The organism is Pseudomonas sp. 8BK, from assembly GCF_902506475.1.
Lineage (GTDB): Bacteria > Pseudomonadota > Gammaproteobacteria > Pseudomonadales > Pseudomonadaceae > Aquipseudomonas > Aquipseudomonas anguilliseptica.
The window spans coordinates 1-54,819 of sequence record NZ_LR733252.1 but is presented as its reverse complement, the minus strand read 5'-3'; the positions used below and the strand labels follow the sequence as shown (position 1 = coordinate 54,819).

The 54,819-nt window shown below is 61.1% G+C and carries 55 protein-coding genes and 1 pseudogene; 30 read left to right on the top strand and 26 right to left on the bottom strand.

The window, feature by feature from the left end; genetic code table 11:
- Positions 1-7: 7 nt before the first annotated feature.
- The 4 genes from ACIN8IBEIGE_RS00280 to pilG all read right to left on the bottom strand — a co-directional run bounded on the left by ACIN8IBEIGE_RS00280 (position 8) and on the right by pilG (position 3,540).
- Complete coding sequence (locus ACIN8IBEIGE_RS00280) at positions 8-2,053, bottom strand: methyl-accepting chemotaxis protein (RefSeq protein ID WP_160012895.1); 2,046 nt, start codon at positions 2,051-2,053, stop codon at positions 8-10.
- A gap of 84 nt (positions 2,054-2,137) precedes the next feature.
- Positions 2,138-2,674, bottom strand: a complete 537-nt coding sequence (locus ACIN8IBEIGE_RS00275) for a chemotaxis protein CheW (RefSeq protein WP_160012894.1) — start codon at positions 2,672-2,674, stop codon at positions 2,138-2,140.
- 45 nt (positions 2,675-2,719) lie between these two features.
- On the bottom strand, positions 2,720-3,085 hold the full coding sequence (gene pilH, locus ACIN8IBEIGE_RS00270; protein ID WP_108485952.1) for a twitching motility response regulator PilH: 366 nt from the start codon (positions 3,083-3,085) through the stop codon (positions 2,720-2,722).
- 47 nt (positions 3,086-3,132) lie between these two features.
- Positions 3,133-3,540, bottom strand: coding sequence for a twitching motility response regulator PilG (gene pilG, locus ACIN8IBEIGE_RS00265; protein ID WP_160012893.1), 408 nt, complete (start codon positions 3,538-3,540; stop codon positions 3,133-3,135).
- Positions 3,541-3,780: 240 nt separating this feature from the next.
- Between pilG and gshB the strand changes: the two genes are divergently transcribed.
- From gshB to ACIN8IBEIGE_RS00230, 7 genes are all read left to right on the top strand, one after another.
- Positions 3,781-4,743, top strand: a complete 963-nt coding sequence (gshB, locus tag ACIN8IBEIGE_RS00260; RefSeq protein WP_160012892.1) for a glutathione synthase — start codon at positions 3,781-3,783, stop codon at positions 4,741-4,743.
- 56 nt (positions 4,744-4,799) lie between these two features.
- A complete protein-coding gene (locus ACIN8IBEIGE_RS00255; RefSeq protein WP_160012891.1) occupies positions 4,800-5,696 on the top strand; it encodes an energy transducer TonB in 897 nt (298 codons plus the stop codon).
- 73 nt (positions 5,697-5,769) lie between these two features.
- A complete protein-coding gene (locus tag ACIN8IBEIGE_RS00250; protein ID WP_160012890.1) occupies positions 5,770-6,339 on the top strand; it encodes a YqgE/AlgH family protein in 570 nt (189 codons plus the stop codon).
- A complete protein-coding gene (gene ruvX, locus ACIN8IBEIGE_RS00245) occupies positions 6,339-6,782 on the top strand; it encodes a Holliday junction resolvase RuvX (protein ID WP_160012889.1) in 444 nt (147 codons plus the stop codon). Before ACIN8IBEIGE_RS00250 ends, ruvX begins: the two co-directional genes overlap by 1 nt.
- 31 nt (positions 6,783-6,813) lie before the next feature.
- A complete protein-coding gene (gene pyrR, locus ACIN8IBEIGE_RS00240; RefSeq protein ID WP_160012888.1) occupies positions 6,814-7,320 on the top strand; it encodes a bifunctional pyr operon transcriptional regulator/uracil phosphoribosyltransferase PyrR in 507 nt (168 codons plus the stop codon).
- Positions 7,321-7,330: 10 nt separating this feature from the next.
- Complete coding sequence (locus ACIN8IBEIGE_RS00235) at positions 7,331-8,341, top strand: aspartate carbamoyltransferase catalytic subunit (RefSeq protein WP_160012887.1); 1,011 nt, start codon at positions 7,331-7,333, stop codon at positions 8,339-8,341.
- Positions 8,341-9,612, top strand: coding sequence for a dihydroorotase (locus tag ACIN8IBEIGE_RS00230; protein WP_160012886.1), 1,272 nt, complete (start codon positions 8,341-8,343; stop codon positions 9,610-9,612). The genes ACIN8IBEIGE_RS00235 and ACIN8IBEIGE_RS00230 overlap by 1 nt, the downstream gene beginning before the upstream one ends.
- A gap of 128 nt (positions 9,613-9,740) precedes the next feature.
- Here the strand turns inward: ACIN8IBEIGE_RS00230 and ACIN8IBEIGE_RS00225 are convergent, their stop codons facing one another.
- Positions 9,741-10,139 (bottom strand): TM2 domain-containing protein, encoded by a 399-nt coding sequence (locus ACIN8IBEIGE_RS00225; protein ID WP_160012885.1) that lies wholly within the window; start codon positions 10,137-10,139, stop codon positions 9,741-9,743.
- Between the two features lie 156 nt (positions 10,140-10,295).
- Here ACIN8IBEIGE_RS00225 and ACIN8IBEIGE_RS00220 point away from each other — a divergent pair, with 156 nt between their 5' ends.
- Entirely contained in the window at positions 10,296-11,507 is a 1,212-nt protein-coding gene (locus ACIN8IBEIGE_RS00220; protein WP_160012884.1) for a putative DNA modification/repair radical SAM protein, read from the top strand.
- A complete protein-coding gene (locus ACIN8IBEIGE_RS00215) occupies positions 11,507-12,385 on the top strand; it encodes a TIGR03915 family putative DNA repair protein (protein ID WP_160012883.1) in 879 nt (292 codons plus the stop codon). Before ACIN8IBEIGE_RS00220 ends, ACIN8IBEIGE_RS00215 begins: the two co-directional genes overlap by 1 nt.
- On the opposite strand, the gene ACIN8IBEIGE_RS00210 is transcribed toward ACIN8IBEIGE_RS00215, so the two are convergent.
- Together ACIN8IBEIGE_RS00210 and ACIN8IBEIGE_RS00205 are read right to left on the bottom strand one after the other, a co-directional pair.
- Complete coding sequence (locus ACIN8IBEIGE_RS00210; protein ID WP_160012882.1) at positions 12,351-13,496, bottom strand: PilT/PilU family type 4a pilus ATPase; 1,146 nt, start codon at positions 13,494-13,496, stop codon at positions 12,351-12,353. The genes ACIN8IBEIGE_RS00215 and ACIN8IBEIGE_RS00210 overlap by 35 nt on opposite strands.
- 106 nt (positions 13,497-13,602) lie before the next feature.
- Positions 13,603-14,637: a type IV pilus twitching motility protein PilT gene (locus tag ACIN8IBEIGE_RS00205; protein ID WP_160012881.1), complete on the bottom strand. Its 1,035-nt coding sequence runs from the start codon at positions 14,635-14,637 to the stop codon at positions 13,603-13,605.
- Positions 14,638-14,700: 63 nt separating this feature from the next.
- On the opposite strand from ACIN8IBEIGE_RS00205, the gene ACIN8IBEIGE_RS00200 reads away from it, so the two are divergent.
- The 15 genes from ACIN8IBEIGE_RS00200 to ACIN8IBEIGE_RS00130 all read left to right on the top strand — a co-directional run bounded on the left by ACIN8IBEIGE_RS00200 (position 14,701) and on the right by ACIN8IBEIGE_RS00130 (position 29,683).
- Positions 14,701-15,387, top strand: a complete 687-nt coding sequence (locus ACIN8IBEIGE_RS00200) for a YggS family pyridoxal phosphate-dependent enzyme (protein WP_160012880.1) — start codon at positions 14,701-14,703, stop codon at positions 15,385-15,387.
- A 36-nt stretch (positions 15,388-15,423) separates the two neighbouring features.
- Complete coding sequence (gene proC, locus ACIN8IBEIGE_RS00195; RefSeq protein ID WP_160012879.1) at positions 15,424-16,242, top strand: pyrroline-5-carboxylate reductase; 819 nt, start codon at positions 15,424-15,426, stop codon at positions 16,240-16,242.
- 9 nt (positions 16,243-16,251) lie between these two features.
- Positions 16,252-16,842: a YggT family protein gene (locus ACIN8IBEIGE_RS00190; protein WP_160012878.1), complete on the top strand. Its 591-nt coding sequence runs from the start codon at positions 16,252-16,254 to the stop codon at positions 16,840-16,842.
- 11 nt (positions 16,843-16,853) lie between these two features.
- Positions 16,854-17,150 (top strand): DUF167 domain-containing protein, encoded by a 297-nt coding sequence (locus tag ACIN8IBEIGE_RS00185; protein ID WP_160012877.1) that lies wholly within the window; start codon positions 16,854-16,856, stop codon positions 17,148-17,150.
- Positions 17,151-17,387: 237 nt separating this feature from the next.
- Positions 17,388-19,370, top strand: a complete 1,983-nt coding sequence (locus ACIN8IBEIGE_RS00180; protein ID WP_160012876.1) for a dynamin-like GTPase family protein — start codon at positions 17,388-17,390, stop codon at positions 19,368-19,370.
- A 110-nt stretch (positions 19,371-19,480) separates the two neighbouring features.
- Positions 19,481-20,620, top strand: a complete 1,140-nt coding sequence (locus tag ACIN8IBEIGE_RS00175) for a homoserine O-acetyltransferase (protein WP_160012875.1) — start codon at positions 19,481-19,483, stop codon at positions 20,618-20,620.
- Between the two features lie 2 nt (positions 20,621-20,622).
- The gene (gene metW / locus ACIN8IBEIGE_RS00170) at positions 20,623-21,243 is read left to right on the top strand and encodes a methionine biosynthesis protein MetW (RefSeq protein WP_090380352.1); all 621 of its coding nucleotides are present in this window, start codon (positions 20,623-20,625) and stop codon (positions 21,241-21,243) included.
- Positions 21,244-21,281: 38 nt separating this feature from the next.
- Positions 21,282-21,701 (top strand): DUF4426 domain-containing protein, encoded by a 420-nt coding sequence (locus ACIN8IBEIGE_RS00165; RefSeq protein WP_160012874.1) that lies wholly within the window; start codon positions 21,282-21,284, stop codon positions 21,699-21,701.
- Positions 21,698-22,294, top strand: coding sequence for an RdgB/HAM1 family non-canonical purine NTP pyrophosphatase (rdgB, locus tag ACIN8IBEIGE_RS00160; protein WP_160012873.1), 597 nt, complete (start codon positions 21,698-21,700; stop codon positions 22,292-22,294). Before ACIN8IBEIGE_RS00165 ends, rdgB begins: the two co-directional genes overlap by 4 nt.
- Positions 22,295-22,296: 2 nt before the next feature.
- Positions 22,297-23,451 (top strand): radical SAM family heme chaperone HemW, encoded by a 1,155-nt coding sequence (hemW, locus tag ACIN8IBEIGE_RS00155; RefSeq protein WP_178124378.1) that lies wholly within the window; start codon positions 22,297-22,299, stop codon positions 23,449-23,451.
- Between the two features lie 30 nt (positions 23,452-23,481).
- Positions 23,482-23,805, top strand: coding sequence for a DUF3392 domain-containing protein (locus ACIN8IBEIGE_RS00150; RefSeq protein WP_160012871.1), 324 nt, complete (start codon positions 23,482-23,484; stop codon positions 23,803-23,805).
- Between the two features lie 295 nt (positions 23,806-24,100).
- The gene (gene gspD, locus ACIN8IBEIGE_RS00145; RefSeq protein ID WP_160012870.1) at positions 24,101-26,350 is read left to right on the top strand and encodes a type II secretion system secretin GspD; all 2,250 of its coding nucleotides are present in this window, start codon (positions 24,101-24,103) and stop codon (positions 26,348-26,350) included.
- Positions 26,351-26,573: 223 nt separating this feature from the next.
- Positions 26,574-27,254: a hypothetical protein gene (locus tag ACIN8IBEIGE_RS00140; protein ID WP_160012869.1), complete on the top strand. Its 681-nt coding sequence runs from the start codon at positions 26,574-26,576 to the stop codon at positions 27,252-27,254.
- Positions 27,255-27,290: 36 nt separating this feature from the next.
- A complete protein-coding gene (locus ACIN8IBEIGE_RS00135) occupies positions 27,291-29,087 on the top strand; it encodes a zinc-dependent metalloprotease family protein (RefSeq protein WP_160012868.1) in 1,797 nt (598 codons plus the stop codon).
- Between the two features lie 65 nt (positions 29,088-29,152).
- Positions 29,153-29,683, top strand: coding sequence for a type II secretion system protein N (locus ACIN8IBEIGE_RS00130; RefSeq protein ID WP_160012867.1), 531 nt, complete (start codon positions 29,153-29,155; stop codon positions 29,681-29,683).
- Here the strand turns inward: ACIN8IBEIGE_RS00130 and ACIN8IBEIGE_RS00125 are convergent.
- From ACIN8IBEIGE_RS00125 to ACIN8IBEIGE_RS00095, 7 genes and pseudogenes are all read right to left on the bottom strand, one after another.
- Positions 29,680-30,081 carry a hypothetical protein gene (locus ACIN8IBEIGE_RS00125; RefSeq protein WP_160012866.1) on the bottom strand — a complete coding sequence of 134 codons (402 nt, stop codon included), beginning with the start codon at positions 30,079-30,081 and terminating at the stop codon, positions 29,680-29,682. The genes ACIN8IBEIGE_RS00130 and ACIN8IBEIGE_RS00125 overlap by 4 nt on opposite strands.
- A gap of 21 nt (positions 30,082-30,102) precedes the next feature.
- A pseudogene (locus tag ACIN8IBEIGE_RS00120) lies at positions 30,103-31,181 on the bottom strand (NAD(P)-dependent alcohol dehydrogenase).
- A gap of 178 nt (positions 31,182-31,359) precedes the next feature.
- Complete coding sequence (locus ACIN8IBEIGE_RS00115; protein ID WP_160012865.1) at positions 31,360-32,703, bottom strand: DUF1329 domain-containing protein; 1,344 nt, start codon at positions 32,701-32,703, stop codon at positions 31,360-31,362.
- Positions 32,704-32,886: 183 nt separating this feature from the next.
- The gene (trmB, locus tag ACIN8IBEIGE_RS00110) at positions 32,887-33,606 is read right to left on the bottom strand and encodes a tRNA (guanosine(46)-N7)-methyltransferase TrmB (RefSeq protein WP_160012864.1); all 720 of its coding nucleotides are present in this window, start codon (positions 33,604-33,606) and stop codon (positions 32,887-32,889) included.
- Positions 33,607-33,626: 20 nt separating this feature from the next.
- The gene (locus ACIN8IBEIGE_RS00105) at positions 33,627-34,421 is read right to left on the bottom strand and encodes a thiazole synthase (RefSeq protein ID WP_090250159.1); all 795 of its coding nucleotides are present in this window, start codon (positions 34,419-34,421) and stop codon (positions 33,627-33,629) included.
- A gap of 57 nt (positions 34,422-34,478) precedes the next feature.
- Positions 34,479-34,679, bottom strand: a complete 201-nt coding sequence (gene thiS, locus ACIN8IBEIGE_RS00100; RefSeq protein ID WP_090380313.1) for a sulfur carrier protein ThiS — start codon at positions 34,677-34,679, stop codon at positions 34,479-34,481.
- Between the two features lie 102 nt (positions 34,680-34,781).
- Positions 34,782-35,168, bottom strand: a complete 387-nt coding sequence (locus ACIN8IBEIGE_RS00095; protein ID WP_160012863.1) for a DUF423 domain-containing protein — start codon at positions 35,166-35,168, stop codon at positions 34,782-34,784.
- Between the two features lie 67 nt (positions 35,169-35,235).
- Here ACIN8IBEIGE_RS00095 and mtgA point away from each other — a divergent pair, with 67 nt between their 5' ends.
- Positions 35,236-35,973, top strand: coding sequence for a monofunctional biosynthetic peptidoglycan transglycosylase (gene mtgA, locus ACIN8IBEIGE_RS00090; protein ID WP_160012862.1), 738 nt, complete (start codon positions 35,236-35,238; stop codon positions 35,971-35,973).
- 1 nt (position 35,974) lies between these two features.
- Here mtgA and ACIN8IBEIGE_RS00085 read toward each other — a convergent pair whose 3' ends face one another.
- From ACIN8IBEIGE_RS00085 to ACIN8IBEIGE_RS00055, 7 genes are all read right to left on the bottom strand, one after another.
- Complete coding sequence (locus ACIN8IBEIGE_RS00085; protein WP_160012861.1) at positions 35,975-36,586, bottom strand: hypothetical protein; 612 nt, start codon at positions 36,584-36,586, stop codon at positions 35,975-35,977.
- 61 nt (positions 36,587-36,647) lie between these two features.
- Positions 36,648-37,502, bottom strand: coding sequence for an RNA polymerase sigma factor RpoH (gene rpoH / locus ACIN8IBEIGE_RS00080; protein ID WP_160012860.1), 855 nt, complete (start codon positions 37,500-37,502; stop codon positions 36,648-36,650).
- Between the two features lie 109 nt (positions 37,503-37,611).
- Entirely contained in the window at positions 37,612-38,631 is a 1,020-nt protein-coding gene (gene ftsX, locus ACIN8IBEIGE_RS00075; RefSeq protein WP_160012859.1) for a permease-like cell division protein FtsX, read from the bottom strand.
- Complete coding sequence (ftsE, locus tag ACIN8IBEIGE_RS00070) at positions 38,628-39,296, bottom strand: cell division ATP-binding protein FtsE (protein ID WP_160012858.1); 669 nt, start codon at positions 39,294-39,296, stop codon at positions 38,628-38,630. Before ftsE ends, ftsX begins: the two co-directional genes overlap by 4 nt.
- A 1-nt stretch (position 39,297) precedes the next feature.
- The gene (gene ftsY / locus ACIN8IBEIGE_RS00065) at positions 39,298-40,725 is read right to left on the bottom strand and encodes a signal recognition particle-docking protein FtsY (protein WP_160012857.1); all 1,428 of its coding nucleotides are present in this window, start codon (positions 40,723-40,725) and stop codon (positions 39,298-39,300) included.
- Between the two features lie 208 nt (positions 40,726-40,933).
- The gene (locus tag ACIN8IBEIGE_RS00060) at positions 40,934-41,677 is read right to left on the bottom strand and encodes a TorF family putative porin (protein WP_160012856.1); all 744 of its coding nucleotides are present in this window, start codon (positions 41,675-41,677) and stop codon (positions 40,934-40,936) included.
- Positions 41,678-41,785: 108 nt separating this feature from the next.
- Positions 41,786-43,528, bottom strand: a complete 1,743-nt coding sequence (locus ACIN8IBEIGE_RS00055; protein ID WP_160012855.1) for an amidohydrolase — start codon at positions 43,526-43,528, stop codon at positions 41,786-41,788.
- A 108-nt stretch (positions 43,529-43,636) separates the two neighbouring features.
- Between ACIN8IBEIGE_RS00055 and ACIN8IBEIGE_RS00050 the strand changes: the two genes are divergently transcribed.
- From ACIN8IBEIGE_RS00050 to ACIN8IBEIGE_RS00030, 5 genes are all read left to right on the top strand, one after another.
- Positions 43,637-44,572 (top strand): LysR family transcriptional regulator, encoded by a 936-nt coding sequence (locus tag ACIN8IBEIGE_RS00050; RefSeq protein WP_160012854.1) that lies wholly within the window; start codon positions 43,637-43,639, stop codon positions 44,570-44,572.
- 266 nt (positions 44,573-44,838) lie between these two features.
- Positions 44,839-46,194 carry a pitrilysin family protein gene (locus ACIN8IBEIGE_RS00045; protein WP_160012853.1) on the top strand — a complete coding sequence of 452 codons (1,356 nt, stop codon included), beginning with the start codon at positions 44,839-44,841 and terminating at the stop codon, positions 46,192-46,194.
- Positions 46,187-47,665 (top strand): pitrilysin family protein, encoded by a 1,479-nt coding sequence (locus tag ACIN8IBEIGE_RS00040; protein WP_160012852.1) that lies wholly within the window; start codon positions 46,187-46,189, stop codon positions 47,663-47,665. Before ACIN8IBEIGE_RS00045 ends, ACIN8IBEIGE_RS00040 begins: the two co-directional genes overlap by 8 nt.
- Positions 47,665-48,273: a 16S rRNA (guanine(966)-N(2))-methyltransferase RsmD gene (gene rsmD, locus ACIN8IBEIGE_RS00035; RefSeq protein WP_160012851.1), complete on the top strand. Its 609-nt coding sequence runs from the start codon at positions 47,665-47,667 to the stop codon at positions 48,271-48,273. Before ACIN8IBEIGE_RS00040 ends, rsmD begins: the two co-directional genes overlap by 1 nt.
- A gap of 128 nt (positions 48,274-48,401) precedes the next feature.
- The gene (locus ACIN8IBEIGE_RS00030; RefSeq protein ID WP_160012850.1) at positions 48,402-49,409 is read left to right on the top strand and encodes a hydrolase; all 1,008 of its coding nucleotides are present in this window, start codon (positions 48,402-48,404) and stop codon (positions 49,407-49,409) included.
- Positions 49,410-49,414: 5 nt separating this feature from the next.
- Here ACIN8IBEIGE_RS00030 and ACIN8IBEIGE_RS00025 read toward each other — a convergent pair whose 3' ends face one another.
- The 5 genes from ACIN8IBEIGE_RS00025 to ACIN8IBEIGE_RS00005 all read right to left on the bottom strand — a co-directional run bounded on the left by ACIN8IBEIGE_RS00025 (position 49,415) and on the right by ACIN8IBEIGE_RS00005 (position 54,653).
- Entirely contained in the window at positions 49,415-50,737 is a 1,323-nt protein-coding gene (locus ACIN8IBEIGE_RS00025; protein WP_218579691.1) for a TolC family outer membrane protein, read from the bottom strand.
- Positions 50,734-52,821, bottom strand: coding sequence for a peptidase domain-containing ABC transporter (locus ACIN8IBEIGE_RS00020; RefSeq protein ID WP_160012849.1), 2,088 nt, complete (start codon positions 52,819-52,821; stop codon positions 50,734-50,736). Before ACIN8IBEIGE_RS00020 ends, ACIN8IBEIGE_RS00025 begins: the two co-directional genes overlap by 4 nt.
- Positions 52,822-52,858: 37 nt before the next feature.
- On the bottom strand, positions 52,859-54,013 hold the full coding sequence (locus ACIN8IBEIGE_RS00015; protein ID WP_160012848.1) for a JmjC domain-containing protein: 1,155 nt from the start codon (positions 54,011-54,013) through the stop codon (positions 52,859-52,861).
- Positions 54,014-54,157: 144 nt separating this feature from the next.
- Positions 54,158-54,331 (bottom strand): hypothetical protein, encoded by a 174-nt coding sequence (locus ACIN8IBEIGE_RS00010; protein ID WP_160012847.1) that lies wholly within the window; start codon positions 54,329-54,331, stop codon positions 54,158-54,160.
- Between the two features lie 64 nt (positions 54,332-54,395).
- On the bottom strand, positions 54,396-54,653 hold the full coding sequence (locus ACIN8IBEIGE_RS00005) for a hypothetical protein (RefSeq protein ID WP_160012846.1): 258 nt from the start codon (positions 54,651-54,653) through the stop codon (positions 54,396-54,398).
- Positions 54,654-54,819: the final 166 nt, after the last annotated feature.

The following is a 54,819-nucleotide window of genomic DNA, read 5'->3' as shown; positions in this document are numbered from 1 at the left end:
CACCTGATTAAGCCTGTTCCCCACCCGGCAAGGTAAAGCCGGATACCGACTTACGCATCTCACTGGCCATCTTGGCCAGGTTACCAATGCTCTTGGCGGTGGCAGTGGTACCGGAGGACGTCTGCGAGGTGATCTCCTGGATCACGTTCATCGTGTTAGAAATGTGGCCCGCCGACGATGCCTGCTGGCGAGCAGCGTTGGAGATGTTCTGAATCAAGGCCGCGAGGGTCTTGGATACCTTCTCGATCTCTTCCAGCGCGACCCCGGCGTCCTGCGCCAGACGAGCACCGCGCACCACTTCGGAAGTCGTTTGCTCCATCGAGATAACGGCTTCGTTAGTGTCGGTCTGAATCGTCTTAACCAGCGCTTCGATCTGCTTGGTTGCAGCAGAGGAACGTTCTGCGAGGCGTTGTACTTCGTCCGCTACCACGGCGAAGCCTCGACCCGCGTCACCGGCCATGGAGGCCTGGATCGCGGCGTTCAGTGCGAGGATGTTGGTCTGGTCAGCAATGTCGTTAATCAGGCTAACGATGTCACCGATCTCCTGGGACGATTCACCGAGGCGCTTAATACGCTTGGAGGTGTCCTGGATCTGCTCACGGATGTTATCCATGCCGGTGATGGTGTTGTGCACCACTTCGTTGCCCTTGTTGGCGATGGCTACGGAACGTTCCGCTACCGCGGAGGACTCCGAGGCGTTCGCCGATACCTGGTCAATCGACACAGCCATTTCGTTGATCGCTGCAGAAGCACCGGCAATTTCCTGGGCCTGGTGCTCGGAAGCTTCGGCCAGGTGCATCGCCGTAGCCTGGGTTTCCTGGGCTGCACCGGCTACCTGAACGGCGGTCAGGTTAATCGTTGCTACCAGGTCACGCAGCTGGTCGATGGAGTAGTTGATAGAGTCAGCGATGGCACCGGTAAAGTCTTCGGTTACCGTCGCGGCCACGGTCAAGTCACCGTCTGCAAGGTCGGCGATTTCGTCGAGCAGTCGCAGAATCGCCGCCTGGTTACGTTCGTTCTTCTCAGCGGTAGACGCCAGACGACGGTTGGTTTCCCGCACCATCACCAGGCCGATCAGGATGATCGAACCAAGCGCCAGAGCGCCAAGCACGTAACCAATCAGGGTGTTGATCGCACGGCCTGTGGCCAGGTCATCAAAACCGACAGCCAGGTTAGAAGCCTTGTCCAACAGGGTCTGCGAAACACTGAAGATCACGTTGGCCGATTCACGCACCTGGAACAATTCAGGCGAGGTTTCGAGAATCTCGTCCACCGAACCGGATACGAATTCGAACAGTTCGGAAATTTCCGCCAGACGCTCGAGGGCTTCCTCGTCGCTTACCTGGGTGATCTCCATGGCGGCGTTGCCTTCAAGCATCGCACTCAATACGCGACCGAAGAGGCTGGCATCACGACCGAACATGTCAGCGGCCTGTACCGAGTCTTGGTCACCGGCAAGTACCTTGTTTACCGAACCCAGAATACGTTCTGCCAGCAAGGATTGACGCTGAGCAACCGAGACCTGAGCCGCCGGCGCACCGCTTTCCAGCAGGATGTCGACCACTTCTTCGTACTCGACCTGCAGCTGCGGAATGGTTTCCGCCAGGGTGGCAGCTACCTGGTGCAACGACAGTACGGTCTGTTCGTTGGCCAGAATGGCGTCGGTGTTCTGCCGCAGCGTATCCCAGTCCTGCTGTACTACAGCAATCTGTGGCTGCAGGGATTCCGGCGCTGCGGGCAGCCCGCTTTCCTCGTTACCGTCGGTCAAATAACCCCAGCGGGTCTGGAAGTCGTTACGCGCATCACGCAGCAAGGCGAACGCTTCGGCCGTACCGGCCGCCGCTTCCGTGGAGTTTTTCGCGATACGCTGGGACAGTACGCGCAGCTCACCGGCGTGACCGATGTACTCCGTGTCGTAGTTGGATTGGGTGTTGATGTAGGCGAAGTTGGCGAACAACAACACGATCGAAACGATCAGGACAATAAACAGCCCCGCGATCAATGTGCTACTGCGCGCACCTGCTAACAAATTACCTGCATTTAGTTTTTTCATTTACTGGCCCCCGCCTGGACCGACCGCACTACGGTTCCCATGTAACGCCAAAAGGCCGGCAAAGCCGACCCCACCGATAAACTGTTAATACGCCACGTCGAGAAAACCCGGATTCTGGGCCAGCGCGTGTGGGCTGAACACCAACCAGGGCTGTTCACGTTGAAATACTCCGTGGATAAAAGGTGCTATGGACGCCTCGAGCGGCGGCAGCTGCTCAGAGAAGGTGTCCACAGGAAAATGCTGCATGCCGAACACTTCATCGACCGTCAGGCCGGCAAAGACTTCCTGGTGATCGACCACCAGCACTCGGCGTTTCTTGCGCAGTGGCGACAGTTCACTGCCGAAAAAACCGCACAGGTCCATCACCGGCAACAGGCGACCACGTACGTTGGCCACGCCCTTGACCCAGTTTTTCACGCCAGGCAGCAGGGTATGGCGCGGCTCATGCAACACCTCGCCAACCTCGCCCATGGGCGCGACGAAAAAACGCTCACCCATGCGAAAACCGATACCACTCCAGGTCTGCACCACCGCTTGCTGCGAAGGCAAGCCAGCAGCCAGTGAACGACAGAGCCTGTCGATATCCTGAAGTGTTTGAAAAGGTGTTTGCGCGTCCGACATGCCAGCTGCGGCCTTATTCTTTTTAAATTGCGGACTGACCTGGTCTTAACCGGCCAATACCGCATTCAAGGTTTTAACCAGGGTTTCTTCATCAACCGGTTTGGTCAGGTAATCCTTCGCACCCTGGCGCTTACCCCAGACCTTATCGGTTTCCTGATCCTTGGTGGTGACGATAATCACCGGGATGTGGCTGGTGTCCGCATCCTTGGTCAGCTGGCGGGTCGCCTGGAAGCCATTGAGGCCTGGCATAACGATATCCATCAGCACGGCGTCGGGCTTTTCCTGGCGAGCCAGAGCAACGCCGTCGGCACCATTTTCCGCCTTGAGTACCTGATGGCCGTGCTTTTCCAGCATGGCGGTCAGTTTGTACATTTCAGTCGGCGAGTCATCAACAATCAGAATTCGAGCCATGGTGTTTCCCAATACTTTAAAAAGGCGCTCAGCTGTTCAGCCAGGCGTCAGGACGCTTGTTCCACAGGTACAAAGTCAGGCACATGGGCTTTGATCGCACCGAGCAGCTCTTCTTTACTGAAGGGCTTGGTCAGGTATTGATCGGAACCGACAATTCGCCCCTTGGCTTTGTCGAACAGGCCGTCTTTGGAAGACAGCATGATCACCGGAGTGGATTTGAAAGCGCTGTTGTTCTTGATCAGGGCACAGGTCTGATAGCCATCGAGCCGCGGCATCATAATGTCGACAAAGATGATGTTCGGATGGGTATCGGCGATCTTTGCCAAAGCATCGAAGCCGTCAACTGCAGTAATTACCTCGCAGCCCACCTTTTTCAGCAGGGTTTCCGCGGTACGACGAATCGTTTTCGAATCGTCGATCACCATCACCCTCAAACCCTCGGAATGCTGTTCCATGTTTGCCCTACCATCGCCTCGGTGAGTCGTTATTTTTGCGTTATATCAGTGCGCCTGAGGCCCTGTCACCGACGGGCTACAACCCAATCGTCGGGCCTTTTTAGCACACTCTCCAGATGCAATCTATAAGCCGCGCGGGGCCAAGTTTTTTCCTTGACCACCCGACTTGTCAGCGCCACCCTGACGCCACATCACGTCTTAGCACACTTTAATAGCTGCCATTTTACGGAGAACACCGCCATGAGCGTCCGCCTCGGCATTGTCATGGACCCCATCGCCCAGATCGCCTTCAAGAAGGACAGCTCGCTGGCCATGTTGCTGGCCGCCCAAGCGCGCGGCTGGACCCTCTTCTATATGGAACAAAAAGATCTTTACCAAGCCAAGGGCGAAGCACGCGCTCGACTTTCAGAGCTTAGCGTATACAACGACCCTCAGCGCTGGTTCGAACTGGGTAACGAGCACGATATCGCATTAAGCGAGCTGGACGTGATCCTGATGCGCAAGGATCCGCCCTTCGATAACGAGTTTGTCTACTCCACCTACCTGCTGGAGCAAGCCGAGCAAGCAGGCGTTCTGGTGGTCAACCGCCCGCAAAGTCTGCGCGACTGCAATGAAAAGTACTTTGCCACCCAGTTCAGCCAATACACTCCGCCGACCGTGGTCAGCCGTAGGGCCGACATTCTGCGCGAGTTTGCCAAAGAGCAGCGTGACATCATTCTCAAACCCCTCGATGGAATGGGCGGATCGATGATATTTCGTCACCGCGAAGGCGATCCAAACCTTTCCGTGATTCTCGAGACTCTGACCAATCATGGTCAGCAGCAGATCATGGCCCAAGGTTACCTGCCTGCAATCAAGGATGGTGACAAGCGCATCCTGATGATCGACGGCGAGCCGGTGCCTTATTGCCTAGCACGCATTCCAGCGGCAGGCGAAACCCGCGGCAACCTCGCTGCCGGCGGCCGCGGCGAAGCCAGACCGCTGAGCGAGCGCGACCGTGAAATCGCCGCCGCAGTCGGCCCAACTCTGCGTGAGAAAGGCCTGCTGTTTGTCGGCCTGGACGTGATCGGTGAGCATCTGACCGAGATCAACGTGACCAGCCCGACCTGCATCCGCGAGATCGACGCTGCTTTCGATACACGTATCGGCGAGCAGCTGATGAACAAGATTGCCGAGAAGCTCAATGCGCGCAGTGCTTCATAGACTTTTCCATGCGCCCTCGGCAGACTGCGCGGCAACCTGAGCAGACCCGATATGCGATGAACGCAGCAGCCCAACTCCCTGAACTTTCCAGCGCCGGCGTACAGCCGGCTGACCGCCTGGGCTTTACCCTATTCCTCGCTGCGGTGCTGCATGCCGCACTGATCCTCGGCCTGGGCTTTACCCTGGCCGAGCCGAGCCAGATCAGCAAAACCCTGGAAATCACCCTGTCCACCTTCAAGAGCGAAGAAAAGCCCAAAGAGGCCGACTTCCTCGCCCAAGACAACCAGCAAGGCAGCGGCACTCTGGAACATAAGGCCGCACCGAAAACCACCGAGCAGGCACTGTTTCAGGACAGCGAAGTCAAGCGCATCACCCCGCCGGCATCGCCGCAACAGCCAGCAGTACGCCAGCAAGCACCGAAAGCTGCCGTCGCCACCCGAGCCCCACAGCAGCAGAAAACCCCGGTAAAGCGCGAAGAAGCCAAGCCAACGCCGCAAGCCCGACCAGCACCGGTGTTCGACAGTGCTCAGTTGTCGTCGGAAATCGCCAGCCTGGAAGCCGAACTGGCCCAGGAAGTTCAGCAATACGCCAAGCGCCCGAAGATCCATCGCCTGAATGCCGCCTCGACCATGCGCGACAAAGGTGCCTGGTATAAAGATGAGTGGCGCAAAAAGGTCGAGCGGGTCGGCAACCTCAACTACCCGGATGAAGCGCGCCGCCAGGGCATCTACGGCAGCCTGCGCCTGCTGGTGTCGATCAACCGCGACGGAACTTTGTATGAAGTACAAGTACTGGAATCCTCCGGCCAGCGCACGCTCGACCAAGCCGCCCTGCGCATCGTGCGCCTGGCCGCGCCGTTCGCGCCGTTTACCGGCGACCTGGCCGATGTCGACCGCCTGGAAATCATCCGCACCTGGCGCTTCGAGCGCGGCGACCGCCTGTCGAGCAACTGATCAGGCAGACTTTTACCGGCCGCAACAAGCGCAGCGCTTGAAGCCAATGGCCTGAAGCCTGAAACTAACGCCCATGAAAGACGCCAGCCCCAGCTACCTCAAGCACCACTTCCTGATTGCCATGCCGCACATGGCCGATCCGCATTTCGCGCAGACCGTCACCTACCTGATCGACCATAACGAGTTTGGCGCCATGGGCCTAGTGATCAACAAGCCCAACGGCCTTAACCTGGCTGACGTACTCGAACAGCTGCGCCCGGACGACGAGCCGCCAGTGCTGTGCCAGAGCCTGCCGATCTTTACCGGCGGGCCAGTACAGACTGATCGTGGCTTTGTTCTACACCCCAGCGGCCCGCAATTTCAGGCAACCCTGGAGCTGGGCGAGCTGGGTCTGTCGACATCGCAGGACGTGCTGTTCGCCATCGCCGACGGCACCGGCCCGGAGAAATACCTGATCACCCTCGGTTATGCCGGCTGGGAGGCTGGGCAGCTGGAAGCCGAACTGGCCGACAACGCCTGGCTGACCTGCCCGGCCGACAACGCCATCCTTTTCGACCTGCCCTTCGACCAGCGCCTGAACGCCGCCGCCGCGCGCCTGGGCGTCAATCTCAGTTTGCTTACCTCACAAGCCGGGCACGCCTGATGGCCGAGGCGAATACAAAACCGCTGCGCCTGCTGCTGGGCTTCGATTACGGCAGTAAACAGATCGGCGTTGCGGTCGGCCAGGTCATCACCGGCCAGGCCCGCGAGCTGTGCATCCTCAAGGCGCAAAACGGCGTGCCGGATTGGCAGAAGGTCGAAGCGCTGATCAAGGAATGGCAGCCGGACGCCATCGTCGTGGGCCTGCCACTGAACATGGACGGCACGAAAAGCGAAATGAGCGACCGTGCCGAGAAATTTGCCCGCCGCCTTAACGGCCGCTTCAACCTGCCCGTGCACACCCACGACGAACGCCTGACTACCTACGAGGCCAAGGGCCAGCGCCTGCAGCAGGGGCAGAACAGCGGCTACCGCGAACGCCCGGTCGATGCGCTGGCCGCAGCCTTACTCCTACAAGGTTGGCTTGAAGAAAATTGCCTGGACTAAGCCCCACTGAGATTGCATCTGGAGTGTTGCCATGAGCTTACCCAACCCAGCCGAACTGCTACCGCAAATGGCCGCCGCCCTGACCAGCCACCTGAATCAGCGGCAGATCAGCGAACCGCGCTTTATCGGCATCCGCACTGGCGGCGTCTGGGTCGCCCAAGCGCTGCTGGAAGCCCTGGGCCGCGACGACGCACTGGGCATTCTCGATGTGTCCTTCTACCGTGACGACTTCACCCAGAACGGCCTACACCCGCAGGTGCAACCCTCCGAGCTGCCGTTCGAGATCGAAGGCCAGCACCTGGTGCTGATCGACGACGTGCTGATGAGCGGCCGCACCATCCGCGCCGCCCTCAACGAACTGTTCGATTACGGCCGCCCGGCCAGCGTAACCCTGGTCAGCCTGCTTGACCTGAATGCCCGCGAGCTGCCGGTGCGCCCGGATGTGGTCGGCGCGACCCTGTCGCTGGACGGTGACCAACGGGTAAAATTGTCCGGCCCCACGCCGCTGACCCTCGAACTCCAGACGCTTGCCAACTGAGACTCGCCAGATGACGACCATAGCCGCCAAGCGCCCGCTGCAGCTGAATGACCAAGGCCAACTGCGCCACTTCCTGTCCCTCGACGGCCTGCCGCGCGAGTTGCTGACGGAAATCCTCGATACCGCTGACTCCTTCCTCGAAGTCGGCGCCCGCGCGGTGAAGAAAGTCCCGCTGCTGCGCGGCAAGACCGTGTGCAACGTGTTCTTCGAGAACTCCACGCGCACCCGCACCACCTTCGAGCTGGCGGCCCAGCGCCTATCGGCCGACGTGATCAGCCTTAACGTATCTACCAGCTCAACCAGCAAGGGCGAGACGCTGTTCGACACCCTGCGCAACCTCGAAGCCATGGCTGCCGACATCTTCGTCGTGCGGCATGCCGACTCCGGTGCCGCGCACTTTATTGCCGAGCATGTGTGCCCGAACCTGGCGATCATCAATGGCGGCGACGGCCGTCACGCACACCCGACCCAAGGTATGCTCGATATGCTGACGATTCGCCGGCATAAAGGCAGCTTCGAGAACCTTTCGGTGGCGATCGTCGGCGATATCCTCCATTCGCGAGTGGCACGCTCGAATATGCTCGCGCTGAAAACCCTCGGCTGCCCGGATATCCGCGTAATTGCGCCAAAAACCCTGCTGCCTGTCGGCATCGAGCAATACGGCGTGACCGTTTACAGCGACCTCGCCGCCGGCCTCAAGGACGTCGACGTGGTGATCATGCTGCGCCTGCAGCGTGAACGCATGACCGGCGGCCTGCTGCCGAGCGAAGGCGAGTTCTACCGCCTGTTCGGCCTCACCGTAGAACGCCTGAAACTGGCCAAACCGGATGCCCTGGTGATGCATCCGGGCCCGATCAACCGTGGCGTAGAGATCGAGTCGGCAGTGGCCGACGGCCCGCAGTCGGTGATTCTCAACCAGGTCACCTACGGCATCGCCATCCGCATGGCCGTGCTGTCCATGGCCATGAGCGGACAGACCGCGCAGCGCCAACTCAATCAAGATGCCGAGGAGCAGAACTGATGCGTATGCGTATCCTCGGAGCCCGGGTAATCGACCCCAATAGCGGCTTCGATCAGCAGGCTGATCTGTACATCGAAGGCGGCAAAATCATCGCCATCGGCCAGGCACCCGCCGACTTCGTCGCCGAGCAGAGCATCGAGGCCCAGGGCCTGGTTGCAGCGCCCGGACTGGTCGACCTTAACGTTGCCCTGCGCGAGCCGGGTTACAGCCGTAAAGGCAGCATCGCCACGGAAACCCTGGCGGCCGCGGCCGGCGGCGTGACCAGCCTGTGCTGCCCACCGTTTACCAAACCAGTGCTGGACACACCGGCGGTGGCCGAGCTGATTCTCGACCGCGCCCGCGAGGCCGGACACACCAAGGTGTTCCCGATTGGCGCCCTGAGCAAAGGCCTGGAAGGCGAGCAGCTGGCCGAACTGGTCGCGCTGCGCGACGCCGGTTGCGTGGCTTTCGGCAACGGCCTGAACAGCTTCCGTAACAATCGCACCCTGCGCCGCGCTCTGGAATATGCTGCGACTTTCGACCTGACGGTGATCTTCCACTCCCAGGACCATGACCTGGCCGAGGGCGGCCTGGCCCACGAAGGTGCAACGGCGAGCTTCCTCGGCCTGCCGGGCATTCCCGAAACGGCCGAGACGGTGGCCCTGGCTCGCGACCTGTTGCTGGTCGAGCAGACCGGCGTGCGCGCGCATTTTAGCCAACTGACCAGCGCCCGTGGCGCCCAGCTGATCGCCGACGCCCAAACCCGTGGCCTGCCAGTCACCGCCGATGTAGCGCTGTATCAGCTGATCCTCACCGATGAGGCACTGAGCGATTTCTCCAGCCTGTACCACGTGCAGCCACCGCTGCGCACTGCAGCCGACCGCGACGGTCTGCGTGCCGCAGTGAAAAGCGGAGTGATCTCAGCCATCTCCAGCCACCATCAGCCGCATGAGCGCGACGCCAAACTGGCGCCCTTTGGTGCCACCGAACCGGGTATCAGCAGCGTACAACTACTGCTGCCGCTGGCCATGAGCCTGGTGCAGGACGGCCTGCTCGACCTGCCCACCCTGCTCGCTCGCCTGAGTGCCGGCCCAGCGCAAGCGCTGCGCCTGCCCGCCGGCAAACTGAGCGTGGGCGCACCCGCCGACCTGCTGCTGTTTGACCCGCAGGCCTCGACCCTGGCCGGTGAAGCCTGGTATTCGAAAGGGGCCAACTGCCCGTTTATCGGCCACTACCTGCCGGGCGCAGTTCGTTACACCCTGGTGGATGGGCATATCAGTTACAGAGCCTGACTCATCGCCGCATAAAGAATCGCCGGGAGCGATTTTTGACGTCGCGCAGCGACGGCCCGCTGGGTGCTCTCCATGGATGGCAGAGCACAAAAAGCCCGCCAATAGGCGGGCTTTTTTATGTTTGAGGTTCAGGCGCGCTCAGCGTTCTTGATCGACACCTGGGTGTTCAGCGTCCAGAAGTCATAGAGCACGCCGAGCAGAAACAGACCGCCGGTAAACAGGTAGATGATCCCGGTAATCCACTTGCCCTGATACATACGATGCACCCCGAAGATGCCGAGGAAGGTCAGCAGGATCCAGGCCACGTTGTAATCGGTATCGCCGGCGGTAAAGCGTAGATCGGCTTCGCGATCCATAGCCGGGATCAGAAACAGGTCGACGATCCAGCCAATAAACAGCAGGCCGAAGGTGAAGAACCAGATGGTTCCGGTCACCGGTTTGCCGTAATAGAAACGGTGCGCGCCGAGAAAACCGAAAATCCACAGCAGGTAACCGATAAATTTGCTGTGCGTGTCCTGTCGCTGCATAGGTGTGCCTCCTGATGGCTGATAACGCTTTGACGCCACACTCTACGTAAGGTTCGCCGCCTGGGGAAATCCGCGACACGTTCAGTCATCCCAACGCTTGATGCCTGCTAAAGATTGCTAAATACTGTATGAATAACCAGTTAAGCAGGCAACACCATGCAACTGATCGAAAAACTCACCGTACTCGCCGACGCCGCCAAGTACGACGCTTCCTGCGCCAGCAGCGGCGCGCCCAACCGCAGCTCCAAGGGCAAGAGCGGCATCGGCTCGACCAACGGCATGGGCATCTGCCACAGCTTTACCCCGGATGGGCGCTGCGTGGCGTTGCTGAAGATCCTGCTGACCAACTTCTGCCTGTATGACTGCCAGTACTGCGTCAACCGCCGTTCCAGCGACGTGCCACGTGCGCGCTTTACCCCGGAAGAAGTGGTGGCCCTGACCCTGGACTTTTACAAGCGCAATTGCATCAGCGGGCTGTTTCTCAGCTCGGGGATTATCCGCTCGGCCGACTACACCATGGAGCAGCTGATTCGTGTGGCCAAGCTGCTGCGTGAAGAGCATGAGTTCCGTGGCTATATCCACCTCAAGACCATTCCCGATGCCGACCCGCTGCTGATCGCCGAAGCCGGGCGTTATGCCGACCGCCTCAGTGTGAATATCGAGCTGCCCACCGAAAGCAGCCTGATCCGTCTGGCCCCTGAAAAGCAGGTGCGCACCATCAAGCAGGCCATGCACTCGATCCACCAGGGCGAGAGCGAGGCGCGCGCAGAGCTACGGGCGCCACGCTTCGCTCCCGCCGGCCAGAGCACACAGATGATCATCGGCGCCGACGCCACCGATGACAGCACCATTCTGCACACCGCCGCCTCGCTCTACGGCAACTACCGCCTGCGCCGGGTGTATTATTCGGCGTTCAGCCCAATCCCGAAGAGCCCGAATACCGTGCCCTTTGAAGCGCCGCCCTTGCTACGCGAGCACCGCCTGTATCAGGCCGATTTTCTCCTGCGCGGCTACGGCTTCGAGGTGGGGGAGTTGCTCAGCGGCCCCGGCAACCTGGCCCTGGACATCGATCCGAAACTGGCCTGGGCGCTGAACAACCGTGAGCACTTCCCCGTTGACCTCAATCGCGCCGACCCCGCCATGATCGCCCGCGTGCCGGGTATCGGTGTGCTCAGCGCCAAGCGGCTGGTCGCTCTGCGCCGGCAGAAACGCATTCGTTTCGACGACCTGACGCGCCTGCGCTGCGCCCTGGAAAAGGCCAAGCCCTTTATCGTCACCCAGGACTATCGCCCCCTGCAGGCCAGCTGCGAATCCCTGCTGCTGCGTCAGCAACTCAGTGAAACGCCCGCACAGATGGCGCTGTGGTAATGCACAGCGTGCAATTCGATGGCAGCTTTGCCGGCTGGCGTGAGGTCGCCAGAAGCCTGTTGCAGCAAGGCCTGCCACCACATCAGATCACCTGGCTGACTGACGGCGACAATGGCGGACTGTTCGATCACAGTCCGCCACCCAGCAGCCCACCAGCAGCGGCACCGCCACTGCGTATCCCCAAGCAGCTGCTGGAACTGCTGCAGAACGCCGCACGCTTTCGCGTCGAGGATCGCTGGAGCCTGCTCTATCGGGTTCTCTGGCGCGTCGCTCAGGGCGATCGCGCCGCCATGCTGCCCGGGGACATTGACGGCAGCCAGCTACATAAACGGCTCAAGGCGATAGGCCGCGAGGCCCATCATCTGCATGCCTTTCTGCGCTTTCATCCGCGACCGGAAAGCGCCGAAGGGCCACAACTGGTGGCCTGGTATGAGCCCGCCCACGACATTCTGGCCAGTGCCAGCGGACACTTCGCCGAACGCCTGGGGCGCAGTACCTGGCTGATTGCCACACCGGATGACGGCGTGTATTGGGATGGCCAGCGCCTGCACTACCAGCGGCCTTGCCCGAGTGAGTGGCAACGCCTGGCGCAAGCGCCCGAGGATGAGGGAGAAGCACTGTGGCTGGCCTATTACGGCAGCACCTTCAATCCCGCGCGCCTGAATCGCAGCGCTCTGGAAACCAGCATACCCGTGCGATTCTGGAAAAACCTGCCGGAAGGTCCGCTAATCCCACAGCTGATGAGTCAGGCCCGCGCTGGCGCGCAACGCGATGGCCAAGCGGAAACGGTTTCGCGCCAGGGCGGCAAACGCATTCGCCGCGCTGGCGCGCAAGCGCCGGACGTCAGCGGAAGCGCCGACCCGGCTCTTCGTCGCTGATTTCCAGCGACAGCCCCTGGGCCATGCTGCTCAGGTGGTCGCCATCGGTTTCCGAACCAAGCTTGATCATCAGACGCAGGTCGTTGGCTGAATCCGCATACAGCAGCGCGTCTTCGTAAGTGATTTCGCCCTGGCTGTAGAGGTTGTACAGCGCCTGGTCGAAGGTCTGCATGCCCTGCTCGGTGGAGCGTTTCATCAGCGCCTTGAGCTCGTGCACCTCGCCCTTGCGGATCAGGTCAGCGGCCAGCGGGGTGTTGATCAGCACTTCGATTACGGCGCGACGCCCCTTGCCGTCGGGAGTCGGAATCAGTTGCTGGGCGACGATGGCCTTGAGGTTGAGCGACAGGTCCATCCACACCTGGTTCTGCCGATCCGCCGGGAAGAAGTTGATGATGCGGTCCAGCGCCTGGTTGGCGTTGTTGGCGTGCAGCGTAGCCAGGCACAGGTGACCGGTTTCGGCGAAGGCCACGGCGTGGTCCATGGTCTCGCGGGTACGCACCTCACCGATCAGAATCACGTCCGGCGCCTGGCGCAGGGTGTTCTTCAGCGCCACTTCGAAGGACTCGGTGTCGATGCCCACTTCACGCTGGGTGACGATGCAGCTCTGGTGCTGGTGGATATATTCGATCGGGTCTTCGATGGAGATGATGTGGCCGCTGCTGTTCTTGTTGCGGTAGCCGATCATCGCCGCCAGGGAAGTCGACTTACCGGTACCGGTCGCACCGACGAACAGCACCAGACCGCGTTTGGTCAGGGCAAGTTTCTTCAGTACTTCCGGCAGCTTCAGCTCGTCCAGCGTCGGGATATTGGTCTCGATGCGGCGCAACACCATGCCGGCCAGGTTGCGCTGGTAGAAGGCACTGACGCGGAAACGACCGACACCACGGGCGCTGATGGCGAAGTTGCATTCGTGGTTTTCGGCAAAATCGCGGCGCTGCTGCTCGTTCATTACCGAATGCACGGTTTCCCGGGTCTGCTCCGGCGACATGGGCGTCTTGGTGATCGGCATGATCTTGCCGTTGACCTTCATCGACGGCGGTACGCCAGCGGTAATAAACAGGTCGGAGCCGCCCTTTTCCACCATCAGGCGCAGCAGTTTTTCGAATTCCATCGTTGTTCGCCCATGTGCATCACGCGGTTATGCAAGGCCAGCGGCAGGCGCGTGTATTGCCGCTAGGCTGAACCCGACAGGCAATTGCCTGCCGGATACTGTCGATTTAGAAATTTTCTGGCGTCTTGGCTTTCTCGCGAGCCGCTTCGCGACTGACAATGCCCTTGCTCACCAGAGTTTTCAGGCAGGAATCCAGGGTCTGCATGCCCAGCGAGCCACCGGTCTGGATTGCAGAGTACATCTGCGCCACCTTGTCCTCGCGGATCAGGTTACGAATGGCTGGGGTGCCGATCATGATTTCATGGGCCGCCACACGACCGCCGCCGATCTTCTTCAGCAGGGTCTGCGAGATCACCGATTGCAGAGATTCGGAGAGCATGGAGCGAACCATGGACTTCTCTTCGGCTGGGAATACGTCGACCACGCGGTCGATGGTCTTGGCCGCCGAGGTGGTGTGCAGGGTGCCGAACACCAGGTGACCGGTTTCCGCTGCGGTCAGAGCCAGGCGGATGGTTTCCAGGTCACGCATCTCACCGACCAGGATGATGTCCGGGTCTTCGCGCAGCGCCGAGCGCAGGGCTTCGGTGAAGCCGAGAGTGTCACGGTGCACTTCCCGTTGGTTGATCAGGCACTTCTTCGACTCGTGCACGAACTCAATCGGGTCCTCGACGGTGAGGATGTGGTGATACTTGTTGCTGTTTATATAGTCGAGCATTGCCGCCAGGGTGGTCGACTTGCCCGAACCGGTCGGCCCGGTCACTAGCACCAGACCCCGCGGTACATCGGAAATCTTGCGGAAGATCTCGCCCATACCGAGGTCTTCCATACTCAGTACTTTCGACGGAATGGTCCGGAATACCGCACCAGAACCGCGGTTCTGGTTGAAGGCGTTAACCCGGAAACGCGCCACGCCGGGGACTTCAAAGGAGAAGTCGGTCTCGAGGAATTCCTCGAAATCCTTGCGCTGCTTGTCGTTCATGATGTCGTAAATCAGTGCGTGCACCTGTTTATGGTCCAGCGCAGGCAGATTGATCCGGCGAACATCACCGTCGACCCGAATCATCGGAGGCAGGCCAGCGGAGAGATGCAGGTCCGATGCACCTTGCTTGGCGCTGAAGGCCAGCAATTCAGTGATATCCATGGGACTCCCTAATGACAGACAAGCAGGTAGAATGCCGCGAAACCCAGGCGGCGGGCGCAAGTAATGTCCACGATAGCAGAGAATATTGCAAAGGTCGGAGTGCGCATCCGTGAGGCGGCGCAAGCCTCGCAGCGAGATTGTGCGACTGTTGGCCTGCTCGCGGTAAGCAAAACCAAACCCGCTGCGGCGATTCGCCAGGCATTTGCCGCCGGCACCCGCAACTTCGGTGAGAACTACCTGCAGGAAGCCCTGGAAAAGCAGGCCGAATTGAGCGACCTGCCGCTGACCTGGCACTTTATCGGCCCGATCCAATCGAACAAGACCAAACCCATCGCTGAGCACTTTGCCTGGGTGCATTCGGTGGACCGCCTGAAAATCGCCCAGCGCCTGTCTGATCAACGTCCGGCGCATCTACCGCCGTTGAATATCTGCCTACAGGTGAATGTCAGCGGCGAGGCCAGCAAGTCGGGCTGCAACCCGGACGAGCTGCCGGCCCTGGCACAAGCGGTTACACAACTGCCCAACCTGCGCCTGCGCGGATTGATGACAATCCCCGAGCCCACCGATGACCCCAGCGAGCAACGCGCAGCCTTCGCCCGCCTGCGCGAGCTGCAGCAGGATCTGAACCTGGACCTCGACACCTTGTCCATGGGCATGAGCCATGACCTGGAAGCGGCGATTGCCGAAGGCGCAACCTGGGTACGCATCGGTACCGCCTTGTTCGGCGCGCGCGACTACAGCAGTAATTGATTGAGTTTGCCTTCAGCCTTATTAAGGAAGCCCGTTATGACCACTCCCCGCATTGCCTTTATCGGTGCCGGCAATATGGCCGCCAGCCTGATCGGCGGCCTGCGTGCCCAGGGCATTGACGCCAGCACCATTCGCGCCAGCGACCGCGGTGCCGAACAGCGCAGCAAGATCAGCGCCGAGCACGGCATCGAAACCTTTGCCAGCAATGCCGAGGCGATTCAGGGTGCGGACGTGGTCGTGCTGTCGATCAAGCCGCAGGTGATGAAAGAAGTCTGCCTGGATCTCGCCACGCATATCGGCGAGCAGCAGCTGGTGGTGTCGATTGCCGCCGGCATCAGCTGCGCCAGCCTGGAAAGCTGGCTTGGTCCGCGTGCGATTGTGCGCTGCATGCCCAACACGCCGGCACTGTTGCGCCAGGGCGTCAGCGGTCTGTATGCCAATGCTCAGGTTTCGCCGGCCCAGCGCCAGCAGGCTGAACAGCTGCTCAGCGCCGTCGGCCTGGCGCTGTGGCTGGATCAGGAAACGCAGATCGATGCCGTCACCGCCGTCTCCGGCAGCGGCCCGGCGTACTTCTTCCTGCTAATCGAAGCCATGACCGCCGCTGGCGAAAAACTCGGCCTGCCACGCGAGACCGCTGCCCAGCTGACCCTGCACACCGCCCTCGGCGCTGCCCGTATGGCCGTAGCCAGCGATGTCGACGCTAGCGAGCTGCGCCGCCGTGTAACCTCACCGGCCGGCACCACCGAAGCGGCGATCAAGACTTTCCAGGCCGACGGCTTCGAAGCTCTGGTCGAAAAAGCCCTGAATGCCGCCGCCCACCGCTCTGCCGAGCTGGCCGAACAACTCGGTCAATAAGGAACGAAAATGATCGGACTCAACACCGCCGCCGTTTATATCCTGCAGACCATTGGCAGCCTGTACCTGCTGATCGTGCTGCTGCGCTTTATCCTGCAATTGGTGCGGGCAGACTTCTACAACCCGGTCAGCCAGTTCATCGTGCGCGCCACTCACCCGCTGCTGAAACCGCTGCGCAAGATCATCCCCAGTCTGGCCGGGCTCGACCTGGCCTCGCTGGTGCTGGCCATCGTGGTGCAGCTGGTGCTGATGGCGCTGACCCTGATGCTGCTCGGTTATGGCCTGGACAACCCGCTGCAGCTGCTGGTGTGGTCGATCATTGGCGTCACCGCGCTGTTCCTCAAGGTGTTCTTCTTTGCCCTGATCATCAGCGTGATTCTGTCCTGGGTCGCCCAGGGCAGCCATAACCCCACCGCCATGCTGATCAACCAGATCTGCGAGCCACTGCTGTCGCCGATCCGCCGCATCCTGCCGAGCATGGGCGGGCTGGATCTGTCGCCAATCGTGGCGTTCCTGATCCTCAATCTGATCGACATGCTGGTGATCCGCAATTTGGCGATCATGACCGGCATGGACAAAGGCCTCAGCCTGGCGATCTGACCGCGCGCCGGATGAGCCACTTTCGCTGGGACGGCACCGATCTGATTCTCGAGTGCCACCTGCAGCCCAAGGCGAGCAAGGATGAGTTCGCCGGGCTGCACGGTGATCGGCTGAAAATCCGCCTCACCGCGCCGCCCGTGGATGGCAAGGCCAATGCCCAGCTGCTGGCCTTTCTGGCCAGCGTCTTCGCCGTCAGCAAGAGCCAGGTCAGCCTGGAAAGCGGCCTGCAAAGCCGGCAAAAGCGCGTGCGCATCAAGCAACCGCAACGGCTGCCCGACGAACTTGCACTGACCGCTCGGTCACCCTGACCGACCATAAGGCGGGCGTACGACGACATGCAATTGACGCCATAGCTGCGACCCGCATAATGCCAAGCAGGTCAATCCACGAACGTCGCGGATCTGGCGTAATTCCACAGGCTTTAAAGCGTTACCTGCCGCGTCAGCTTGCTGCGCGGCATCGTTCAATGTGTGCCCGACTCAACCTGGGTGCCGTATAGCCCCAGTCGCCCCACAATGGATGCGCCAACCGGAGGAAAGCCCAGGATGAGCATGGAACGTCTCAGTCAGCAGGTCGATGCTTACGTCACCTGGAAGCGCGAGCTGATGCGCGAAATCACCCGCTATCGCAGCTGGCTGGTGACCAATCGGTTGAACTCTGAGGCCGTGGAAGCCAAGCTTGAACGCGCGCTGAAGCTGCTGCGCACGGATCACATCACCCTGGCCTTTGTCGGTGAGTTCTCGCGCGGCAAGACCGAGCTGATCAACAGCCTGTTCTTCTCTTCTTACGGCCAACGCATGCTGCCGTCCCAGGCCGGACGCACCACCATGTGTCCGACCGAGCTGTTCTTCGACCCACGTTCGGAGCGCTCCTATATTCGCCTGCTGCCGATCGAGACCCGTGTGTCCGAGGCCAGCGTGGCGCAGTTCAAACGTATTCCACGGCACTGGGTAAATATCCCGCTGGATCTCAGCGACCCGGACAATATGGTCCAGGCTTTTGTCCAGGTCGCGCGCACCAAACCCATGCCGGTCGAACAGGCAATTGCCCTGGGCTTCCACCCGGACATGCTGGAAAGCACCAATAAACCCGGCGAAGTGCTGGTACCGGCCTGGCGTCACGCCATGGTCAACTTCGACCACCCGTTGCTGCGCCAGGGCCTGCGCATCCTCGACACCCCGGGCCTGAATGCCCTCGGCAGCGAGCCGGAGCTGACCCTGTCGATGCTGCCCAGCGCGCAGGCGATCATCTTCCTGCTGTCCGCCGACACCGGCGTGACCGCCAGCGACATGGCCGTGTGGCAGCAACATATCCGCCAGCTCGACGAAGACACCCAGACCAGCCTGTTCGCCGTGCTGAACAAGATCGATGTGCTGTGGGATGACCTGGCCGGCGAAGCCTTTGTGCAGAATGCCATCCGCCAGATCCAGACCAGCACCGCACGCCAACTGGGCATCCGCGTCGAGGATGTGCTGCCACTGTCGGCCAAACAGGCAATGCTGGCCAAGGTGCGCAAGGACACCGAACTGCTAGCCCGCAGCCAGATGAGCAACCTGGAAAACCTGCTCTGCGAGCGCATCATCGCGCAGAAGGAACGCCTGCTCGAAGACCGCGTGGTCAATCAGGTACTGGGCCTGCTGCAGAACAGCCAGCACGTGCTCAACCTGCGCCTGGAAAAGGTCAACGAACAGCAGGCGCTGCTGAGCAACCACCAGCACGACAACGGCCAGATGCTCTTCGAGCTGACCGCCAAGACCAAGGAAGACCACAGCCAGCATCACAAACGCCTGCTGGGCCTGAAAACCAACCAGCGCCTGCTCAAGCGTCAGGGTGACCTGCTGCGCCATGCCTCGCGCAGCGAGCGCCTGGACGAACACCTGAACAAGGTGCGCAGGAACCTCACCGGCAGCTGGACCACTCTGGGTATCAACCAGGCCATCCTGCATTTCTTCCGCAGCGTGGAGCAGGATCTGCACAACCTGGCGCAGGAAGCCGATATGGCCAACAAGATGGTTGCGGCCATCTACCGTCGGCACAACGAAGAGAACCCGCTGCACGGCGTCGACGCACCGCAGTTCAACGTCAATCGCTACCTGCGTGAGCTCAAGCAGCAGCAGACCAAGGCCGACCAGTTCCGCCTGCAGCTGAAAACCTTGCTGACCGAACAGCGCAGCCTGACCAGACGCTTCTTCGCCACCCTGGTGCAGGAAGTAATCGGCCTGCACCAGCGCATGCGCCAGGAAGCCGAACAGTGGGCCAGCGATGCGCTAATGCCACTGATGCAGCACACCCTGGAACATAAGCAGCTACTGGAAACCCATATGCTGCGGCTCAAGGCCCTGGCTCAGGAAACCCAGCAGTCGCGCCAGCGCGGCCAGCAACTGGCACGCTACAGCGGCGAACTGGAGCAGCAACTGGCGCAGGCCAACGACATGCTGCGCATTCTGCGCCGTCCTGCCCCGGTGCAGCGCCAGGGCAAGGTGGTAAACCTGCCTGGGGCTGCGCGCCCGCACAGCATCGGCGAATAACCCTAGACTTCAGCGCCGCAACACCCGCCGCACCCCAGCCGCCCCATGCGCTTGCCGCCTGGGGCGGTGCTCTTTAGACTGCGGCTCTTCCTATATTGCGAGCAGGGTTGATGTCGACTGCCTTTCCTCAAGACTCTGTTGGCTTGGTTACGCCCCAAGTGATGCACTTCGCCGAGCCGTTGGCGCTCGCCTGTGGACGCAGCCTGGCCGACTACCAACTGATCTTCGAAACCTATGGCGAGCTGAATGCCACGGCGAGCAACGCCGTGCTGATCTGCCACGCCCTGTCCGGCCATCACCATGCCGCCGGCTATCACAGCGTGGAAGACCGCAAGCCGGGTTGGTGGGACAGCTGCATCGGCCCCGGCAAACCCATCGACACCAACAAGTTCTTCGTCGTCAGCCTGAACAACCTCGGCGGCTGCAACGGCTCCACCGGCCCCAGCAGCGTCAACCCGGCTACCGGCAAACCCTTCGGCGCAGACTTCCCGGTGATGACCGTGGAAGACTGGGTGCACAGCCAGGCGCGGCTGGCCGACAACCTCGGCATCCAGCAGTGGGCCGCAGTGATCGGTGGCAGCCTGGGCGGTATGCAGGCCATGCAGTGGACCATCAGCTACCCCGAGCGCGTGCGTCACTGCCTGGCGATTGCTTCGGCCCCCAAGCTGTCGGCGCAGAACATCGCCTTCAACGAAGTGGCGCGCCAGGCGATCCTGACTGACCCGCAATTCCACGGCGGACACTTTCAGGAGCAGGGTGTGATCCCCAAGCGCGGGCTGATGCTGGCGCGCATGGTCGGCCACATCACCTACCTGTCGGATGACGCCATGGGCGAGAAATTCGGCCGTGGCCTGAAAAGCGAAAAGCTCAACTACGACTTCCACAGCGTCGAGTTTCAGGTGGAAAGCTACCTGCGCTATCAGGGCGAAGAGTTCTCCGGGCGCTTTGACGCCAACACCTACCTGCTGATGACCAAGGCGCTGGACTACTTCGATCCGGCAGCGGCCTTCGACGGCGACCTGGCCAAGACCCTGGCCCACGTCAGCGCCGACTTCTGCGTGATGTCTTTCACCACCGACTGGCGCTTCTCGCCGGCACGTTCACGGGAAATCGTCGATGCACTGACCGCTGCGCGGAAAAACGTCTGCTACCTGGAAATCGATGCGCCCCAGGGCCACGACGCCTTCCTGATGCCAATCCCGCGTTACCTGCAGGCATTCGACAGCTATATGAAACGGATCAAGGTGTAGTCATGCGCGCGGATCTCGAAATCATCCAAGAGTGGATTCCCGCCGGCAGTCGTGTACTCGACCTGGGGTGCGGCAATGGCGAGTTGCTCGCCTGGCTGGCTGAACACAAGCAGGTGTCCGGCTACGGCCTGGAAATCGATGCGGACAATATCGCCCAGTGCGTCAGCAAGGGCGTCAACGTGATTGAGCAGAACCTCGACCAGGGGCTGGGCAACTTCGCCAGCAACAGCTTCGATGTGGTGGTCATGACCCAGTCGCTGCAAGCCCTGCATTACCCGGACAAGGTGCTGGCGGAGATGCTGCGGGTCGGCAAGAGCTGCATCATCACCTTCCCCAACTTCGGCCACTGGCACTGCCGCTGGTACCTCACCACCAAGGGCCGCATGCCGGTGTCGGATTTCCTCCCGTACACCTGGTTCAACACGCCAAACATCCACTTCTGCACCTTCGAAGACTTCGAAAAGTTGTGCCACGATCAGGGCGCAAAAGTCATGGATCGCCTGGCCGTGGACCGCGACCACCGGCACGGCTGGGCCAGTCGAATCTGGCCTAATCTGTTAGGTGAAATCGGCATTTACCGGATCAGCGGGCCTACGGCCGAAGACGTGCAGATCGCCAACTAGGCGGCTGCACTGCACGATTAGCTACTAGGAGAACCCTTATGCGTCGCATCGCACTACTGTTTATCGCCCTGTGCCTGAGCCTGCCGGCGCTGGCTGAACGCAAGCAGAGCTTCGGCGATCTCGACGTGCACTACATCGCCTTTAACTCCGGCTTTCTGCAACCGGACATCGCCGCCGCCAACGGCCTGGTGCGCAGCAAGACCCAGGGCGTGGTGAACATTTCCGTGCTCAAGGCCGGCAAGGCCAGCAGCGCCAGCGTCAGTGGCGAAGTGAAGGATCTGGTCGGCCGCAGCCAGCCGCTGACCTTCAAGCAGGTCAACGAAGGTGAGGCCATTTATTACCTGGCGCAATTCAACTTCAGCCAGCGTGAAATGCTGCGTTTCACCATCAACGTTCGCGCGGCCGATGGCGTGGCGCACAGTTTCGACTTCAACCAGGAATTCTTCCCAGACGAATGATGCACTTCAACGAGCTTGTACTCGCCAGTCATAACGCCGGCAAACTCAAGGAGCTGCAAGCCATGCTCGGCAGCAGCGTACGCGTGCGCTCAGTCGGCGAATTCTCGATGGTCGAGCCGGAAGAAACCGGCCTGTCATTTATCGAGAATGCCATTCTCAAGGCACGTAATGCCGCCCGATTGTCCGGCCTGCCGGCGCTGGCCGACGACTCGGGCCTGGCAGTGGATTTTCTCGGCGGGGCACCGGGCATCTACTCGGCGCGCTATGCCGATGGCCAGGGTGACGCGGCGAACAACACCAAACTGCTCGACGCCCTGAAAGATGTGCCGGACGCCGAGCGCGGCGCTCAGTTCGTCTGCTGCCTGGCGCTGGTGCGGCATGCCGACGACCCGCTGCCAATCATCTGCGAAGGCCTCTGGCACGGGCGCATTCTGCACGCCGCACAAGGCATGGAAGGCTTCGGCTATGACCCGCTGTTCTGGGTGCCCGAGCGCGAGTGCTCCAGCGCCGAGCTGCCGGCTGCCGAGAAAAACCAGATCAGCCACCGCGCCCGCGCCATGGCCCTGCTGAAACAGCGGCTGGGCCTGGCATGACCATGGCGTCCGGCGGCGGCTTCGCGCTGCCGCCACTTGCACTCTATGTGCACATCCCCTGGTGCGTGAAGAAGTGCCCGTATTGCGACTTCAACTCCCACACCGCCGGGCCCAACCTGCCGGAAGAAGCGTATGTCGACGCTCTGCTGGCGGATCTGGATGCCGATCTGACGCAGGTGCATAACCGCCCGCTGAGCTCGATCTTCTTTGGTGGCGGCACCCCCAGCCTGTTTTCGGCCAAGGCCCTCGGCCGTCTGCTTGAAGGCGTGGAGCGGCGTGTGCCGTTTGCCGCCGATATCGAGATCACCCTGGAAGCCAACCCCGGCACCTTCGAGCAGGCCAAGTTCAAGGACTACCGTCGCCTGGGCATCAATCGTTTGTCGATCGGTGTGCAGAGTTTCCAGGCACCCAAGCTGATCGCCCTGGGGCGCATCCACGACGGCGATGAAGCCGTGCACGCCGCCGATATGGCCCGCGCTGCCGGCTTCGATAATTTCAACCTGGACCTGATGCACGGCCTGCCGAACCAGTCCATAGAGGACGCCCTGAGCGACCTGCGTACCGCCATTGCCCAGGGGCCGACGCACCTGTCCTGGTATCAGCTGACGGTGGAGCCGAACACGGTGTTCTGGAACCAGCCGCCCGAAGTGCCGGAAGACGATATTCTCTGGGACATTCAGGAAGCCGGACAGGCTCTGCTGGCCGCTGAAGGTTACGCGCAGTACGAAGTGTCGGCCTACGCCCAGCCTGGCAAGGCGGCGCGGCACAACCTGAACTACTGGACCTTCGGCGACTTTCTCGGCATCGGCGCCGGCGCCCACGCCAAACTCAGCCAGCCGGACGGGCGCATCAGCCGTAGCTGGAAAACCCGTCTGCCCAAGGACTACCTCGACACCAGCAAGCGCTTCAGCGCCGGCGAGCGCGTCCTTGGCGCCGATGAGCTGCCCTTCGAATTTCTGATGAATGTGCTGCGCCTCACGGACGGCGTCGCCAGCGAATTGTTCACTCAGCGCACCGGCCTGCCGCTCAGCCAGCTCGCCGCCGCGCGCATCGAGGCGCAAAAACGCGGCCTGCTGCACAGCGATCCGACACGCCTGTGCGCCACCCGCGAAGGCCAGCTGTTTCTCAACGACCTGCTGCAGTATTTTCTACCCTGACGTACACGCCGCCACGGCTAAGGAAACCGGATGGACCTGCTACTCGACCTGATCGTCACCCTGTCGCGCTGGAGCCGTAGCCACCTTTACGATATTTCCCTGGCAATCATGGCCACCCTGCTGGTGCTGTTCGGCCCTGGCATCAATGCCTGGGTGCAGCGCAATACCAGTAGCATGAACTTTATCTTGCGCACGCTGATCTTCATGCTGCTCTGCGCCGTGGGCTACGGCCTGCTGATCGTCTTCGCCACGCCTTACCTGGCCAAGGGCCTGGGCTTCTTCAACAACTTCACCCTGGCTCCGGTGCTGATTCTGGTGTTCTTTATCATCGGCATCCTCGCCGACCGCAGCTAGGCTGCTGGCGAACTGATCGGGAGCCTGACCAGGGGCTCCCGCTTGCAGGCGTAATCGCCAACTGACGCCCATCACGCCCTGGCAACAAATTGCCGACCGACTGTGACGATCATCGCAGATCGCCATCACGCCTCAACAACTGCCGATTTTTTTCATTAGCCTTGCGCCCCCAACACTGCTCGCAGTGCTGGTTGCAGCCGTTTTCTCTCATTCAAACAGCGCCTCCAGCCTTTTTTGTCCGACCTTGCGTCGGCTGCGGCAGTGCATTACGGCCACACCTACTGATGCCCTAGCCATGATCACGTCTGCCCTGCGCCCACTTCTCCGCCTGCTACTGCTGCACACCGCCCTGTTGCTGAGCATCGCCAGCCAGGCCAATGCGTCGACCGAAGTGCCTGCACAGAGCGAGGACAGCTGGACGATCAATATGCAGAGTGCGGAAATTCGCGACTTTATCGAGCAGATATCCAGCATCAGCGGGCAGACCTTTATCATCGACCCGCGGGTAAAAGGTCAGGTCACGGTGATTGCCCAGCAGCCGATGAATATCGCCGAGGTCTACAAGCTGTTCCTCTCGGTGATGAGCACCCATGGTTTCGCCGTGATGCCTCAGGGCAATCAGCTGAGCATCATTCCCAGTAGCGAGGCCAAGACCACCGCCGGCAGCAACGGCAACCTGGAAACGCGTGTACTGCAGGTACAACACGGCGCCGCCAACGACCTGCTGCCGCTGATTCGCCCGCTGGTCGCTAACCATGGCCATCTGGCCGCCGTGCCCTCCTCCAACAGCCTGATCATCAGCGACACCCCGGCCAATATCGCCCGCATCGACGAGATCATCCGCCAGCTGGACAGCCAGAACCAGGACGATTTCAGCGTCTATGACCTGCGCCATGCCTGGGTTCATGAGCTGGCAGCGGTGATCAACAGTTCGCTGAAAAACGCCCAGGCCAGCGGTGCCCAGGTGATTGCCGATACCCGCGCCAACCGTCTGCTGCTGCTCGGCCCCAGCGATGCCCGCGCGCGCCTGTTGAAGCTGGCGCAGAGCCTCGACACGCCCAGCTCGCGCTCGACCAATACCCGGGTTATCCGTTTGCGCCATGGCGATGCCAAGGAGATGGCGAAGACCCTCGGTGACTTCGGCGACAACCTGAGCCAAAGCCAGGGCAGCGAAAACGCTGCACCACTGAAGCTGATGATCCGCGCCGACGAGAGCCTCAATGCCATCGTCATCATGGCCGAGGCCGATATCGTCAATATGTTCGAGGATCTGGTCCGCCAGCTGGATATCCCCCGCGCTCAGGTGCTGGTAGAGGCGGCCATCGTCGAGATGTCCGGCGACATCAATGACGCCCTCGGCGTGCAGTGGGCCATCGATGGCCGCAGCGGCGGCGGCCTGGGCGGTGTCAACTTCAGTAACACCGGCCTATCGGTCGGCACTCTGCTCGGTGCCATCGCCAGCGAAAAACCCGGCGAACTGGCTGCGGCGCTGCCCAACGGGGCGATTTTCGGCGTCGGCAACGACAACTTCGGTGCGCTGATCACCGCGCTGTCGTCGAACGGTAAAAGCAACCTGCTCTCTACCCCAACCCTGCTGACCCTGGACAACCAGGCCGCCGAGATTCTGGTCGGGCAGAACGTACCGTTCCAGACCGGTTCCTACACCACCGATGCCGCGGGTTCGAGCAACCCCTTCACCACCATCGAACGCAAGGATATTGGCGTCACCCTCAAGGTCACCCCGCATATCAATGAAGGCGCCACCCTGCGTCTGGTGATCGAGCAGGAAATCTCCTCCATTGCCCCGAGCACCGGGCTGAATGCCCAGGCCGTTGACCTGGTGACCAACAAGCGCTCGATCAAGAGCACCGTGCTGGCCGATGACGGCCAGGTAATCGTGCTCGGCGGCCTGATTCAGGACGACATCACCAGCAGCGAGAGCAAGGTGCCGCTGCTCGGTGACATTCCCGGAGTCGGCCGACTGTTCCGCTCAACCCGCGAAGCCCGGCAGAAGCGCAACCTGATGGTGTTCCTGCGCCCCACCGTGGCGCGCGACGGTGTCGGCCTGGCCAACCTGAGCCTGGGTAAATACCGCGACCTGCGCCTGCTCGGCCAGGCCAATGGTTACGACCACTTGCCGCAGCAAGCCCATGCCTTGTTCGACCAGGGCATTGAGGCACCCGCAACCGACCTGCGCCAGCCGGCCAGAGCCATCCCGGCAAAACCGAGCAAGACCCTGATCGAGACCCCCAAACCTGTCGACCCCGCCACCCTCGGCAATGGCCGTGGCGGCGAAAGCAAACCCAAGATTGCAGCGCGCCGCCACACCATCCAGCTGGTTGAAGGCAGTAACCGCGAATTTATGCAGGCTCTGCTTGAGCGCCACCCCAAACAACCGCTGCGCCTGGCCGAACGCGAGCAGGGCGGAGAAACCCGCTACGTCGTGCTCTATGGCAGTTACCCGAGCCGCGAAATGGCGCTCAAAGCCCTCGCTGCCCTGCCCGAACAACTGCCCAAACGCGGCGCCAAAGCCCAGCCCGAGTAAGCACAGAGCCGTTGCTGCAGCGCGCAGCAACGGCATAACCGGGCTGCATGGAACTGTGCCCCATTTCCAACGAGACGTGGCACACCCTGCATATGAGACCAGCGTTCAAATTAAACAAGCTGGCACTGCCCATACCCTCTGCCTGTGAACTGCATAGCGAATAACCGCCAAGGCTCTACCTAGACTGCGCTGCTTCAACTTCCCAGACTAATGGAGCAGTCGCATGTCAAAACGCTGGATCACAGCCGCAGTCGCCACCGCCATTGTCGGCGGCGTCCTGGGGGTCGTGCTCTCGGCTGACCTTGAGCAGCCAAAGCCAACCCAAGCAGCATCGAATGACAGCCAGAGCGGCAAATCACCCGCCCCCAGCCAGAGCACTGCCGCGCCCGCAAGCCAGGCAGCCAGCCAAGGCGCCAGCGGCGTCTCTACCCTGCAGGCCAAACCGCCCGTGGCCACCAGCAGCGCCGCGCAGGCCACGCTCTGGGATGCAGACTCCCTGCAGGAAACCGAGAGCAACGGCATCACCCAGCACCTGACCCAGGTCGACCCACAGCAACTCAGCAATCTGGCGGTCGGTCAGGTGGTTTCTCTGGCACTGCCGGGGCGTAGCAGCCCAACCCGCGCCACCCTCGGCGAAACTCGCAACACCGCCGGCAGCGCCGTATGGCAAGGCAGCCTGATCGATGGTGATGAGATGGAAAGCATGACCCTGGTCAAGGGCGCGCTGGAGACCCATATCACCGTCGCCACGCTCGACGGCAGCCTGTCGATCATCATCGATAACGCCACCGGCAAGACGGTGATCACCGATGAGAACCAGCTGGTAATGCGGGCCGATCCCAATGACCACCTGCACTACGACCATAAAGAACTGGCCCCGCTGCCACCGCCCGCTCAGGGCTGATCACCGTCTTACTCAAATCGCACAAGGAACGCTGATATGAAGAAAGTGCAATGGCTCTCTGCCCTCGCACTGGCCCTGACCGCCCATAGCGCCCAGGCCAACCCGCAAACCGTCGACATCATGGTGCTCTACACCAAAGACGCGCAGAGCCTGCCTAACGGCCGCGATATCGACGCACGCATCGCCAGCTATATCGAATACACCAACACGGCCTATGCCAAAAGCGGCGTGAATATCCGCCTGCGCCTGGTACACAAGCAGCTGCTTGACTGGGCCAGCTACTACGATGTGTCCAGTGCCAACCTCAACAAGTTCACTGATGACGCCCAGGTAAAACGCCTGCGTGAGCAATACGGCGCCGACGTTGTACAGCTGATCAACCGCACCACCCAGGGCCAGGGTTATGGCGTCTGCGGTATCGCCTGGATGGGTACTGGCGCAAAGAACAGCGATCGTTTCAACAGCGGTGCCAAGGAAATGGCCTATGGCCTGACCGGTGTCGACTGCAGCCTCAGCACCTTCGCCCATGAAGCTGGCCACAATATGGGCCTGCGCCACTCCTACGAACAGGACCAGCAGGAAGGCTACTACAACGCCAACGGCCACAACGGCACCCACGAATGGAGCCGTGGCTACGGCGTCCAGGGCCAGTTCAGCACCATCATGGCCTACCCACAGGTCTTCGGCGCACGCCGTCAGGCGCCGGTATTCTCCAACCCACGGCTAAATGACGCCGACTGCGCCAACCAGCCTTGCGGCATGCCCGATCGTTCCGATGCCGTGCGCTCGCTGAACGTCATGGCCACGCAGATCGCCGCTTTCCGCGCCACCCAGGTGCCAGTCACCAACAACCCCGGCACCGGCAACCCGACCACGCCACCGGCCGAGCTGCCCTGGTGCAGCAAACCCGCACTCAAGGGTTTGGTCAGCAACGGCGAATTCAACAGCAACCAAGGCTGGCGTGCACTGTTCGGTCAGGCACAGCTGAGCCTGGTCAATGTGGCACTGAACTGCCGCGACAACGCACTGCAGATGGATGCACAGGCCTTCGATGTACTGGCCACACCGGTCACCGGCCTGACTACCGGCGCGAAATATCGCCTGAAAGCCAAAGCCATGCTCAAGGCCCGCGACAGCCGTGAAAACGTACGCGTGGCGATCCTCCAGGAAAGCACTGACGGCCGCTTTACTTACAGCGCCGAGCAGACAGCAAACCTGTCGGTGACCGGCAACGAGTTCAGCCGCCTGGAAAAAACCTTCACCTACACAGCCCCAAGCAACGTGCGCAATCTGTATGTGGCGATCTGGAGCGACAGCGGCAGCAGCCTGCTGGTCGATGAGGTCGAGCTGCAGGAAGTCCAAGCCGCTGCGCCACCAACTCCGCCGGCACCGACCCAGTTCGGCTGGAACTTCGAGAACGGCATTGGCGGCTGGTCTGGCTTCCATGGCAGCGCCCGCGCCAGCACGTTCGCCAACGGCAGCCGCCAGGCTCTGGAAGCCTATCAGCGTCAGTACGAGGGCTCTGGCGCAAGCGTCAGCCTGCTCGGCAATGTTCAGGCCGGTAATCGCTATCGCGTCTCGGCCGATCTGAGTATTGGTCGTAGCAGTGCGGTCAGCGCCATCGCCTATGCCTACCTGTATGTCGAAGATGGCAATGGCCGTGGCCAGTACCTGCCACTTGGCCAGCGCTCCACCCGTGGTGGCAGCTGGAGCAAGTTGCAGCATGAAGTACAGCTGCCAGCCGGCACCCTGCGCCGCGCCGATCTGCTGATCCTTGGCACGCAACGCGGACAGTCGTTGTTTATCGACAACGTCAGCATCGGCAAGCTTTAAGAAGCCGTAGTACCCGAGCCCATGGCTGCCTTAGCAGCCATGGGCTTTTTCATTAAGGAATTTTTATGTTGCAACCCAGCCAACCGGCCCAGTCAGTTATCTCGGAACACTTGATCACCGGCTTGTGTCTGCTGCTTCTGCTGGCCGGCAGTATCAGCCTGGCTTATCAGGGCGCGGCGTTCTGGCGCTTACTGCATAGCCCGATCAACCTGACGCCCGTGCAGCAAGCCCCTGTACAACCGGTTATAGATCAGCAGCAGTTGGCGATATTGTTCGGTGTCCCTCTACTCGACAGTAGCGGCCCGGCTCCGGCCACCGCCCTGCAACTGACCTTGATGGCTGCCTTCAATCACCCACAAAGCAGCCGCTCCAGCGCCATCATCGGCAGAGATGGCCAGGTCCCTGAGCGTTTTATGGTCGGCGCCACCATCGCCCCAGGCGTCACCCTTGAGAGTGTGCAGCGCCAGCATGTCACCCTGCTGCGCCACGGTCGCCGCGAGAGCCTGCACTTCCCGGACAAACCCAGCCAGCCGCTTACACCTGCAGCCAACCCCATCGCTAGCGGATTGCTCAGTCAGGCCAGCAGCCGCAACTAAAACCCGGCAGCGCCTATCTCGACTGGCACGATCTCGAACCTGTCCTGCTTGGAGATCAGCTGAAATGCCCGCAGCCTGGCATCGCCATAGCCTTGCGCATTGGTAAAGCGGTCATGCACCAGTACGATCAGGTCCGGATAGGGAAACACCCCAGGGTTGAAGTGACCTACCGCCAGCAGCTCACTGGTTTCCCGCTCTACCAGCGGCGGCGCCAGACGCACCAGTTGGCCGCGATGATAAACCCGGTAATGGCTGCTCTTGCCCAGGGCAAAACTGCTTTCATTGAACTGGCGAATCGACCAACTGCCAGCCACCTCCTGAATACTGCGCTCACTCTGGGTGCTGCAACCTGCCAGCAGCAGCGCCACCACTAACAGATAGCCATGCAGTTGCCACATTACGCCTCCCTGGCCATGCCGCTATCGGCCCCAGTGAAAGGGTTTTATCGCCACCTTGAGCACGCCGTCGCGCTGGTGAGCAAAGAGATCATAGGCCGCGACGATGTCATCCAGCGAATACTGGTGTGTCACCAGCGCGCCAAAATCGACGCGCCCGGAGGCCACCACATTGATCAACCGGCGCATGCGTTCCTTGCCGCCCGGACACAGTGAGGTAACGATCTTGTGGTCACCCAAACCGGCATGAAACGCCGCCAGGGGAATCCGCAGATCCGTTGAAGACTGGACAACGTGCCACCCGGCTTGAGCACCCGCAGTGCGCTTTCGAAGGTGGATTACAGGCCCAATGCCTCGATGGCCGCATCCACACCACGGCCCCCGGTCAGACGCAGGATCTCCTCGACCACATCGACCTGATTGAAATTCAGCGTGACGTCCGCACCCATCTTGCGCGCGATCTGCAAACGCTGCTCGACGCCATCGACCACGATGATGCTGCTCGCCCCGCGCAGCTTGACCCCGGCCGTGGCGCACAGGCCAATTGGCCCCTGGGCGAACACCGCCACCACATCACCAATCTTGATATTGGCCGCCTCCGCACCGGCAAACCCGGTGGACATGATGTCCGGGCACATAAGCACCTGCTCGTCAGTCAGACCATCCGGTACCGGAGCCAGATTGCCCTGAGCGTCCGGCACCAGTACGTACTCGGCCTGGGTGCCGTCGATGCTATTGCCGAAACGCCAGCCACCCATGGGCTTGTAGCCATGGCAGCTGCAGCCGCCATCCTGGGAGGAATAACCGTCCTGGCTGACGTAGGAGCTGAAACTCGGGTAGATGGCCCCGGCAATCACCCGCTGCCCCTCCTGGTAACCCTGCACGTTGCTGCCCAGCTTCTCGATGATGCCAACCGGCTCGTGACCGATGGTCAGCCCCTTGGCTACCGGGTACTCACCCTTGAGGATGTGCACATCGGTGCCGCAGATGGTCGTAGTGGTAATCCGCACCAACGCATCATTGGGCCCCACGGGCGGAATGGGCTTGTCCACCAGCTCGATGCGCCCAGGCTCGATAAACACCGCTGCTTTCATCATGCTCATGGTCAGGCTCCTTGTATGCGCTAGCACAGAGCCCTGAATGTAGTCGGGTGACTGCCCGGCATCTTGTCCTGTATCAATGCCTGGCACAGTCAGGGCAGCGCCCCAGAGCCGCAGATAAGCGATCACCAGGCATAAAAAAACCGCCTGCAAGAGGCGGTTCTTTCAGTGCGACCGAGGCTCAGTTACCTTCGCGGCGCAGTGCCTGCGGGGTGAAATCGCGCGGCGTCAGCTTGGCGTTGAAGTTGTACATCGGCTCGTTGTTATCCAGGCCGTCGACAAAGTAGCGCTTGCCCTTGAAGTCGTAGATGGTCTCCAGGGTGCTGCCGAACATCGGCACGTCGTAGTAGCTGATCGGATGGCTTTCCTGGACACCGCTCAACTCGCCGTTCTTGTCGTAAAGATCGGCGGCGAGAATCTGCCAGCTGTCCTCGTCGATGTAGAAGCGGCGCTTGGCATACGGGTGACTAAAGCCCTTGCGCAGCGCGGCATCGACCACCCAGACGCGGTGCAACTCATAACGCAGCAGTTCCGGATTCACGGTATTGCTGCGCAGGATGTTGTCGTAGGGGATGCCCTTCTGGTGCACGGCGTAGCTGTTGTATGGCACCAGCATTTCCTGCTTGCCGACCAGGTTCCAGTCGTAACGATCCGGCGCACCGTTGTAGGAGTCGACCACGTCGGCGGTAGCCATGCCGTTGGTGTCCGGCTGCAGGGTGTCGTAGGCCAGCATCGGCAGGCGGCGCACGCGGCGCTCGCCGCGGTTGAAGCGCCAGGCTTTGCGGATCGCCAGCACCTGATCGAGGGTTTCCTGCACCACCAACGCCGAACCGGCGAGTTTGGCCGGGGCGACCACCTTGTACTTGTAGTAGAACAGGGTGTTGTCCAGGTCCTGCGGGCTGACACCTTCACGGCCGTAGAGGAAATAGATGTCACGTTCCAGTTTGAGCAGATTATAGGCACCGTTGCTCAGTACCGCCGCCTGGTTGGTGACGAAGCTGATCTGGTCGCCACGGTAACGCATGATGTGGTTCCAGATGGTTTCCTGACCGGTTTTCGGCAGCGGGAATGGGATACCAGCGGCAGCACCGTCGACACCGTTACCGCCAGAAATCAGCTCGGCGGCCTGCGCGTTGAAGCGCGTAGCGTCATAGATGCGCTGCGGCGCGGCGGCGCTGCGACGGGTCGGAAATACCCGCAGAAAGTAATCCGGATTTCTTTCCAGCAACGCCTTGAGGCCCGCCGGTAACTGCGCCTGGTACTGCGCCAGGTTCTGGCTGTTGATCTGGTACAAGGGCGCATCGGCGCTGTAAGGGTCAGGGTGATGCATGCCCGGCTGGTAATTGGCCGGCGGTTGCGCCAGGCCACCGTCCCAGGCGGGAATGGTGCCGGCGGCATTGCCCGCGCGCTCACCGCCCAGCGGCGTCAGGTCCTGGCCCAGGCGCGCAGCCTGGGCACTGTCGACTTTGGCCTGTGCCTGTAGCGCGCACGTAGCCAGCAGCAGAATTGAAAGCGTTCTCAACACAGCGATCTCCTCGCAGCCTGGCCTGAGGCCGGGCTGCTGTTTTTATGACCGGGGCAGTGCTGCCCGGGTTTATGTGCCGTCTTGGTGAGGAGCCGTCCTGGCGGGCGTCGGATTATTCCGATCTTGTGCAATCATCCCTGTGCTTATGGTTTTGCTGCGCCGATACCTCAGCGCGTGAATCAATCAGTCGATGCGCTGGAACTTCAGATCCCATACGCCATGCCCCAACCGCTCGCCACGACGCTCGAACTTGGTGGTCGGGCGTTCTGTCGGGCGTGGCACATACTGACCATCGGCGGCCAGGTTCTGGTAACCGGGTGCCGCGTTCATCACTTCCAGCATGTATTCAGCATAGGGCTGCCAGTCGGTGGCCATGTGCAACACACCGCCGACCTTGAGCTTCTGCCGCACCAGCTCGGCAAACGCCGGCTGCACGATACGCCGCTTGTTGTGCTTGGCCTTATGCCAGGGATCCGGGAAGAATAGCAGCACTCGATCCAGGCTGGCATCGGCCACACAGGTGCGCAGTACGTCCATCGCATCGCTGCTGTAGACACGCATATTGCTGAGGTTCTGCGTCATCAGGCCGTTGAGCAGGGCGCCAACACCCGGGCGATGTACTTCCACCCCGATAAAGTCCTGCTCGGGCGAAGCGGCGGCCATTTCCAGGGTTGAATGGCCCATGCCGAAGCCGATTTCGAAGGTGCGCGGCGCAGTACGACCAAACACTTGGTCGAAGTCGCGCAGGCCATCCTCCAGTTGCAGACCAAACTTCGGCCAGCCCTGATCGAGTCCACGTTGCTGGCCTTCGGTCATGCGCCCGGCGCGCATCACGAAACTCTTGATCGCGCGGTGCTTGGAGGTGTCTTCAGCCGGCTCAGGCTGTTGTGGCAAATCAGTCATGCTGTGCTCTTAAAGTGCTTTTACTTAATCAGACCATCCAGCGGCGACGAGGCGCTGGCATAAAGCTTCTTAGGCATGCGCCCGGCCAGGTAGGCCATGCGCCCGGCGATGATCGCGTGCTTCATCGCTTCGCCCATCAGAATCGGGTTCTGCGCATGGGCAATCGCACTGTTCATCAGCACCGCCTCGCAGCCCAGTTCCATGGCAATCGTCGCATCGGACGCGGTGCCGACACCGGCATCGACCAGAACGGGAACGGTCGCTTCTTCGAGGATGATGCGCAGGTTGTATGGGTTGCAGATGCCTAGCCCGGTGCCAATCAGACCGGCCAGCGGCATCACCGCGATGCAGCCCATGGCGGCCAGTTCGCGGGCAATGATCGGATCATCGCTGGTGTACACCATCACGTCGAAACCGTCCTTAACCAGCACTTCGGCGGCCTTGAGGGTTTCGATCACATTGGGGAACAGGGTCTTCTGATCAGCCAGCACTTCCAGCTTGACCAGCTTGTGGCCATCGAGCAGCTCACGGGCCAGACGGCAGGTACGCACCGCTTCGACAGCGTCGTAGCAGCCGGCGGTATTCGGCAGGATGGTGTACTTGTCCGGCGAGATCACATCCAGCAGGTTCGGCTCGCCCGGGTTCTGCCCGATATTGGTCCGGCGCACCGCCACGGTAACGATCTCGGCACCCGAAGCCTCGATGGCCAGGCGGGTTTCTTCGAGGTCCTTGTACTTGCCGGTACCGACCAGCAGACGCGACTGATAAGTACGGCCGGCTAGGGTAAAGGGCTTGTCGCTGGGCGCATGGCTCATAGGTAATCCTCGTGAAGGTGGGCGGCAGTCAGAACGCGATAAACCGATGAGCGGGGATCAACCACCGCCAATGGCGTGGACCACTTCAACCTGGTCACCCTCGCGCAAGGCGGTAGTGGCATGCTGGCTGCGCGGCACGATATCCAGATTGAGTTCGACCGCCACGCGCCGTCCGGTCAGGTCCAGACGCCCGATCAACCCGGCGACGGTTTCCCCGTCGGGCAATTCGAATGCTTCACCGTTTAACTGAATACGCATGACGGCTCGGTCACAACTGAGAAAAGGGCCGGCATTCTAGCCTGATCATGGGCGCCGACCAAGGCTAAAGGCTACCACTCGTCCTGCTTTCTGACTTGTGGGTCAGGCGTTACTGCGCGCACCCAGCTTCCAGGCCGCCACGCCCAGGCACAGCCAACCGGCGAGAAACGCCAGGCCGCCGAAGGGAGTGACCACGCCCAGGGCACTGATACCGCTCAAGGTCAGCGCATACAAACTACCGGAGAACAGCACGACCCCCAGGGCAAACAGGGCGCCAGCACAATTGACCAGCGGCGCGGGCCGCAGGATGGCTAACAGGCCAACGCCGAACAGCGCCAGGGCGTGAATCAGCTGGTAATGGGTGCCGGTTTGAAACACCGCGAGATAGACCGGCGTTAGCTGGTTTTTCAGGCCATGCGCAGCAAAGGCGCCCAAAGCGACACCGGTAAAACCGGCACAGGCGGACAGCAATAACCACAGACGAGCCATGCATCACTCCAGCTATATAAACAGGGCTGGCTATAATGGCCGGCAAACTCATCCCGGCCAAGCACGCATGTTTCGATCCCTCGTCCGTCGACTGCTCACACTCCTGCTTTGGCTGATGCTCGCCTCGGTCTTGCTGGTGTTGTTACTGCGCTGGGTGCCGCCACCCGGCAGCGCACTGATGGTTGAGCGCAAGATCGAATCATGGATCATGGATCAACCCATCGACCTGCAGCGCACTTGGCGCCCCTGGAGCGAACTGCCGGATGACTTGAAGATGGCAGTGATTGCCGGCGAAGATCAGAAGTTCGCCGAACACTGGGGCTTTGATGTCGCAGCTATCCAGGCCGCTCTGCAACATAACCAACAAGGCGGCTCGCTGCGCGGCGCCAGTACCCTTAGCCAGCAGGTGGCGAAGAACCTGTTTCTCTGGTCCGGCCGCAGCTGGCTGCGCAAGGGTATCGAGGTGTGGTTTACCGGTTTGATCGAGCTGCTCTGGCCCAAGCAGCGAATTCTCGAGGTGTACCTCAACAGCGTCGAGTGGGGTGACGGCGTGTTCGGTGCCGAAGCAGCGGCGCGGCATCACTTCAAGGTCGGCGCGCCCTACCTGTCACGCCAGCAGAGCAGCCTGCTGGCCGCCGTGCTGCCCAACCCGCGTGAGTGGAGTGCCAGCCACCCGAGCGCGCACATTAGGCGCCGGGCCGGCTGGATTCGTCAGCAAATGTGGCAACTGGGTGGCAGCCACTACCTCAACCGTCTGCAACCCAGCCGCCCCGACTGGTGGCCGGACTGGTTAAAGGGCGTTTAAGTCAGCGCTGTTTCAGCAGATGCCGCGGCACGGCATAAAGGAAGTACAGCTCGTCATCCTGCAGGTGTGCGGTCATGCCCAGTTCGGGATAAACCCAGGCCTGCCCCTCGACCAACTCCAGGGTCAGTCGCGGCTGACCGATGCTCGCGGCCAATCGCGCAACATCCAGCGGCGCCGGCGGAAGCAAGGTCAGCGCAATAATCGGGCGATTGGCCAATGGCACCAGCAACTGGCTGCTCAGCGGCTGTTCCTTATCCGTCGGTTTTAACCCTGCAGCGCCCAGCAAACTTTCGCGCTCGGCCTTGTCCAGACCGACTTCCGCTTCCAGCGACCATTTTTCATCGCCGTCCGGCAGCTCACCGCGATACAGCAGGCGTGCGCCATCCAGGTTCGGCTGCAGCCAAAGCTCGCCTTCCAGAGCATCGTCCAGGTGGACCAGGCTCAGCCGATCATCGGCCAGCGGCGTAAGCACCCTGGTTTGCCATTCAGCCAGCCAAGGCAGGGGTTGCGCGGCCGGCTGCGGACGCATCAGCCACGCGCCCCAGGCAAAGAACAAAGCGGCGACTACGGCAAAAATCAGCCAGTGCTGCAGGCGTATGGGCGGTAATTTCACGGGCTTTTCCTTAGGCAGAAAAAAGCCGCACCTGGGTGCGGCTTCTGAACAGTAGCGCGATTTACGCGGCGATTGAGCCCTTGAGCTTGTTCATCGCGTTCTTTTCCAGCTGACGGATGCGCTCGGCCGATACGTTGTACTTGGCGGCCAGGTCATGCAGCGTAGCTTTCTCTTCAGCCAGCCAACGCTGGTAGAGGATGTCACGGCTGCGCTCATCCAGACCTTCCAGCGCTTCGTGCAAATTGGCGGTGGAGCTGTCACTCCAGTCGGAATCTTCCAACTGGCGCGCAGGGTCGTAGCGGTGGTCTTCCAGGTAATGCGCCGGCGACTGGAAGGCGCTTTCGTCGTCCGCCTCGGCCGCTGGATCGAAGGCCATGTCGTGGCCAGTCAGGCGGCTTTCCATCTCGCGCACTTCACGCGGCTCAACACCCAGGCTTTCTGCAACGGCATGTACTTCGTCGTTGTTCAGCCAGGCCAAACGCTTCTTCTGGCTGCGCAGGTTGAAGAACAGCTTGCGCTGCGCCTTGGTGGTGGCGACTTTGACGATCCGCCAGTTCTTCAGGATGAACTCGTGGATCTCGGCGCGAATCCAGTGCACGGCGAACGACACCAGGCGCACACCCATTTCCGGGTTGAAACGCTTTACCGCTTTCATCAGGCCGACGTTGCCTTCCTGAATCAGGTCGGCTTGGGCCAAACCGTAACCAGAGTAGCTGCGGGCGATATGCACAACAAAACGCAGGTGAGCCAGCACCATTTGCCGGGCGGCTTCGAGGTCTTGTTTGTAGAAGAGACTTTCCGCCAGTTCACGCTCCTGCTCGGGGGTCAACAGCGGGATGCCGTTTACCGCATGCACGTATGCCTCCAGGTTGGCACCCGGAACCAGAGCATGAACAGGTTGCAAAGAAGTGGACATTTGAATCCTCCGACTTACGAATCGTGGAGCAGTCTAGCACTGCCCCATGGGACTTTGTACCGCGGTACAAGTTCCCTTACACATAGTCAATATCAAGCAAAACAATAACTTATCTTGGAGCCAGCTCGTTCAGGTGACGAGCGACCGCCAGCCAGGCGCCAATATAGCCCAACAGCACCGCGCCGAGCAGCAGGGATAGACCATCGGCCATCGGCACGCCATCCAGAGCGAAGTCGCTGCCGTACAAACCGGCCAGACGCACCACGGCGTCGTTTAGCCAATCCAGGCCAAAGGCCAGCAGCAGCCAGGCGAACACGCCCGCGCCAATCCCGTACAGCGCGCCCATATAGAGGAAAGGCCGGCGCACGTAACTGTCGGTGCCACCGACCAGCTTGATCACCTCGATCTCGGTGCGGCGGTTCTCGATATGCAGACGAATGGTATTGCCGATCACCAGCAGCAGTGCCATCACCAGCAGCAGGGTCAGGCCGAAGACAAAGCGCTCGCCGAGCTTGAGCATGGCGCTCAGACGCTCGACCCAGAGCAGGTCCAGCTGCGCCTGCTGTACCCGTGGCAACTCAGCCAAGCGCAGGCGCAAGGCCTCCAGGGCAATCTTGTCGACCTGCTGCGGCGTGACCACTATCACCCCAGGCAGCGGATTATCCGGCAGCTCCTTAAGCGCTTCACCCAGCCCCGACTGCTGCTGGAACTCGTTCAGCGCCTGTTCACGGCTGATCCATTCGGCCTCTTCAACGTCATCCATTGCCGCGATCTGCTCACGCAGCGCCTGGCCCTGGGCTTCGCTGGCGTCGATCTGCAGGTACAGGGAAATCTGCGCCGCACGCTGCCAGGACACACCCAGGCGCTCGACATTATCCAGCAGCAGCGCCAAGCCCATAGGCAGGCTCAGGGCCACGGCCATCACCAAACAGGTGAAAAAGCTGCCGATCGGCTGCCTGCCCAACCGACGCAGACTGTCGACCAGACTGGCGCGGTGGTTTTCCAGCCAGGCATGTAGTTGATGGGTAAAGCTTGGGCCGTCATCGCCCGGCGTTGGCGCTTCGGACTTCTTCGGCGCCGCACCGACGCGTTGCGCCGGCTGCGGAGGTGGCATGCGTGTGGCGCTCATGCGGCCTCCCCGTCGCCGATCAGGCGGCCGCGCTGCAGGGTCAACATGCGGTGGCGCATGCGCGCGATCAGCGCCAAATCGTGGCTGGCAATCAGCACGGTGGTGCCGAGGCGGTTGATGTCTTCAAACACCCCCATGATCTCGGCCGCCAGGCGCGGGTCGAGGTTACCGGTGGGCTCATCCGCCAATAGCAGTGCCGGGCGATGCACAACGGCGCGGGCAATACCGACGCGCTGCTGCTGACCGGTGGACAGGTCCCCCGGGAACTGCTCGGCCTTGTCGGCCAGGGACACGCGCTCCAGGGCGGTGCGCACGCGGGTGCCGATTTCGTCCTTGGACAGGCCGAGAATCTGCAGCGGCAGCGCCACGTTGTCGAATACGCTGCGGTCGAACAGCAGCTGGTGGTTCTGGAACACCACGCCGATCTGTCGACGCAGAAACGGAATCTGCGCATTGGTGATATGCGACAGATCCTGCCCGGCCAGCAACAGTTTGCCGCTGCTCGGCCGCTCCATCGCCAGCAGCAGACGCAGCAGGGTGCTCTTGCCGGCACCGGAGTGCCCGGTGACGAAGAGAAACTCGCCACGGCGTACGTGGAAGCTCAGTTCGTGCAGCCCGATGTGGCCGTTCGGGTAGCGCTTACCGACCTGCTCGAATTTGATCATCCTATTTCTCCGCGAACAGGGCCTGAACGAAGGCATCGGCCTCAAAGGTGCGCAAGTCATCAATACCCTCGCCCACCCCGATATAACGAATCGGCAAGGCAAACTGCTTGGCCAGGGCAAAGATCACCCCGCCCTTGGCGGTGCCATCCAGCTTGGTCAGCGCCAGGCCAGTAAGGTTGACCGTCTGATTGAACTGTTTGGCCTGATTGATCGCGTTCTGCCCGGTACCGGCGTCCAGCACCAGCAGCACTTCGTGCGGCGCGGTGTCATCCAGCTTGCCGATTACCCGGCGGACCTTCTTCAGTTCTTCCATCAGGTTGTCTTTGGTATGCAGGCGCCCCGCAGTGTCTGCAATCAATACGTCCATGCCGCGCGATTTAGCCGCCTGCACCGCATCGAAGATTACCGAGGCGGAGTCGGCGCCGGTGTGCTGGGCAATTACCGCAATCTGGTTGCGCTCGCCCCACACCTGCAGCTGCTCAACAGCGGCGGCGCGGAATGTGTCGCCGGCGGCGAGCATGACCTTCTTGCCATCCTGCTGCAGTTTTTTCGCCAGTTTGCCGATGGTGGTGGTCTTGCCGGCGCCGTTCACGCCGACCACCAGAATCACATAGGGCTGTTTGCTGCTGTCGATTTTCAGCGGCTGCTCGACCGGTTTGAGCAGCGCAACCAGCTCATCCTGCAGGGCCTTGTAGAGCGCGCCGCTGTCGGCCAGCTCCTTGCGCGCCACACGCTTGGTCAGGTTGCCAATGATCGCCGTGGTGGCCTCGACGCCGACGTCGGCGGTCAGCAGGCGGGTTTCCAGGTCTTCGAGCAGGTCGTCGTCGATGGCTTTCTTGCCGAGAAACAGGCTGGCCATACCCTCGCCCAGGCTGGCGCTGGTTTTCGACAGCCCCTGCTTGAGGCGCTCGAGAAAGCCGGCGCGGGTTTCTTCGGCGTTTTTGGCCGGAGCGGCAACAGGCTGCACGACTGCAGGCTCAATCACTGGCGGCGCGACGACCGGCTCAACCAGCGCAGGCTGTTCAATATGGGCATGCAGCACTTCGCTGCCGGCATTGATACGGAAACGCGACGGCCGTGGCTGTGGGTTGGCTTCGCTGGCTTCAGGCAGCGCGGGAGCGGCAGTCGGCTCAACCGGAACTGGGACCACTGACGCAGGCTGCGGCTCGACAACGACTTCTGCGGGAATGACTGGCGACTCAACTGGCGCAGCGACTTCGCTTACCGGCGCAACGGGCTCAGGTGCGGTCTCGGCAACAGCCGGAGCAGCAGGCTGCTCGCTGACGGGCGTTGGTTGCGGTTCAGGGCTGCTCGGTGCCTGCGGCTTCTTGCGCAGCCAGCCGAACAGGTCTTTCTTCTCTGCGGGCTTCTCGGCAGAGGCCGGCGCAGCAGGCGCGGGGGTGTTCTTGTCGTCGTTGGAACCAAACATGGAGGACGGCTATCTCGAAAGGTGCGACACGCCGGTACAAGGCTCAGAAAGTATTACCCACGCAGCGCAACAGAGCTGAAGAGTGTGCGCAGTAATACCCGGATGCCCCAGCAGACACGGCCGCCAGTAAAACGGATGCGTATCCTAGCACCTCCGCGCCCGCTGGCGCTAAGGCCAAGCGGGCGCGTCCGACGGCATGTGTTGCTCCCTAGAAGGTCTTGCTGGCGCTGGCGACGACGGTCGGCCCGCACAGGTCGTCGTAGCCGCTGAAGTTCAAACACTCGGCTTTCGACTGGTCGGTATCGATGTAGCTCAGCCCCCAGGTCACGCCGATCAGGTCGCGAGTCAGGTCGACCTGCCAGTAGTCATAGCGCTGCCGCGACCTGCTGAAGTCTTCGCTCCAGAGCACATCGTCCTTGTAGTCGACGTTGCCGTAGCGGGCATCCAGGGCTACGTCCAACGGCAACTGGGTGCGATAGCCGATATACGCGTTGAGCTTGTCGTCATCGGTATCGACCGAATACTTGCCACCGACATAGGCGCCGTAGGCCTCCAGGGTGACGATGATGTCGCTGCTGTTGAACTGGCTTTCGCCTGGGTAGGTGTACTTGCTGTACATCGTATCCAGGCTGATGCGGTCGTTGATCTGCCAATAGTAGCCAGCGTAGTAGTCGACTTCCTGACGGGTGCCGTAATCGTCGTCACGTTCCCAGTCGTAGCCAAAATTGACATGACTGGTCCAGGCCCCAAGGTAAGCACCGCTAACATGGCTGAGCATCACATCGAGCTGTGCGGCTGGGTCTCCGAGTGTTTGCGAGACGCCGTCGGAGCGGTAGTCGCTGACCACTTTGGGGGTGATCAGCAGGGCAAACTGATCATTCAGTTCTACTGCCTGGCTGCAGAGGGGCTGCAGCGCCAGGCTGATAAGGGTGAGGATGGCTAATACGCGCATTGGCTTTTCCTTATTGTTATGGGGCTGTGGCGAAGGCTGAACAAGGCTCCGCCCGCCCTGCCCCATGCGGGGAGCAGGGCCGATAAGGCGGAGCGGGCGGAGTCTGGGTCAGGAAGCCGGGGCGTAAACCTGCTTGCCGGCGAAGAAGGTGCGCAGCACCTGGGTGTCGAACAGCTCTTCATCGCTGACCTTGAACACATCGCGGTCGAGGACTATCAGGTCAGCCTGCTTACCGGGTACCAGGGAGCCGATCTGGCTGTCCAGGCGCAGGGCCTTGGCGGCATTCAGGGTGTAGGCCTGGAACATGCTCTGCCGGTCGATACTTTCCTTGGCATTCAGCACGCCCATTGGCCCCTTGCGAGTGCTGGCCTGGGCGATGGCATTCCAGGGATTGGGGCTGGAGACCGGCCAGTCGCTGGCCCCGGCTATGGTCGCGCCGGCCTCATGCAGCGAACGCGCCGGGTACTGGTACTGATAGGCGGCGACGCTGACATAGGGTTTGACCAACTCCTCGGTGTAGGTCTCGGCGGTGGCCCAGAGCAACTGCATCGAGGCGATCACGCCGAGCTGCTTGAACCGCGCAAACTCCTTGGGATTGACCAGCTGCAGGTGGCTGATGCTGTGCGGCACCGCTGCCGGCTTGAGCGAGCGGGCGTACTCGAAGCCGTTCAGCGCTTCACGCACCGCGCGGTCGCCGACCGCATGCACATGCATGATCCAGCCGCGCTGCTCCGCCGCCACGGCCAATTGGCCGAAGTTCTTCGGGTCGATCAGCAGCTCGCCGCGCTTGAGGCTGTTCTTGAAGGGGTCGAGCACCGCAGCGGTCTGCCCTGGGAACTCCATCACGCCATCGGCGAAGATCTTGATCCCGGGGAACGTCAGGTTCGGCACACCCTGAAATTGCTGCATAACCTTGTCGAGCACCTCGAGATCAGCCGGTTTGCTCTGCGGGTGAGTAATCAGCAGCGCCGCAACGTGGGCGCTGAGTTCGCCGTTCTCGGCCAGCTTGCGGTACAGCGGCAGCACGCCGACATCCTTCTCGGTGGGGCGCAGCTCGAACAGTGAATCGCCACTGCCGGCATTGGCCGCCGCGTCCATCCAGGCGGTAACGCCGACCTGGTTATTGACCTTCACCGCCTCACGCGCGGCATTGAGCATCACCGCTTCGGTGGGCGCGGGCAGTTGGCTGCGCACCCGATCCCAGCCGTTTTCCGCCAGGTAGCCGCTGGGCGTGAAGTCGGCGCCATGGCCGATATAGTTGCGTTCCTTCTCCGGCAGGCTTTGCACCAACGCCGCATCGATCTTCACCCGCGCGAGCATGGCGTTGTTGGCCCAGCCGGTATGCCCGTCGATGCCATTCAGTACCACCGGCTGCTCCGCCCAGCGGCCCTGGTTGAAAATCTTGCCCAGCTCCGCGCTCTGCTCCCAATAGCCCGAGCTGGCGCCGGAGATGACGATGATATCGCCCACCCGTGCCACTCCGTCCTGATCCTGGGCGATGATCCACTGCTCCAGCTCGGCCAGCGGTTTGACTTCGTCATACAGGTTGGCGCCCATGCTGTCGTAGGCCGCCACCACCGGATGGCTGTGGGTGTCGATCATGCCCGGCATCAGCACCTTGCCCGCCAGGTCGATCAGCTGCGTATCGGCATCGGCCAGGGCCTTGATCTCGGCATCAGTGCCTACCTTGAGAATCTTGCCATCCGCCACCGCGACGGCCTGCGCCTGGGGTTGGCCGGGTTCAGCGGTGTACACCTTGCCGTTAAATAGCAGCAGGTCGGCGGCCGCCATGGCTTCCATCGAGGAAAAAGCCATGGCGGCGACCAACAGGCTTGGAATAAATCGTTGCATTGCCTTAGCCTCTTGTTCTTATTGGTTTCGTCGCGAGACTAGCGCCTGACGCAGCGGTACAGAACCGCAGCGCCAAGCAAAAAGCCTTTGCCAAACAGGAAAAAACCCATGGACAAGCTCAGCGCCCTGAGCATGTTTGTCGCCACCGCCGAGCACGGCAGTTTTAGCCGCGCGGCCGAGCAGTTGGGTAAAACCCCCTCGGCCCTGACCAAGGCGATCAGCCATCTGGAAGCCGAGCTGGGCGCGCAGCTGTTCGAGCGCAGCACCCGCCGTACCGCACTGACCGAGGCCGGACGGCTCTACCTGGATACCGCGCGCCAGGTGCTGCAGCGCCTATACGATGCCGGTGAAGAGATCGGCCAGCTCAAGCACGGTCTACACGGCAACCTGCGCCTGACTGCGCCGCTGGGCTTTGGCCGGGCGTTTCTCGATGAGGCGTGTGGCGGCTTTCTCGCCGCCAACCCGCAGATTCGCCTGCGGGTGGATTTGTGCGACGCCTTTGTCGATCTAGTCGAAGGCGGTTATGACCTGGCCCTGCGCGAGGGCCGCAGCGACCTGCCGGGACTGATCGCCAAACCCCTGGGGCACAACCGTATCGTGCTGTGCGCCAGCCCGACCTACCTGGCCGCCAACCCAGCGCCATTGCACCCGCAGCACTTCGCCCAGCACCAATGGCTGCTCTATCGCCACCCATCGCTGGATCAGCACTTCTGGTGGCTGGCGCAAAACGGTGTGCGCCTGCGCGTCCCAGTACCTAATGCCCGCCTGGAAAGCGACAACTACGACTTATTGTTAGCCAACACCCTCAGCGGCGCCGGCCTTTACGGCTGCCCGACCTGGAGCGTGCAGCCCTATCTGGACAGCGGCCAACTGGTGCAAGTGATGAGCGAATATGACTTCGACCCGGACGCCTTCGGCCCGCTGATCCTCGCCGTATACCCCAGCCATCGGCGCGCCACGCGCAAGGTGCAGGCCTTTATCGATTACCTGGCAGCGTTTCTCGACGCCCGCGGGCTGGGCCTCAACCCCGCCACCGATACCTGAACAATTGCTACGGCGCAGGCGGAACCGGCCCACAGCGGCAAGGTCTCACGGTTCTGTTGCACGCCGCTTGCCGTTAGAATCCGCCCCTGGCCTGAGCCGCCCGAAAGCCGAGGCGATGCAGATCACAAACAGGTTCTATGGATTGACTGCCGCAACACGCCATACTCTGCCGCAGGTTTTGCCCAACACCTCATACCTGCGCTCCACAGCGTGCCGAGTCGCCCTCCGCGCCACGGCAACATGTCATTTACGGTGAACAGATTCCCATGCCAACGCTTGCCCATCGTGTCGCCGCCCTATGTTTCGGCGTGCTCTTTACACCGCTGCTGGCCCTGGCCGCGGAAACCCAACCGACCCACGAATTCAGCCTGGACAACGGCCTCAAGGTGATCGTGCGCGAAGACCATCGTGCCCCGGTGGTGGTCAGCCAGCTCTGGTACAAGGTCGGCTCCAGCTACGAGACGCCCGGCCAGACCGGCTTGTCCCATGCCCTCGAACACATGATGTTCAAGGGCAGCCGCAAGCTCGGCCCCGGCGAAGCCTCGCGCATCCTGCGTGAACTGGGCGCAGAGGAAAACGCCTTCACCAGCGACGATTACACCGCCTACTACCAGGTACTGGCCCGTGACCGCTTGGCCATCGCCCTGGAACTGGAAGCCGACCGTCTGGCCAGCCTCAAACTGCCAGCCGATGAGTTCGCCAAGGAAATCGAGGTGATCAAGGAAGAGCGCCGCCTGCGCACCGACGACAAGCCGTCGAGCCTGGCCTATGAGCGCTTCAAGGCCATGGCCTACCCCGCCAGCGGTTACCACACGCCGACCATCGGCTGGATGGCCGACCTTGAGCGCATGACCGTCGAGGAACTGCGCGCCTGGTATGAAGCCTGGTACGCGCCGAACAACGCCACCCTGGTGGTGGTCGGCGACGTCAGCGCCGCCGAGGTGAAGATCCTCGCCGAGCGCTACTTCGGCGCCATCCCCAAGCGCACTGTGCCCACCGCGAAAGCGCCGCGTGAGTTGGCCGCACCGGGCGAAAGACGCATCACCCTGCACCTGAAAACCCAGCTGCCAAGCCTGATGATGGGCTTTAACGTGCCAGGCCTGGCCACCGCCGAACAACCGCGCCAGGTGCACGCGCTGCGCCTTGCAGCCGCCTTGCTCGATGGCGGCTACAGCGCCCGCCTGCCGACCCGCCTGGAACGTGGCGAGGAACTGGTGTCCGGCGCTTCGGCCTGGTACGACGGCTTCTCCCGTGGCGACAGCCTGTTCATTCTTTCCGCCACGCCCAACGTGCAGACCGGCAAGAATCTCGAGCAGGTCGAAGCCGGCCTGTGGCGCGAGCTGGAGGATTTGAAGAACACCCCGCCGAGCGCCGAAGAGCTTGCCCGTGTGCGTGCACAAGTGATCGCCGGCCTGGTCTACGAGCGTGATTCGATCACCAGCCAGGCCACCGCCATTGGCCAACTGGAAACCGTCGGTCTGTCGTGGACGCTGATCGATCAGGAACTGGCCGAACTGGAGGCCGTGACCCCGGCCGATATCCAGCAGGCAGCCAGCACCTTCTTTACCCGCGACCGCCTGAGCGTCGCCCATGTTCTGCCTGAGGAGAAGCGCAATGAGTGAGCGCAATGGCCTGCGCTACGGCCTGCTCGGCCTGGCGCTACTGATATTGCTGGCGCTGCTGGCCCTGGTGATCAACCGCTCGACTAGCAGCCCAACCCCGGCTCCCGCCGAGTCGACCAGCATCGAATCCCTGGCCGCCCTTGGCGATCAGCCACCGAGTCGCCGTGACCTGAATATCCAGACCTGGCAAACCGCCGAAGGCGCCAAGGTGCTGTTCGTCGAAGCCCGCGAACTGCCGATGTTCGACCTGCAACTGACCTTTGCCGCCGGCAGCAGCCATGACGACGGCACCGCCGGCCTGGCCATGCTGACCAACGCCATGCTCAACGAAGGCGTGCCGGGCAAGGATGTCGGTGCAATTGCCGCCGGCTTCGAAAACCTCGGCGCCAACTTCGGCAACGGTGCCTACCGCGACATGGCCATCGCCAGCCTGCGCAGCCTCAGTGCGGCGGACAAACGCGAGCCGGCCCTGCAGCTGTTCAATCAAGTGCTCGGCCAGCCGACCTTCCCGGAAGACGCCCTGGCGCGAATCAAGAACCAGCTGCTAGCCGGCTTCGAGTACCAGAAGCAGAACCCTGGCAAGCTGGCCAGCCTGGCGCTGTTCGAGCGCCTGTACGGCACGCACCCGTACGCCCACCCAAGCGAGGGCACGGCGGAGTCGATCCCGAGCATCAGCCGCGAGCAACTGCAGGCCTTCCATGCCAAGGCCTACACCGCCAGCAATGCGATTATCGCGTTGGTCGGCGACCTCTCGCGCAGCGACGCCGAAGCGCTGGCCAACCAGGTGTCCGCCGCCCTGCCAAAAGGCCCGGCGCTGCCGCGCATCGCCCAGCCGGAAGAACCCAAGCCGGGTCTGCAACACATCGAGTTTCCGTCGAACCAGACCCACCTGATGATCGCCCAGCTCGGCATCGATCGCCGCGACCCGGACTATGCCGCACTCTACCTGGGCAATCAGGTATTCGGCGGCGGTGGTTTCGGTACTCGCCTGATGACTGAAGTACGCGAGAAGCGCGGCCTGACCTATGGCGTCTACTCCGGCTTCAGCGCCATGCAGGCGCGCGGCCCCTTTATGATCAACCTGCAGACCCGCGCGGAGCTCAGCGACGGCACCCTGCAACTGGTCAAGAGCATGCTCGCGGACTTCATCAAGGATGGCCCGACTAGTGATGAGCTGAACAACGCCAAGCGCGAGCTGGCCGGCAGCTTCCCGCTGTCCACCGCGAGCAACGCCGCGATCGTCGGCCAGCTCGGCTCCATGGGCTTCTATGACCTGCCGCTGAGCTATCTGGAAGACTTTATGCGTGACGTCGAAGCGCTGAGTGTGGAACAGGTCAAGGCCGCCATGGCCAAGCACCTCAACCCCGACGCGTTGGTGATTGTCACCGCCGGTCCGAGCGTGGCGCAAAAAGAACTGCCGCCGCCCACCGACCGCCCCGCCGAACAACCTTCTGGCGTCCCGGAGCACTGATGAGCAAGCGACCCAAACCACCGAAAGCCGCCCCCGCCCATGGTGGTGATGGCCAGTTGCGGATCATTGCCGGGCAATGGCGCTCGCGTCAGTTCAACTTTCCCATGGCCGCCGGCCTGCGCCCGACGCCAAACCGCGTGCGCGAGACGCTGTTCAACTGGCTGGCGCCCTATGTCGAGGGCGCCAAGGTGCTCGACCTGTTCGCCGGCAGCGGCGCGCTGTTTCTCGAAGCGCTGTCACGCGGCGCCGGCAGCGCCCTGGCCCTGGACCTCAATCCGGCGGCCATCGCCAGCCTGCGTGGCCACCTGCAAACACTGAAGTGCGACAACGGCCAACTGCAACAGACCGACGCCCTGCTCTACCTGCAGAGCCCAGCGGCGACGCCGTTCGACCTAGTGTTTCTCGACCCGCCGTTTAACCAGAACCTGCTGCTGCCGGCCTGTACCCTGCTGGAGCAGAACGGCTGGCTGGCGGCCGATGCCTGGGTCTACACCGAAAGCGAAAATTCACCGTCCAGCCTGGGCCTGCCCGGCAACTGGCGCCTGCACCGCGAGCAGAAGGCGGGACAGGTGTATTACGCGCTGTGGCAGCGCACGGCCGTAGCCTAAGGGGAAACCTTGGGCTTTACCTTGTGAAGCCCAACCTCGGTCAGGTTCTGTTATTCGCCCCACTCATATAGCTTCCGTTTCACCGCTCAAGGCCCTAGCCTGAGCGCTTTCCCAAGCGATACCTGTCCATGACCACGCCCTTCAAACCCGCCTGGTGGCTGCCTGGCCCGCATCTGCAAACCCTGTGGAACCCGATGTGTCGTCAGCCGGCGAAACTGGCGCGCACCCGCGAGCGGCTGTGGCTGGACGATGGCGACTTTCTCGACCTGGACTGGCACGGCCCGCATGACGCCAGCACCCCGCTGGTATTGGTGCTGCACGGCCTGACCGGTTCATCCGATTCGCTCTATGTGCTGGGTTTGCAGCAGCAACTGGCGGCCCAGGGCTGGGCCAGTGTGGCGCTGAACTGGCGCGGCTGCTCCGGCGAGCCCAACCTGCTCGCCCGCGGTTACCACTCCGGCGCCAGTGAGGATTTGGCGGAAACCGTGCGCCACCTGCGCGCCCAGCGCCCCATGGCCCCGCTGTATGCGGTGGGTTACTCCCTAGGCGGCAATGTGCTGCTCAAGTATCTGGGGGAAACCGGCGCCGACAGCCAGTTGCAGGGTGCAGCGGCAGTCTCGGTGCCGTTTCGCCTGGACCAGTGCGCTGACCGCATCGGCATGGGCTTTTCCAGGGTCTACCAAAGCCATTTCATGCGCGAGATGGTGGCCTACGTGAAGGACAAGCAGCGTCTGTTCGCTCACCAAGGCATGAGTGATCGTCTGTCCACCCTGGAAAAACTCGGCCCGCTGGACAATATGCGCACTTTCTGGGATTTCGACGGGCGCATCACGGCGCCGCTGCACGGTTACGCCGATGCCGATGACTACTACCGGCGCGCCTCCAGCCGCTACTTTCTCGGCCTGATCGAGACGCCGACGCTGATTATCCAGGCCGCCGACGATCCCTTCGTCTTTACCCACAGCCTGCCCGAAGCCAGCGAGCTGTCACCCAGCATCGAATTCGAGCTGCACGCCCACGGCGGCCATGTCGGTTTTGTCGAGGGCAGCCTGGGAAAACCGGGTTATTACCTGGAGCGGCGCATTCCGCAGTGGCTGCAACAGCAATTAAACCGCATACCACTCAGCGTAAGCTGACGAGTTCACTCCTCCAGTAGAGCATTCACATCTTGCACATCGGCTTCGCTTAATAAGCCGGCTGCTGCCTTCAACCGCAGTAGGGATAGCACCGTGTCGTAGCGAGCACGGGATAACTGCTGCACGGTATCGCTGTACTGGCTCTGCACCTCCAGCACATCGATGCTGATCCGTACGCCAACCTTGTATCCCAGGCGATTAGCATCCAACGCCGACTGCGCTGACAGCGTAGCAGCTTCCAGCGCACGGACTTGTGCCATCCCCCCGACGATCCCCAGCCAGGCCTCACGAGCAGCCAGCGCCGCAACACGCCTGGCGTCATCCAGCTCGGCTTCGGCCTGAATACGTAACGACTGTGCTTCACGAATCGTTGAGCTGGTACGTCCACCGGCATACAGCGGCATGCTCAGGCGCAAACCAATACTGGAGGATTCGCTTCGCTCCGTTCCCAGGTTCGGGCGCTCGTGCATATTCTGGCTTGCCACCAAATCCAGTGTCGGCAAATGTTCGGCCTGACGGCTACGCACTTCATTACTGGCAATGTGTAGCAACAGCTCTTGAGCTTGAACCTCGAAGTTGCCCTGAGTAGCCGCCTCAACCCAAGCCTCAACCCTGTTTGGCTGCGGTACTTCAAGGACGACCCCAGGGCGCAGCCCCGAGAGCCGTAATGGATGCCTGCCGATAACACGAGCCAGGGCATGCCGAGCCAACTCCAGATCATTCTCGGCCTTGATCGACTGTGCCAATGCTCTGTCAAAACTCGCCTGCGCCTCATGCACATCGGCAATGCTGACATTGCCAAGCTCGAAATTCTTGCGCGCGCTGGCCAGTTGCTCGGCATCCGCAGCACGCAATTGCATAACGGCGCTGAACACATCCTCGGCATTCAATACGTTGAAGTAGACCTCGGCCACCCGTAATACCAGTTCCTGATAGGCAATACTCTGGCGGCTGGCGGCCAGGGCAGTAAGTTGCCGGCCCTGCTGAAACCGCACCCAGTTCTGCCAGCGAAACAGCGGCTGAACGAGCTGGATGCTGTAGGTACGGTTTTGTTGCCGGTATTCAACATCCCCGCTAGCAACCTCATATTGGGTCTGGTTCCAGGTATTTTGCGCATCCACCGACAACTGCGGCAAAAGCTCCGCACGGTGCTGCACACGCTGCTCCAAACCTGCCTGATACTGCGCCTGGGCGGCTGCAAACTGGGCGTCATGCTGCAAGGCTTCGCGATAGACCTGCAACAAATCAGCAGCCTGCAGCGGCAGACCCAAGGTCCAACCCAGCATCACCAGTACCAACCACTGCAATCGGCTAACAGGCGGAATCAAGCGCTGACCTGCTGCTGATCGAGCCGCACATCCTCGACTATTGCACCCTTGTCCAGGCAGATCAGGCGCTTGGCAAAAGCGATGGTCTCGCGTCGGTGGGCTATGGTGATGCGCGTAGTCGGCATCCGATGCAGGGCCTGCACCACATGCTGCTCGCTGTGCAGATCCAGATGGCTAGTAGCCTCGTCCAGGGCCAGAATTTTCGGCTCTTTATAGAGTGCCCGGGCCAGCAGCACACGCTGCTTCTGCCCGCCAGAAAGGCCACTGCCCATTTCCGCCACCAGGGTCTGGTAACCCATCGGCATGCGATTGATCGCCTTGTGGATATGCGCCTTGCGAGCAGCTTCCTCGACCCGCTCCTGACTGGCGTCCGGGTCGAAACAGGCGATGTTCTCCGCCAGCGAACCGGCCAGTAGCTGATCCTCCTGCATCACCGTACCCACCAAGGTGCGCAGTGCCTCCGGCCCCAGTTGCCTGATGGGAATACCACCCACGCGAATCTCCCCCTCGGTAGGCTCCAACAAACCCAGCATCAATTTGAACAACGTGGACTTGCCACAGCCTGAACGACCCACGATAGCCAGCGAATCGCCCGGCTCTATGCTCAAAGACAGATTGCGCAGTACCCAGGGCTCACCCTCGGCATAGCGGAAGGACACATCCTTCAAATCGATACGTGGCTCGACCCGCTCCAGGTCGGTTTCCATACCGCCTTGCGGTTCGACTGGCTCCAGGGCGATATCGGCCAGGCGCTCGGCGTGCAGCGAGAGCATCCGGATCTCGATACCCAGGTCGATCAGTGTGCTGGCTCGGCCGCTGAACTGGCTCTTGTAGGCAATAAACGCCAGCAGCATGCCGAGCGACAGCGCCCCATCTAGCACCGCCATACCCCCGACATACAACAGCAGCATGCCTTCCATGCCGAAAATCAGGGTATTGAAGCTGGCGAACACTAACAGCATTTTCTGCGTGGCCACATCGCGGTTTTGCACATCGGCCATCAGGTTCTGCCAGGTCGCCAAACGCAGAGGCGTGGCGTTGAACAACTTGAGCGGCAACACCGCGCGGATGGTTTCCAGGAAGTAGGAATTTTCCTTGGCCGCCAGAACAATGCGCTCCTCTGAGGCATTGCGCAGCGGCTGGTAGAAAGCCAAACGCAACAGGCCGTAAAGCGCCAAAGCAACCAGCACGATACCGGTCAGTGCCTTGCTGTAGAGCAGCATCATGCCCAGGGTGATCAGTGTCACCAAACCATCCAGTACCACGGTAATGGCACCGCTGGTCAACACATTGCGAATGGCCCCCAGGGATTGGAAACGCGCGGTGATATCGCCCAGATGGCGCTTTTCAAAATAAGGAAACGGCAAGCGCAGCAAATGGCTAAACAGATTGCCCGACCATTGCAGGGCCAGTTGCTGGTTCAGCCGCAGGTTCATCCAACCACGGGCCATACGCAGCACGAAGTCGATCAGCATCAGCAGGCTGCCACCTAGCACTGCCAGCAACAACAAGTGGTGGTCTGCCGACACCAGCGCACCATCCACCACCCACTGGGTCACTTGAGGCGATAGCAGCGCCACCACCTCCAACGCTAAAGCCAGCACAAAAATATTACCCAGCGCGCGCTTGAGTCCCAGCACCCTGCCGGTCAGATCACGCAGACGCAAACGAGGTTTTTCCTGTGCGGGGCGAAAGGCCGCATTGGGTGTCAACTCCAATGCCACACCGGTGAAATGCCGGGAGGCCTCCTCCAGCGTGATCACCTTGCGCCCCGTGGCAGGGTCAAGAATCACCAGCCGGTCACCGCGTACCTTTTCCAGCACCACGAAGTGGTTGAGGTTCCAGTGCAGGATGCAGGGCGTGCGCAGCTTGCACAGTTCATCCAGTTCCAGACGCAATGGCCGGCAGGAAAACTCCAACACCTGGGCATAGCGCATCAACTGCGCCAGGTTGGTGCCTTTAATTGAAATGGAAAAGCGGCGGCGCAAAGTGGCCAAATCCAGATGCAAACCATGGGCGGCAGCCACCATTACCAGGCAGGCCAAACCGCACTCCTGGCTTTCCGCTTGGAGCGTTACTCTCATTGAAGATTATTCGTTCAGGTAAAAGAGGGCTGGATATTCAGTAACGAAGCGCTTCAAGAATGTCCTGCCGGCACAGCTCATGCACCAACACCCGCAGTTTATCCGCATCGATATCGGCCAGCCTGCTGACCAACTCGCCCAGACTGATTGCGGGAGACTCCGCGATACAGCGGATCAGTCGCACGCCTGTTGCGTCCAGGTTCAACTTGGTGCCGTTGGCAATCAGGTAATTATCGGCAAGACCATGAGGCTTATTGGCGCTCAGGCGAATACGGGTACTGTCCGGAATAGTTCGCGTATTAGGATTGCCAAACAGTTCGACAGCCAAGGGCGACTCGACACGAGTTGCACCGATAAACTCATCCATAAAGCGCCGATAGTTGTCGGGATCATTGATAAATTCATCAATATACCGGCCCACGGCTGCAATATTTTCCTTATCCGCTCCCCAAGCGCTGAGCGACTTTCTCGCCCCGATAAAATTCGGCAATTGACGAAATGCCCACTCCATATAATCGGTGGTATAGGCCGGAAAGGTCCCCACGGCCAGATGAAAAGTCTCCTCACCAATCGGCAACGGATTATGCCACCAGCCGCGCGGCAGATAGAAGACATCGCCCGCCTCCAGAATAAAGTCCATATAGGGCTCTTTCGGACAGGGGTATTGTTGCTCGACATCCTTACTTTGCTGCATATACAGAGGCGACTCGAACGACGGCTCGTAAACGATCCAGCGTTTGCGACCTATCAACTGAATAACGAATACATCACGGGTATCCCAATGCGCGCGGAATGAATCACGCTCGCCAAAGGCAGCATAGGCACTGGTTACCGTCTGCCGCCCGGTAAACTCAGCGATTTGCCTGGCCAGCGCATCCGCCTTCGGCTCGTTAGCAAGCTTATTGGCGATAAGCGTGGCACCATTTTTCAGGTAGTCGTAGACCACCGGCTTGATCAGACGGTGCCGCAGAGTGCCTATATCTAGGTAGCTTTCGACATATTCTTTTTTGGGGCGGATACCGTCGCAGGATAACTTGAAATCATTGGAAAAAACATTAGCCCTTTCAAATATTTCATTGGCGTCACCCCAAGCAAAATCACCTACATCCACAGCCCCCTTTAGAAGAAACGGCTTAACCTCTTCGTACTGGCTAGAAAAAACATCGCCAGAAAAATCAAATCGAATCATCATTAAAAATTCACCCCCAAAAATACTGTTTTTATATTTACCTCAACCCAACTAAAACCAAGAACCCTGACAACTAAAAATCACACAACCATCGTAAAAATGCGCCCTACAGATGCAAGGCGCTTGAATCAAGTTAAACTGAAGTCCTTAGATAATTTCTCTACTCAAAAAAGCACAAACACCTGCGACCACAGCGCCTGATACTGCAAGCCAAAACCCAAGACCAGCCGCTTCCTTTGACCTAGAGAAATAGCCAAGCCTAACTGCAAAAATAGAAAGCACAACAACACCAGCACCAACTATAAACAGCGACATCGACATCGACATCATCCTTAAATCACCATAAACAACCAGAGAAGCCCTTTAACTTTTTTCAAAGCGAAATCTAATTGTAGTCAGTACCATCGCAGTTAGTACCATCGTAGTTAGTACCATCTTTGAATGCATCCCCTTCAATAAGCCCATCACCAATGGCTACCCCCCCTGTATATGCCAAAACACCAGCTGCGCCCAAGCCTGCCAATCCGACTGGTGTTGAGACAATAGCAACAGAAAGAGCTACGCTCGCTAAACCCGCACCAACCTCACCCCAATCAGCCCCACCAGAAACAACCTCCAAATCAACAAGACTCAGCTCTCTCATAACTATCTCCAATTAAAAAATAAAACCCAATACATTAACAGCACAGAAAACCAAGATCACACTTCACTGCAACCCCAGCCTCAACGATGCACGATAAAATTCTGCCACATTTATACTTAAACGCCATCCTATATCTGTAGGGGGGGGGGGGGCATGCAAATAAAAA

What these genes read in the sequence shown, in the direction of transcription:
- ACIN8IBEIGE_RS00050 (WP_160012854.1), top strand. Translation starts at nt 43,637, where the DNA reads ATGGACAAGCTCAGCGCCCTGAGCATGTTTGTCGCCACCGCCGAGCAC.
- ACIN8IBEIGE_RS00055 (WP_160012855.1), bottom strand. Translation starts at nt 43,528, where the DNA reads ATGCAACGATTTATTCCAAGCCTGTTGGTCGCCGCCATGGCTTTTTCC.
- thiS (WP_090380313.1), bottom strand. Translation starts at nt 34,679, where the DNA reads ATGCGTATTCAGTTAAACGGTGAAGCATTCGAATTGCCCGACGGGGAA.
- rdgB (WP_160012873.1), top strand. Translation starts at nt 21,698, where the DNA reads ATGATGCACTTCAACGAGCTTGTACTCGCCAGTCATAACGCCGGCAAA.
- ACIN8IBEIGE_RS00150 (WP_160012871.1), top strand. Translation starts at nt 23,482, where the DNA reads ATGGACCTGCTACTCGACCTGATCGTCACCCTGTCGCGCTGGAGCCGT.
- ACIN8IBEIGE_RS00020 (WP_160012849.1), bottom strand. Translation starts at nt 52,821, where the DNA reads ATGAGAGTAACGCTCCAAGCGGAAAGCCAGGAGTGCGGTTTGGCCTGC.
- ACIN8IBEIGE_RS00140 (WP_160012869.1), top strand. Translation starts at nt 26,574, where the DNA reads ATGTCAAAACGCTGGATCACAGCCGCAGTCGCCACCGCCATTGTCGGC.
- trmB (WP_160012864.1), bottom strand. Translation starts at nt 33,606, where the DNA reads ATGACTGATTTGCCACAACAGCCTGAGCCGGCTGAAGACACCTCCAAG.
- ACIN8IBEIGE_RS00250 (WP_160012890.1), top strand. Translation starts at nt 5,770, where the DNA reads ATGAAAGACGCCAGCCCCAGCTACCTCAAGCACCACTTCCTGATTGCC.
- ACIN8IBEIGE_RS00255 (WP_160012891.1), top strand. Translation starts at nt 4,800, where the DNA reads ATGAACGCAGCAGCCCAACTCCCTGAACTTTCCAGCGCCGGCGTACAG.
- ACIN8IBEIGE_RS00280 (WP_160012895.1), bottom strand. Translation starts at nt 2,053, where the DNA reads ATGAAAAAACTAAATGCAGGTAATTTGTTAGCAGGTGCGCGCAGTAGC.
- ACIN8IBEIGE_RS00215 (WP_160012883.1), top strand. Translation starts at nt 11,507, where the DNA reads ATGCACAGCGTGCAATTCGATGGCAGCTTTGCCGGCTGGCGTGAGGTC.
- pilG (WP_160012893.1), bottom strand. Translation starts at nt 3,540, where the DNA reads ATGGAACAGCATTCCGAGGGTTTGAGGGTGATGGTGATCGACGATTCG.
- ftsY (WP_160012857.1), bottom strand. Translation starts at nt 40,725, where the DNA reads ATGTTTGGTTCCAACGACGACAAGAACACCCCCGCGCCTGCTGCGCCG.
- ACIN8IBEIGE_RS00190 (WP_160012878.1), top strand. Translation starts at nt 16,252, where the DNA reads ATGATCGGACTCAACACCGCCGCCGTTTATATCCTGCAGACCATTGGC.
- metW (WP_090380352.1), top strand. Translation starts at nt 20,623, where the DNA reads ATGCGCGCGGATCTCGAAATCATCCAAGAGTGGATTCCCGCCGGCAGT.
- ftsE (WP_160012858.1), bottom strand. Translation starts at nt 39,296, where the DNA reads ATGATCAAATTCGAGCAGGTCGGTAAGCGCTACCCGAACGGCCACATC.
- ACIN8IBEIGE_RS00095 (WP_160012863.1), bottom strand. Translation starts at nt 35,168, where the DNA reads ATGGCTCGTCTGTGGTTATTGCTGTCCGCCTGTGCCGGTTTTACCGGT.
- ACIN8IBEIGE_RS00185 (WP_160012877.1), top strand. Translation starts at nt 16,854, where the DNA reads ATGAGCCACTTTCGCTGGGACGGCACCGATCTGATTCTCGAGTGCCAC.
- ACIN8IBEIGE_RS00045 (WP_160012853.1), top strand. Translation starts at nt 44,839, where the DNA reads ATGCCAACGCTTGCCCATCGTGTCGCCGCCCTATGTTTCGGCGTGCTC.
- ACIN8IBEIGE_RS00225 (WP_160012885.1), bottom strand. Translation starts at nt 10,139, where the DNA reads ATGCAGCGACAGGACACGCACAGCAAATTTATCGGTTACCTGCTGTGG.
- ACIN8IBEIGE_RS00105 (WP_090250159.1), bottom strand. Translation starts at nt 34,421, where the DNA reads ATGAGCCATGCGCCCAGCGACAAGCCCTTTACCCTAGCCGGCCGTACT.
- ACIN8IBEIGE_RS00040 (WP_160012852.1), top strand. Translation starts at nt 46,187, where the DNA reads ATGAGTGAGCGCAATGGCCTGCGCTACGGCCTGCTCGGCCTGGCGCTA.
- ftsX (WP_160012859.1), bottom strand. Translation starts at nt 38,631, where the DNA reads ATGAGCGCCACACGCATGCCACCTCCGCAGCCGGCGCAACGCGTCGGT.
- ACIN8IBEIGE_RS00235 (WP_160012887.1), top strand. Translation starts at nt 7,331, where the DNA reads ATGACGACCATAGCCGCCAAGCGCCCGCTGCAGCTGAATGACCAAGGC.
- ACIN8IBEIGE_RS00165 (WP_160012874.1), top strand. Translation starts at nt 21,282, where the DNA reads ATGCGTCGCATCGCACTACTGTTTATCGCCCTGTGCCTGAGCCTGCCG.
- ACIN8IBEIGE_RS00005 (WP_160012846.1), bottom strand. Translation starts at nt 54,653, where the DNA reads ATGAGAGAGCTGAGTCTTGTTGATTTGGAGGTTGTTTCTGGTGGGGCT.
- ACIN8IBEIGE_RS00220 (WP_160012884.1), top strand. Translation starts at nt 10,296, where the DNA reads ATGCAACTGATCGAAAAACTCACCGTACTCGCCGACGCCGCCAAGTAC.
- pilH (WP_108485952.1), bottom strand. Translation starts at nt 3,085, where the DNA reads ATGGCTCGAATTCTGATTGTTGATGACTCGCCGACTGAAATGTACAAA.
- ACIN8IBEIGE_RS00200 (WP_160012880.1), top strand. Translation starts at nt 14,701, where the DNA reads ATGTCCACGATAGCAGAGAATATTGCAAAGGTCGGAGTGCGCATCCGT.
- gspD (WP_160012870.1), top strand. Translation starts at nt 24,101, where the DNA reads ATGATCACGTCTGCCCTGCGCCCACTTCTCCGCCTGCTACTGCTGCAC.
- ACIN8IBEIGE_RS00015 (WP_160012848.1), bottom strand. Translation starts at nt 54,013, where the DNA reads ATGATGATTCGATTTGATTTTTCTGGCGATGTTTTTTCTAGCCAGTAC.
- rpoH (WP_160012860.1), bottom strand. Translation starts at nt 37,502, where the DNA reads ATGTCCACTTCTTTGCAACCTGTTCATGCTCTGGTTCCGGGTGCCAAC.
- ACIN8IBEIGE_RS00205 (WP_160012881.1), bottom strand. Translation starts at nt 14,637, where the DNA reads ATGGATATCACTGAATTGCTGGCCTTCAGCGCCAAGCAAGGTGCATCG.
- ACIN8IBEIGE_RS00060 (WP_160012856.1), bottom strand. Translation starts at nt 41,677, where the DNA reads ATGCGCGTATTAGCCATCCTCACCCTTATCAGCCTGGCGCTGCAGCCC.
- ACIN8IBEIGE_RS00130 (WP_160012867.1), top strand. Translation starts at nt 29,153, where the DNA reads ATGTTGCAACCCAGCCAACCGGCCCAGTCAGTTATCTCGGAACACTTG.
- rsmD (WP_160012851.1), top strand. Translation starts at nt 47,665, where the DNA reads ATGAGCAAGCGACCCAAACCACCGAAAGCCGCCCCCGCCCATGGTGGT.
- ACIN8IBEIGE_RS00010 (WP_160012847.1), bottom strand. Translation starts at nt 54,331, where the DNA reads ATGTCGATGTCGCTGTTTATAGTTGGTGCTGGTGTTGTTGTGCTTTCT.
- gshB (WP_160012892.1), top strand. Translation starts at nt 3,781, where the DNA reads ATGAGCGTCCGCCTCGGCATTGTCATGGACCCCATCGCCCAGATCGCC.
- ACIN8IBEIGE_RS00275 (WP_160012894.1), bottom strand. Translation starts at nt 2,674, where the DNA reads ATGTCGGACGCGCAAACACCTTTTCAAACACTTCAGGATATCGACAGG.
- pyrR (WP_160012888.1), top strand. Translation starts at nt 6,814, where the DNA reads ATGAGCTTACCCAACCCAGCCGAACTGCTACCGCAAATGGCCGCCGCC.
- ACIN8IBEIGE_RS00125 (WP_160012866.1), bottom strand. Translation starts at nt 30,081, where the DNA reads ATGTGGCAACTGCATGGCTATCTGTTAGTGGTGGCGCTGCTGCTGGCA.
- ACIN8IBEIGE_RS00180 (WP_160012876.1), top strand. Translation starts at nt 17,388, where the DNA reads ATGAGCATGGAACGTCTCAGTCAGCAGGTCGATGCTTACGTCACCTGG.
- proC (WP_160012879.1), top strand. Translation starts at nt 15,424, where the DNA reads ATGACCACTCCCCGCATTGCCTTTATCGGTGCCGGCAATATGGCCGCC.
- mtgA (WP_160012862.1), top strand. Translation starts at nt 35,236, where the DNA reads ATGTTTCGATCCCTCGTCCGTCGACTGCTCACACTCCTGCTTTGGCTG.
- ACIN8IBEIGE_RS00030 (WP_160012850.1), top strand. Translation starts at nt 48,402, where the DNA reads ATGACCACGCCCTTCAAACCCGCCTGGTGGCTGCCTGGCCCGCATCTG.
- ACIN8IBEIGE_RS00135 (WP_160012868.1), top strand. Translation starts at nt 27,291, where the DNA reads ATGAAGAAAGTGCAATGGCTCTCTGCCCTCGCACTGGCCCTGACCGCC.
- ACIN8IBEIGE_RS00230 (WP_160012886.1), top strand. Translation starts at nt 8,341, where the DNA reads ATGCGTATGCGTATCCTCGGAGCCCGGGTAATCGACCCCAATAGCGGC.
- ACIN8IBEIGE_RS00210 (WP_160012882.1), bottom strand. Translation starts at nt 13,496, where the DNA reads ATGGAATTCGAAAAACTGCTGCGCCTGATGGTGGAAAAGGGCGGCTCC.
- hemW (WP_178124378.1), top strand. Translation starts at nt 22,297, where the DNA reads ATGGCGTCCGGCGGCGGCTTCGCGCTGCCGCCACTTGCACTCTATGTG.
- ruvX (WP_160012889.1), top strand. Translation starts at nt 6,339, where the DNA reads ATGGCCGAGGCGAATACAAAACCGCTGCGCCTGCTGCTGGGCTTCGAT.
- ACIN8IBEIGE_RS00175 (WP_160012875.1), top strand. Translation starts at nt 19,481, where the DNA reads ATGTCGACTGCCTTTCCTCAAGACTCTGTTGGCTTGGTTACGCCCCAA.